Source organism: Pseudalkalibacillus sp. R45 (assembly GCF_052246725.1).
Taxonomy (GTDB): domain Bacteria; phylum Bacillota; class Bacilli; order Bacillales; family Fictibacillaceae; genus Pseudalkalibacillus.
In genome coordinates this window covers 1-57083 of record NZ_JBQQCL010000008.1, presented here as the reverse complement: position 1 = coordinate 57083, position 57083 = coordinate 1, and the positions used below count along the sequence as shown (strand labels likewise).

The 57083-nt window shown below is 42.6% G+C and carries 61 protein-coding genes and 2 pseudogenes (1 of these 63 running past the window's edge); 47 read left to right on the top strand and 16 right to left on the bottom strand.

What is annotated here, in order from left to right:
• The 6 genes from ACTWQL_RS14670 to ACTWQL_RS14645 form a co-directional block, all read left to right on the top strand.
• Positions 1 to 700, top strand: partial view of a MurR/RpiR family transcriptional regulator gene (locus ACTWQL_RS14670; protein ID WP_443143180.1) — the 3' portion only. It extends 149 nt beyond the left edge of the window; the window shows 700 of its 849 coding nt (coding positions 150–849); its start codon lies beyond the left edge, outside the window; it ends in the stop codon at positions 698 to 700.
• A 291-nt stretch (positions 701 to 991) separates the two neighbouring features.
• Positions 992 to 3766: a phosphoenolpyruvate carboxylase gene (gene ppc, locus ACTWQL_RS14665; RefSeq protein WP_443143179.1), complete on the top strand. Its 2775-nt coding sequence runs from the start codon at positions 992 to 994 to the stop codon at positions 3764 to 3766.
• Between the two features lie 338 nt (positions 3767 to 4104).
• Positions 4105 to 5391, top strand: coding sequence for a murein hydrolase activator EnvC family protein (locus ACTWQL_RS14660; protein WP_443143178.1), 1287 nt, complete (start codon positions 4105 to 4107; stop codon positions 5389 to 5391).
• Positions 5392 to 6078: 687 nt separating this feature from the next.
• Positions 6079 to 6876, top strand: a complete 798-nt coding sequence (locus ACTWQL_RS14655; RefSeq protein WP_443143177.1) for a DUF2785 domain-containing protein — start codon at positions 6079 to 6081, stop codon at positions 6874 to 6876.
• A gap of 812 nt (positions 6877 to 7688) precedes the next feature.
• Entirely contained in the window at positions 7689 to 8594 is a 906-nt protein-coding gene (locus tag ACTWQL_RS14650) for a macrolide 2'-phosphotransferase (RefSeq protein ID WP_443143176.1), read from the top strand.
• 65 nt (positions 8595 to 8659) lie between these two features.
• Positions 8660 to 8857, top strand: coding sequence for a DUF2188 domain-containing protein (locus ACTWQL_RS14645; protein WP_221567909.1), 198 nt, complete (start codon positions 8660 to 8662; stop codon positions 8855 to 8857).
• Positions 8858 to 9012: 155 nt separating this feature from the next.
• Here the strand turns inward: ACTWQL_RS14645 and ACTWQL_RS14640 are convergent, their stop codons facing one another.
• Together ACTWQL_RS14640 and ACTWQL_RS14635 are read right to left on the bottom strand one after the other, a co-directional pair.
• Positions 9013 to 10236, bottom strand: coding sequence for a winged helix-turn-helix domain-containing protein (locus ACTWQL_RS14640; RefSeq protein WP_443143175.1), 1224 nt, complete (start codon positions 10234 to 10236; stop codon positions 9013 to 9015).
• A gap of 11 nt (positions 10237 to 10247) precedes the next feature.
• A complete protein-coding gene (locus tag ACTWQL_RS14635) occupies positions 10248 to 11009 on the bottom strand; it encodes a DUF4931 domain-containing protein (RefSeq protein ID WP_443143174.1) in 762 nt (253 codons plus the stop codon).
• Positions 11010 to 11209: 200 nt separating this feature from the next.
• Between ACTWQL_RS14635 and thiM the strand changes: the two genes are divergently transcribed.
• The 3 genes from thiM to ACTWQL_RS14620 all read left to right on the top strand — a co-directional run bounded on the left by thiM (position 11210) and on the right by ACTWQL_RS14620 (position 14520).
• On the top strand, positions 11210 to 12031 hold the full coding sequence (gene thiM / locus ACTWQL_RS14630; RefSeq protein WP_443143173.1) for a hydroxyethylthiazole kinase: 822 nt from the start codon (positions 11210 to 11212) through the stop codon (positions 12029 to 12031).
• A gap of 28 nt (positions 12032 to 12059) precedes the next feature.
• Entirely contained in the window at positions 12060 to 12455 is a 396-nt protein-coding gene (locus ACTWQL_RS14625) for a hypothetical protein (RefSeq protein ID WP_443143172.1), read from the top strand.
• Positions 12456 to 12765: 310 nt separating this feature from the next.
• The gene (locus ACTWQL_RS14620; RefSeq protein ID WP_443143171.1) at positions 12766 to 14520 is read left to right on the top strand and encodes an alkaline phosphatase D family protein; all 1755 of its coding nucleotides are present in this window, start codon (positions 12766 to 12768) and stop codon (positions 14518 to 14520) included.
• Positions 14521 to 14926: 406 nt separating this feature from the next.
• Here ACTWQL_RS14620 and ACTWQL_RS14615 read toward each other — a convergent pair whose 3' ends face one another.
• Positions 14927 to 15835, bottom strand: coding sequence for an arginase family protein (locus tag ACTWQL_RS14615; protein WP_443143170.1), 909 nt, complete (start codon positions 15833 to 15835; stop codon positions 14927 to 14929).
• A 91-nt stretch (positions 15836 to 15926) separates the two neighbouring features.
• Between ACTWQL_RS14615 and ACTWQL_RS14610 the strand changes: the two genes are divergently transcribed.
• From ACTWQL_RS14610 to ACTWQL_RS14590, 5 genes are all read left to right on the top strand, one after another.
• Entirely contained in the window at positions 15927 to 16469 is a 543-nt protein-coding gene (locus tag ACTWQL_RS14610; RefSeq protein ID WP_443143169.1) for a CGNR zinc finger domain-containing protein, read from the top strand.
• 161 nt (positions 16470 to 16630) lie between these two features.
• Positions 16631 to 17680: an SDR family oxidoreductase gene (locus tag ACTWQL_RS14605; protein ID WP_443143168.1), complete on the top strand. Its 1050-nt coding sequence runs from the start codon at positions 16631 to 16633 to the stop codon at positions 17678 to 17680.
• Between the two features lie 189 nt (positions 17681 to 17869).
• Entirely contained in the window at positions 17870 to 18331 is a 462-nt protein-coding gene (locus ACTWQL_RS14600; RefSeq protein WP_443143309.1) for a GNAT family N-acetyltransferase, read from the top strand.
• A 645-nt stretch (positions 18332 to 18976) separates the two neighbouring features.
• Complete coding sequence (locus ACTWQL_RS14595; RefSeq protein ID WP_443143167.1) at positions 18977 to 19909, top strand: S66 peptidase family protein; 933 nt, start codon at positions 18977 to 18979, stop codon at positions 19907 to 19909.
• A gap of 66 nt (positions 19910 to 19975) precedes the next feature.
• Positions 19976 to 20158: a hypothetical protein gene (locus ACTWQL_RS14590; RefSeq protein ID WP_443143166.1), complete on the top strand. Its 183-nt coding sequence runs from the start codon at positions 19976 to 19978 to the stop codon at positions 20156 to 20158.
• 77 nt (positions 20159 to 20235) lie between these two features.
• Here the strand turns inward: ACTWQL_RS14590 and ACTWQL_RS14585 are convergent, their stop codons facing one another.
• Both ACTWQL_RS14585 and ACTWQL_RS14580 read right to left on the bottom strand, forming a co-directional pair.
• On the bottom strand, positions 20236 to 20364 hold the full coding sequence (locus ACTWQL_RS14585; protein ID WP_221567902.1) for an FbpB family small basic protein: 129 nt from the start codon (positions 20362 to 20364) through the stop codon (positions 20236 to 20238).
• A gap of 87 nt (positions 20365 to 20451) precedes the next feature.
• A complete protein-coding gene (locus ACTWQL_RS14580; protein ID WP_443143165.1) occupies positions 20452 to 21384 on the bottom strand; it encodes a DMT family transporter in 933 nt (310 codons plus the stop codon).
• Between the two features lie 328 nt (positions 21385 to 21712).
• Between ACTWQL_RS14580 and ACTWQL_RS14575 the strand changes: the two genes are divergently transcribed.
• Positions 21713 to 22888, top strand: a complete 1176-nt coding sequence (locus ACTWQL_RS14575) for a S8 family peptidase (protein ID WP_443143164.1) — start codon at positions 21713 to 21715, stop codon at positions 22886 to 22888.
• Positions 22889 to 23057: 169 nt separating this feature from the next.
• On the opposite strand, the gene ACTWQL_RS14570 is transcribed toward ACTWQL_RS14575, so the two are convergent.
• A complete protein-coding gene (locus ACTWQL_RS14570; protein WP_443143163.1) occupies positions 23058 to 23615 on the bottom strand; it encodes a biotin transporter BioY in 558 nt (185 codons plus the stop codon).
• A gap of 350 nt (positions 23616 to 23965) precedes the next feature.
• Here ACTWQL_RS14570 and ACTWQL_RS14565 point away from each other — a divergent pair, with 350 nt between their 5' ends.
• From ACTWQL_RS14565 to ACTWQL_RS14540, 6 genes are all read left to right on the top strand, one after another.
• Positions 23966 to 24244, top strand: coding sequence for a heterocycloanthracin/sonorensin family bacteriocin (locus ACTWQL_RS14565; RefSeq protein ID WP_443143162.1), 279 nt, complete (start codon positions 23966 to 23968; stop codon positions 24242 to 24244).
• A 537-nt stretch (positions 24245 to 24781) separates the two neighbouring features.
• The gene (locus ACTWQL_RS14560; protein WP_443143161.1) at positions 24782 to 25276 is read left to right on the top strand and encodes a hypothetical protein; all 495 of its coding nucleotides are present in this window, start codon (positions 24782 to 24784) and stop codon (positions 25274 to 25276) included.
• Between the two features lie 175 nt (positions 25277 to 25451).
• Positions 25452 to 27344: a putative thiazole-containing bacteriocin maturation protein gene (locus ACTWQL_RS14555; RefSeq protein WP_443143160.1), complete on the top strand. Its 1893-nt coding sequence runs from the start codon at positions 25452 to 25454 to the stop codon at positions 27342 to 27344.
• Positions 27341 to 29287: a TOMM precursor leader peptide-binding protein gene (locus ACTWQL_RS14550; RefSeq protein WP_443143159.1), complete on the top strand. Its 1947-nt coding sequence runs from the start codon at positions 27341 to 27343 to the stop codon at positions 29285 to 29287. The genes ACTWQL_RS14555 and ACTWQL_RS14550 overlap by 4 nt, the downstream gene beginning before the upstream one ends.
• A gap of 18 nt (positions 29288 to 29305) precedes the next feature.
• The gene (locus tag ACTWQL_RS14545) at positions 29306 to 30787 is read left to right on the top strand and encodes a SagB family peptide dehydrogenase (RefSeq protein WP_443143158.1); all 1482 of its coding nucleotides are present in this window, start codon (positions 29306 to 29308) and stop codon (positions 30785 to 30787) included.
• A gap of 67 nt (positions 30788 to 30854) precedes the next feature.
• A complete protein-coding gene (locus tag ACTWQL_RS14540) occupies positions 30855 to 31658 on the top strand; it encodes an alpha/beta fold hydrolase (RefSeq protein ID WP_443143157.1) in 804 nt (267 codons plus the stop codon).
• Positions 31659 to 32032: 374 nt separating this feature from the next.
• On the opposite strand, the gene uvsE is transcribed toward ACTWQL_RS14540, so the two are convergent.
• Positions 32033 to 32986, bottom strand: coding sequence for a UV DNA damage repair endonuclease UvsE (uvsE, locus tag ACTWQL_RS14535; protein WP_443143156.1), 954 nt, complete (start codon positions 32984 to 32986; stop codon positions 32033 to 32035).
• A gap of 282 nt (positions 32987 to 33268) precedes the next feature.
• On the opposite strand from uvsE, the gene ACTWQL_RS14530 reads away from it, so the two are divergent.
• The 4 genes from ACTWQL_RS14530 to ACTWQL_RS14515 are packed head-to-tail and all read left to right on the top strand — an operon-like array spanning position 33269 to position 34624.
• Positions 33269 to 33592 (top strand): hypothetical protein, encoded by a 324-nt coding sequence (locus ACTWQL_RS14530; protein ID WP_443143155.1) that lies wholly within the window; start codon positions 33269 to 33271, stop codon positions 33590 to 33592.
• Positions 33593 to 33620: 28 nt separating this feature from the next.
• Positions 33621 to 33890, top strand: a complete 270-nt coding sequence (locus ACTWQL_RS14525; protein ID WP_443143154.1) for a hypothetical protein — start codon at positions 33621 to 33623, stop codon at positions 33888 to 33890.
• Between the two features lie 24 nt (positions 33891 to 33914).
• A complete protein-coding gene (locus ACTWQL_RS14520) occupies positions 33915 to 34121 on the top strand; it encodes a hypothetical protein (RefSeq protein WP_443143153.1) in 207 nt (68 codons plus the stop codon).
• 17 nt (positions 34122 to 34138) lie between these two features.
• Positions 34139 to 34624 carry a DUF4367 domain-containing protein gene (locus ACTWQL_RS14515; protein WP_443143152.1) on the top strand — a complete coding sequence of 162 codons (486 nt, stop codon included), beginning with the start codon at positions 34139 to 34141 and terminating at the stop codon, positions 34622 to 34624.
• A 144-nt stretch (positions 34625 to 34768) separates the two neighbouring features.
• Here the strand turns inward: ACTWQL_RS14515 and ACTWQL_RS14510 are convergent, their stop codons facing one another.
• Both ACTWQL_RS14510 and ACTWQL_RS14505 read right to left on the bottom strand, forming a co-directional pair.
• On the bottom strand, positions 34769 to 35293 hold the full coding sequence (locus ACTWQL_RS14510; protein WP_443143151.1) for an SRPBCC domain-containing protein: 525 nt from the start codon (positions 35291 to 35293) through the stop codon (positions 34769 to 34771).
• Between the two features lie 87 nt (positions 35294 to 35380).
• Positions 35381 to 35704, bottom strand: a complete 324-nt coding sequence (locus ACTWQL_RS14505) for an ArsR/SmtB family transcription factor (RefSeq protein ID WP_443143150.1) — start codon at positions 35702 to 35704, stop codon at positions 35381 to 35383.
• A 106-nt stretch (positions 35705 to 35810) separates the two neighbouring features.
• Between ACTWQL_RS14505 and ACTWQL_RS14500 the strand changes: the two genes are divergently transcribed.
• The 3 genes from ACTWQL_RS14500 to ACTWQL_RS14490 all read left to right on the top strand — a co-directional run bounded on the left by ACTWQL_RS14500 (position 35811) and on the right by ACTWQL_RS14490 (position 37257).
• Positions 35811 to 36152, top strand: coding sequence for an ArsR/SmtB family transcription factor (locus ACTWQL_RS14500; RefSeq protein ID WP_443143149.1), 342 nt, complete (start codon positions 35811 to 35813; stop codon positions 36150 to 36152).
• A gap of 21 nt (positions 36153 to 36173) precedes the next feature.
• Positions 36174 to 36671 (top strand): SRPBCC family protein, encoded by a 498-nt coding sequence (locus ACTWQL_RS14495; RefSeq protein WP_443143148.1) that lies wholly within the window; start codon positions 36174 to 36176, stop codon positions 36669 to 36671.
• Positions 36672 to 36885: 214 nt separating this feature from the next.
• Entirely contained in the window at positions 36886 to 37257 is a 372-nt protein-coding gene (locus tag ACTWQL_RS14490) for a VOC family protein (RefSeq protein ID WP_443143147.1), read from the top strand.
• 67 nt (positions 37258 to 37324) lie between these two features.
• Here the strand turns inward: ACTWQL_RS14490 and ACTWQL_RS14485 are convergent, their stop codons facing one another.
• Complete coding sequence (locus ACTWQL_RS14485; protein ID WP_443143146.1) at positions 37325 to 39067, bottom strand: ABC transporter ATP-binding protein; 1743 nt, start codon at positions 39065 to 39067, stop codon at positions 37325 to 37327.
• Positions 39068 to 39154: 87 nt separating this feature from the next.
• Between ACTWQL_RS14485 and ACTWQL_RS14480 the strand changes: the two genes are divergently transcribed.
• Entirely contained in the window at positions 39155 to 39856 is a 702-nt protein-coding gene (locus ACTWQL_RS14480) for a GNAT family N-acetyltransferase (protein WP_443143145.1), read from the top strand.
• Between the two features lie 46 nt (positions 39857 to 39902).
• Here ACTWQL_RS14480 and ACTWQL_RS14475 read toward each other — a convergent pair whose 3' ends face one another.
• Positions 39903 to 40274, bottom strand: coding sequence for a YybH family protein (locus ACTWQL_RS14475; RefSeq protein ID WP_443143144.1), 372 nt, complete (start codon positions 40272 to 40274; stop codon positions 39903 to 39905).
• A gap of 258 nt (positions 40275 to 40532) precedes the next feature.
• Between ACTWQL_RS14475 and ACTWQL_RS14470 the strand changes: the two genes are divergently transcribed.
• Together ACTWQL_RS14470 and ACTWQL_RS14465 are read left to right on the top strand one after the other, a co-directional pair.
• The gene (locus ACTWQL_RS14470) at positions 40533 to 41045 is read left to right on the top strand and encodes a MerR family transcriptional regulator (protein ID WP_443143143.1); all 513 of its coding nucleotides are present in this window, start codon (positions 40533 to 40535) and stop codon (positions 41043 to 41045) included.
• Complete coding sequence (locus ACTWQL_RS14465; RefSeq protein WP_443143142.1) at positions 41038 to 41922, top strand: SRPBCC family protein; 885 nt, start codon at positions 41038 to 41040, stop codon at positions 41920 to 41922. The genes ACTWQL_RS14470 and ACTWQL_RS14465 overlap by 8 nt, the downstream gene beginning before the upstream one ends.
• A gap of 28 nt (positions 41923 to 41950) precedes the next feature.
• Here ACTWQL_RS14465 and ACTWQL_RS14460 read toward each other — a convergent pair.
• Positions 41951 to 42724: pseudogene (locus tag ACTWQL_RS14460) on the bottom strand (arylamine N-acetyltransferase family protein).
• Positions 42725 to 43001: 277 nt separating this feature from the next.
• On the opposite strand from ACTWQL_RS14460, the gene ACTWQL_RS14455 reads away from it, so the two are divergent.
• Positions 43002 to 43652 carry a FusB/FusC family EF-G-binding protein gene (locus ACTWQL_RS14455; RefSeq protein WP_443143141.1) on the top strand — a complete coding sequence of 217 codons (651 nt, stop codon included), beginning with the start codon at positions 43002 to 43004 and terminating at the stop codon, positions 43650 to 43652.
• A 333-nt stretch (positions 43653 to 43985) separates the two neighbouring features.
• Here ACTWQL_RS14455 and ACTWQL_RS14450 read toward each other — a convergent pair whose 3' ends face one another.
• Positions 43986 to 44891: a nuclease-related domain-containing protein gene (locus ACTWQL_RS14450; protein ID WP_443143140.1), complete on the bottom strand. Its 906-nt coding sequence runs from the start codon at positions 44889 to 44891 to the stop codon at positions 43986 to 43988.
• 78 nt (positions 44892 to 44969) lie between these two features.
• Here ACTWQL_RS14450 and ACTWQL_RS14445 point away from each other — a divergent pair.
• The 4 genes and pseudogenes from ACTWQL_RS14445 to ACTWQL_RS14430 all read left to right on the top strand — a co-directional run.
• Positions 44970 to 45113: pseudogene (locus ACTWQL_RS14445) on the top strand (NAD(P)-binding protein); the annotation flags it as partial.
• Positions 45114 to 45121: 8 nt separating this feature from the next.
• Complete coding sequence (locus ACTWQL_RS14440) at positions 45122 to 45283, top strand: hypothetical protein (protein WP_443143139.1); 162 nt, start codon at positions 45122 to 45124, stop codon at positions 45281 to 45283.
• Entirely contained in the window at positions 45280 to 46164 is an 885-nt protein-coding gene (locus ACTWQL_RS14435; RefSeq protein ID WP_443143138.1) for an RNA polymerase sigma-70 factor, read from the top strand. The genes ACTWQL_RS14440 and ACTWQL_RS14435 overlap by 4 nt, the downstream gene beginning before the upstream one ends.
• A 131-nt stretch (positions 46165 to 46295) precedes the next feature.
• Positions 46296 to 47636: an FAD-binding oxidoreductase gene (locus tag ACTWQL_RS14430; protein WP_443143137.1), complete on the top strand. Its 1341-nt coding sequence runs from the start codon at positions 46296 to 46298 to the stop codon at positions 47634 to 47636.
• Between the two features lie 81 nt (positions 47637 to 47717).
• On the opposite strand, the gene ACTWQL_RS14425 is transcribed toward ACTWQL_RS14430, so the two are convergent.
• The gene (locus ACTWQL_RS14425) at positions 47718 to 47861 is read right to left on the bottom strand and encodes a hypothetical protein (RefSeq protein ID WP_443143136.1); all 144 of its coding nucleotides are present in this window, start codon (positions 47859 to 47861) and stop codon (positions 47718 to 47720) included.
• Positions 47862 to 48220: 359 nt separating this feature from the next.
• Between ACTWQL_RS14425 and ACTWQL_RS14420 the strand changes: the two genes are divergently transcribed.
• From ACTWQL_RS14420 to ACTWQL_RS14385, 8 genes are all read left to right on the top strand, one after another.
• Positions 48221 to 49096 (top strand): phosphotransferase, encoded by an 876-nt coding sequence (locus tag ACTWQL_RS14420; protein WP_443143135.1) that lies wholly within the window; start codon positions 48221 to 48223, stop codon positions 49094 to 49096.
• On the top strand, positions 49086 to 49607 hold the full coding sequence (locus tag ACTWQL_RS14415) for a DinB family protein (RefSeq protein WP_443143134.1): 522 nt from the start codon (positions 49086 to 49088) through the stop codon (positions 49605 to 49607). The genes ACTWQL_RS14420 and ACTWQL_RS14415 overlap by 11 nt, the downstream gene beginning before the upstream one ends.
• 158 nt (positions 49608 to 49765) lie before the next feature.
• Entirely contained in the window at positions 49766 to 50317 is a 552-nt protein-coding gene (locus ACTWQL_RS14410; RefSeq protein WP_443143133.1) for a PadR family transcriptional regulator, read from the top strand.
• 2 nt (positions 50318 to 50319) lie between these two features.
• Positions 50320 to 50814 (top strand): DUF4188 domain-containing protein, encoded by a 495-nt coding sequence (locus ACTWQL_RS14405; protein ID WP_443143132.1) that lies wholly within the window; start codon positions 50320 to 50322, stop codon positions 50812 to 50814.
• A gap of 16 nt (positions 50815 to 50830) precedes the next feature.
• Complete coding sequence (locus ACTWQL_RS14400; RefSeq protein ID WP_443143131.1) at positions 50831 to 51379, top strand: histidine phosphatase family protein; 549 nt, start codon at positions 50831 to 50833, stop codon at positions 51377 to 51379.
• Between the two features lie 247 nt (positions 51380 to 51626).
• On the top strand, positions 51627 to 52040 hold the full coding sequence (locus ACTWQL_RS14395) for a DoxX family protein (RefSeq protein WP_443143130.1): 414 nt from the start codon (positions 51627 to 51629) through the stop codon (positions 52038 to 52040).
• Positions 52041 to 52154: 114 nt separating this feature from the next.
• A complete protein-coding gene (locus ACTWQL_RS14390) occupies positions 52155 to 52553 on the top strand; it encodes a nuclear transport factor 2 family protein (RefSeq protein ID WP_443143129.1) in 399 nt (132 codons plus the stop codon).
• 65 nt (positions 52554 to 52618) lie between these two features.
• Positions 52619 to 53053 carry an SRPBCC domain-containing protein gene (locus ACTWQL_RS14385; RefSeq protein WP_443143128.1) on the top strand — a complete coding sequence of 145 codons (435 nt, stop codon included), beginning with the start codon at positions 52619 to 52621 and terminating at the stop codon, positions 53051 to 53053.
• Between the two features lie 139 nt (positions 53054 to 53192).
• Here ACTWQL_RS14385 and ACTWQL_RS14380 read toward each other — a convergent pair whose 3' ends face one another.
• Positions 53193 to 53882, bottom strand: a complete 690-nt coding sequence (locus tag ACTWQL_RS14380; protein ID WP_443143127.1) for an ArsR/SmtB family transcription factor — start codon at positions 53880 to 53882, stop codon at positions 53193 to 53195.
• An 85-nt stretch (positions 53883 to 53967) separates the two neighbouring features.
• Here ACTWQL_RS14380 and ACTWQL_RS14375 point away from each other — a divergent pair, with 85 nt between their 5' ends.
• From ACTWQL_RS14375 to ACTWQL_RS14365, 3 genes are all read left to right on the top strand, one after another.
• Positions 53968 to 54795: an isocitrate lyase/PEP mutase family protein gene (locus tag ACTWQL_RS14375; RefSeq protein ID WP_443143126.1), complete on the top strand. Its 828-nt coding sequence runs from the start codon at positions 53968 to 53970 to the stop codon at positions 54793 to 54795.
• Between the two features lie 76 nt (positions 54796 to 54871).
• The gene (locus tag ACTWQL_RS14370) at positions 54872 to 55324 is read left to right on the top strand and encodes a hypothetical protein (RefSeq protein ID WP_443143125.1); all 453 of its coding nucleotides are present in this window, start codon (positions 54872 to 54874) and stop codon (positions 55322 to 55324) included.
• A gap of 249 nt (positions 55325 to 55573) precedes the next feature.
• The gene (locus tag ACTWQL_RS14365; RefSeq protein ID WP_443143124.1) at positions 55574 to 56830 is read left to right on the top strand and encodes a glycoside hydrolase family 18 protein; all 1257 of its coding nucleotides are present in this window, start codon (positions 55574 to 55576) and stop codon (positions 56828 to 56830) included.
• 116 nt (positions 56831 to 56946) lie between these two features.
• Here the strand turns inward: ACTWQL_RS14365 and ACTWQL_RS14360 are convergent.
• Positions 56947 to 57083: IS3 family transposase (locus ACTWQL_RS14360; RefSeq protein WP_443142669.1), on the bottom strand; the 137-nt coding region annotated here is incomplete at its 5' end.

Here is a 57083-nt window from a genome sequence, read left to right as displayed (position 1 = left end):
TGCTACAGTGGTACGCTTTGCGACATTTCTAGGTTTCTCAGGGTATCCTGAATTCCAACAGCATATCCAATCCTCTGTTCAGCAGCAATTGACGACGACAGAACGCTTGAAAATGTCCCAGAAGGTTTATGGAGAGAAGGACGAAGAAATCACAGACATTCTTAAGGGTGACTTGAATAACATCGAAATGACGATGAGAAATTTGAATATAAAAAGCTTCCGACAAGCTGTCGAGTACATGTTGAGAGCACGGAAAGTTTATATCGTGGCGAACCGAAGTGCGGCAGCCTTAGGGACATTCATGCATTATTATTTGAACATGATCCTCGATAACGTAGAGATACTGGATTCGATTGAAAAGGATTCAGACCGGTTATACGAATTGGATGAGGACGATCTGGTCATAGGGATCAGCTATTCGAGATATACGAAAAGCACGGTAGAGATCTTTTCCTACGCTAAACAAAAAGGCGCAATGACCGTCGCCTTGACGGACAATCTGCTATCACCGCTTATCCCACAAGCGGATGTATCGTTAACCGCCGCGAGCCAAATGCCTTCGTTCATTGATTCGTTCGTCGCACCTATGAGTGTGATCAACGCCCTGATCATCTATACAGCCAAAGCGAAACAGGAAGGGTTTGAAAATCGATTCGATGCATTAGAAAAAGTATGGGAAAGATTCGATGTCTTTTATTGATCTGATACAGGAAATGCCTCAAAGGATTTTACGTCCTTTGGGGCATTGTCTTCTATATTCTCCATCATTCGGGCAAAAAAGTTTTAAACAGCAAATTTAACTCCGGATAAAGCTTATCACTTCAATAAAAGGACCGATTCTGGGTTGTGGAAAACTCTCTGAAAGCAAGCGCTTACAAGCCTTATGAACGATCCAAACAATTTGACTATCTGAAAAATTCTGATAACATGATTAAAAAATGAACGAGGTTATCATTATTGTTCGAAATAGAAAATACAGGAAGGTGAAAGTGTGACTACCCAAGAACTCAAACATGAATCCAAAAATGACCCTACAACACCTTTACGACGTGATGTGAACCTACTCGGTAATATGCTCGGTGAAATTCTGGTCCATCACGGTGGGGAAGAACTATTGAACAAGGTTGAAACCATCAGGAACCTGACGAAAGAACTTAGAAACAATCGTGAAAATGCGACGTATGAAAAGTTGAAGACCGAAATAAAATCTCTGCAACCCCCGATGCGTGCGCAAGTGATCCGCGCATTCTCCATTTATTTTCACCTCGTAAACATTGCAGAACAAAATCATCGTATTCGCCGTCGCCGCGAATATCAACTATTCGAAGATCAAGGTGTACAGCCTTATTCGATCGAGAGTGCAGTTTTGTCGTTGAAAGATCATAACATCGAAGAGAAAGTCATTCAGGACGTGCTTGATGAATTGTCACTGGAATTGATCATCACCGCACACCCTACTGAAGCGACGAAACGTACAGTACTCGAAATCCAAAAACGGATTGCTACGATCTTAAAGCAACTCGATCATCCTCAACTGACAGCGAACGAACGTGAACGAATCTTGGAGAGCCTGTTCAATGAGGTTACTGTTCTATGGCAAACCGATGAACTGAGACATCGCAAGCCGACCGTCATGGATGAAGTACGTAATGGACTCTACTATTTTGATCAGACTCTATTCGATGTACTTCCTGATATCCACCAGGAGTTGGAGGATCGTCTGGAGGAAAGCTATCCTGAAGCAAAATGGAATGTGCCTAACTTCCTTCGATTCGGGTCATGGATCGGGGGAGACCGTGACGGCAATCCGAACGTGACACCAGAAATCACGTGGGAAACGTTGAACAGACAGAGGAATCTCGTATTGAAAAAGTATGAGGAAGTCCTTGTCGAATTGATGAAACGATTCAGTCATTCAATGAACCGGGTAAAAGTGAGTGAGGAACTCAAAGCAGCTGTGGAAAGTAAGGAAACCCTCGTTCCAAATGAGAAGAGATGGCCGGTGGAAGAAGAATTGTATCGCCGGAAATTCGCAGTCATTTTGGAACGTCTGCGCCATGTAGGTAAATCTGAAACGGGTTATCAGTCTGCGGATGAATTACTTGCTGACCTTCAGTTGATTCAAAACAGTGCGAAAAACCATCAACCATCAAAACGGGAACTGAAAATGCTGCGTAAATTGGTACGCCAAGTGAAACTATTCGGCTTCCACCTGGCAACCTTGGATATCCGGAACCACAGCGGTGAGCATGAAGCAGCGATAACCGAACTGGTCCAAAAAGTAGGACTCCACAGCGATTATAGTACTCTCTCAGAATCTGAAAAGGTTCAACTTTTGGAAGAGGTGTTGAAAGACCCGCGTCCGATCACGCTGTTGAATGAGGACTATAGTGAAGAAACACAGAAAATGCTGAAAGTCTTTCAATTGATTCGTGATGCACATAAGGAATTTGGAAAAAACTCGATCGAAGTGTATCTCGTCAGCATGACAGAATCTGCAAGCGATCTGTTGGAAGTTTTGGTACTGGCAAAAGAAGCGGGAATATATCGTCTGCATGCTGATGGAACAGTAGAAAGCAACCTGAATGTGGCCCCGTTGCTTGAGACGGTTGATGATCTGATAGCTGGCCCAGAAATCTTGAAAACATTGTTTGAAATGGACGTCTACAAGAAACACCTCGACAATCGTAAAAACAATCAAGAAATCATGTTGGGCTATTCCGATGGAAGTAAGGACGGTGGAACGCTGACAGCGAACTGGAAGCTTTATAAAGCACAGCAGGAAATCCACGAAATGGCTAAAGCATACAACGTCCGCTTGAAATTTTTCCATGGACGTGGAGGTTCTCTTGGCCGCGGTGGCGGACCGTTGAATCGAAGCATTTTATCACAGCCTGCTGAAACATTAGGTGATGGTGTGAAGATTACAGAGCAAGGCGAAGTCTTATCTTCTCGCTATCTATTAAGTGATATCGCGTACAGAAGCCTTGAACAAGGCGTTTCCACATTAGTCGAAGGAGCTGCCCACGTGTCGAAAGAAATAGAACAGGTGGACAACCGCGACGGTGAACAGTGGGATCAAGCAATGGAAGAAATCGCGAATGTCTCTCTTGAAAAATATCAATCTCTCGTCTTTGCCGATAAAGACTTCCTGACGTATTTTAATGAAGCGACTCCACTTCAAGAGCTCGGTGAATTGAACATCGGTTCCCGTCCGATGAAGCGGAAAGACAGCACGAAGTTCGAAAACTTACGAGCGATTCCGTGGGTGTTCGCCTGGACGCAAAATCGTCAGTTGATTCCAGCGTGGTATGCCTCTGGTACAGGTTTGACAGGCTATGCTTCGAGAAGTGAGGACCACTTGAAGCAATTGCAGCAAATGTATGAGAACTGGCCATTCTTCAAGTCCACGATCGATAATTTACAGATGGCATTGACGAAAGCGGATGTGCACACGGCCAAAGAGTACACAGCCCTTGTCGGCAATCAAGTACTGGGTGAACGGATTTTTACAGACATCGTTGAGGAATATGAGAAAACGAAACAGGTGTTGTTACAAATCACGGGTGATCGTGAACTCTTGGACCAACAGCCGACGATCCAAGAATCAGTCAAGCTGCGTAACCCATACGTAGACCCGTTGAATTTCCTGCAAGTCGAACTTATCAAGGAACTGCGAGAAAAAGATACAGAAAACGAAGAAACGCTGACAGAGGTACTGCTCACCATCAGTGGAATAGCAGCAGGACTGCGTAACACAGGTTGATTTATACAATAGAAAAATAGCAGATGATTTCCGAGGCGGAATCATTCTGCTATTTTTAATGCATTAATTTGTCAGAAAAGAGAGATAATTAGTAATTTGTGTTAAAATAAGTTATATTTATTAATAGCAATTACGAATTCTATTTTATCAGTACTTACAGTTTGATTTATAGTGAAAATAGATTACGGTATTTACTATTCTTCGGACTATTAGACTATGTTTTTGCAAATTAATTTCTAGTATAGTTAAATGGTGCATAAATTCTCAATATATGTCGAAAAATCTAGTTTTTACTTTACATAGAAGAGTTGGTCAATCTACATACGGGGGTAAAAAAATTGAAAAGAAAAATGATAGCAGTTTTAGCATCTGCTAGTTTGTTATTTGCAGGAGTCAATCATTTAGAGGTAGACGTTGTACACGCAGAGTCATTGAAAGATAAGATTAATAACGTGAAAGAGAAGCGCGAAGAAAATAAATCGACCCAGGATAAAGTGAAAGAAGAAATTGAAAAGATAAAGCACAATCAAGACCTTCTTGATGCTGAAATAAAAAAGTTGGATCAACAAATGGCGGATACTCAGGAGAAAATTGAATCCAAGGAGAAAGAAATTTCCAAGACTAAAGAAGAAATTGAAAAGCTTAAAGAAGAAATCAAAGTATTGGAAAAAAGAATTGCAGAGCGCGATAAAATGCTCAAGGATCGTGTAACCGCGATGTATGAAAATGGTGGCTCTGTGCAGTACATAGAAGTATTGTTAGGCTCAAAAAGTTTTGGGGACTTTCTTGACCGTGTTTTCGCATTGAATGAAATTGCGGAACAAGACAAAGAAATCCTTGAAGCACATAAGGCTGATAAAAAGTTACTTGAAGAAACAAAGCAGGAAGTTGAACAAAAGCTTGAATCTTTGAAAAAGCAGATGAAAGAACTCGAAAGCTTGAAGGCAAGCTTAAAACAAAAAGTAGATCGCAAGAATGCGCTATTAAGTGAATTGGAAAAAGAAGAAGAGCATATGCACGAAGAACTCGGTAATTTGGAAGATGAAGCCGACCTGCTTCAAAAGCAGCAATCAGCGTTCGAAGCTGAAAAACGTCGTCAGGAAGAGGCAGCACGGTTAGCAGCAAAGCGTGCGGCTGAAGAGGCTGCAAAACGCGCAGCAGCAAAAAAAGATAAGAAATCTTCCAGCCAATCTAGTAATAGCAGCTCAACAGCACCAACGCCATCAGTTAGCGGGGGGATGTTCATCAAGCCATCAGCAGGATATTTTACTTCTGGTTACGGACAAAGATGGGGAAGAATGCATCCTGGCGTTGACATTGCTCGTGGAGGAACAGTTCCTATCGTAGCATCAGCATCCGGAACAGTTATCAAGTCTTATTATTCAAGCAGTTACGGAAATGTAATCTTTATTGCCCACTATCTCAACGGACAAACCTATACAACTGTTTATGCTCATATGAGGGAGCGTTACGTTGGAAATGGTGCATCTGTTCAAAAAGGACAGCGGATTGGAATTATGGGGAATACAGGTCGTTCGACTGGCCAGCATTTACACTTTGAGATTCACAAAGGACAATGGAATTCAAGCAAATCAAATGCCATTAATCCAAGGCGATTCTTTTAGGCTGACCAGGTCTAATCTTTAAAATAATGACATTCAAGTAATAGAGCTTATCCGCAATAGGGTAAGCTCTATTTTTGTTTTTTGATTACGTTTAGAGAAAGTAGGGAAGCTAGAGGTGGAATGCTCAAGATGTCCCCAGAATTGCTTAAGATGTCCTTTGAAATGTTCATCTAACACAAAAATTGACGCCTACACATTCAAATATGGAAAGAATTGCGAGCAATTCTTCCTTTTACAACACTAAAAGCCTACTTACAAAGGCTGTTAGTAAGTAAGTGGGCCTATTTTACTAAATTGCTCAAGATGGTCTCGAAATTGCTCAAGTTAGTGGTTAAATAGTTAAGCTGTGCTCAAATTTGCTCAAGTTAGCAATAATTTCAATCTGCAGAATTCACTTCCTTAAAGAAATGCGACTCGAACACAACATTTATGTTGAAACTACCATTTTTTCTCAAAAAGTTGTTAAGTTTGAAGAGGCTCAGGTTTGATGAAAAAAGCAAAATACTGTCCCGAAACAAGGTGTTACGGGAAAGGAGCCAAAGGAAATAGCCCATCGCTGTCCCGTAATACTTGATCAACCGTTAACTAAGATCCCTTGTTGTTAGTACCTATAATTAGAAATAATTGGTATAATGGATTGGATTACGAAATCTAGGTGCAAATGTCTTTGAAGGTAAGGGGATACGAATGAGTATATTGGCAGATAAAAACATAATGAATGAAAGTGAACTGAAAAAAATACTGAAGGAAATCAAGCCTGGAGAAACAAGTTGGGATGAAGAGAAGAAAAGATTGATAGTAAAATCTATGATCAACCATATTGGGTCAACAGATGCTGAACTCAGAGACCAGTTGATTTACACAACTTTTTACCAGTTAATCCTTGAGAAGAATCTACTAGGAATCGGTGAAAAAGGGACAGACACGGTATTTACCCGATCTTTCTCGACACTTCTAATAGCATTGATATTACATAAAGATAATGCCGAGAATTTTTTATCCGTAGACACGCTCATTTACATAAAAGAAAAGCTGATTCAATATATAACTCTTGAAAAAGATGTGAGAGGTTACGTATCTGATAGAGGTTGGGCTCATAGTATTGCTCATGTTGCTGATACTTTTGATGAATTAATTAGAAGCCCTAAAATAAGTGAATACGTCTACCCGGAAATTCTACCCCCATTATTAAATAAGGTTTTCGTCTCTGAAAGCGTTTATGTTCACAATGAGGATGAGAGGATCCTAACACCTATCCTTGAAATGTTGGATAACGGATTAGACGTAAAGAAAATTGAGGAATGGTTACAAGAATTACAGATAAATTTAGAAGACCAAAAAAGGAAACTCGCTTGTGACAAGTATTGGTTCTTAGTCTTCAACATCAAGACATTCTTAAAAACTTTTTACATTAAGATCAACAGTGATAATCAGTATGAATCGATACAAAATAGCATTAAACATTGTCTCACAAAGATAAGGTAATCTTGGAGGGGAATCCAGTTGAACAAGTTATCATGGTTCGGAAAAGTGAACGTATTGGCAGGGGTCATATTTTTTATACTAGGGGTTTATCTGCTCGTAGTTGAATTAAAGAACAACACTTTTATCTTCACGAATTCACTTGCGTTCGCTTTTATTTCGCTAGGAATTTGTATGACTTTAATTTCAACTTTTTTAACTAGGAAAGTTTAGAGAGATTAATAACGCAACTCTGTTTCGGAGGTTGGCTTTTGAAAGGATTCATTGAAAAAATACTTAATTTGATTTGTTCATTTTTTATATTCATTGCACTTTGGAAAGGCGTAGGATGGATCTGGAATAGATATGTTCCTTTTAATTACAAAACGGATCTACTCGATTCATCATTTTCCCTTTAATGATTGGAGCTTCAATTCTTCTTTCCAGTCTTGTATTTAAACGAATAAGGGAAACGAAAGAAAGTTAAAAAGTTCCATTTTATTTATTGATAATTTTGAAAATCATGCTATACTCGATTTAACTTATAAAGAACGGAGGGTTTCTCGTGGCATTTTGCAGACTAAGATTCCAGGGTATGAACCACTAATTGAATAGTGTTCATCAGCTCTGCCTGTGTGCAGGGTAACGGGATTGGTCTGCCTTTTTACAGAAACCTTAAAATAGCTATGTAATGCTGAAAAAGAGTGGCAAATCTGCCTCTTTTTTGCATTTCAAAAAAACTAAAGGCCAGTTTTCTTTACTTTCGTCAAATTGATTTCTCCCGTTCCCAGTACGCACAGGCTGGGCTGCAACTAAAACAGAACGGGGGATTTTTAATGACACTGAAAAACGAACATGAAATCTTGACTCTTGCGGATAATCATGGACTCCAATTAAGACCGGAGACACTGAAAATCAATGAATCTGGTATGGATTTTCAAGTAGGGTTTGCGAAAGATGAAAATGGACAGTCGTGGGTGCTAAGAAAACCGAGACGTCCGGATGTTTTGAAGCGAGCGAAATACGAGGGGAGAGCGCTTGAATTTTTGAAAAAGGAACTTCGAGTGGCTGTGCCTGATCGGCAGGTGAATTCGAAAGATCTGATCGCCTACCCAAGAGTGGTGGGAACGCCTTTAGCAGTGATCGACCTCGAAATCATGAATTATGCGTGGCATGTGGAGCCAGAATCCATCAAGGATGTTTATGTACGTTCGTTAGCTAAAGTGGTCGCAGATCTTCATGGAGTTGATAAAATACGAGCTGCTGATGCTGGAATCGAAGTGCTCGAACCGAGTGAAGCACGGAACTCGATGATGGAAAAGATGGAGCAGACGAAACGGGAAATCGGAGTTTCCGAGGAGTTGTGGGTTCGTTGGCAAAAGTGGATCGATGAGGATTCTTATTGGCCCGAGCATTCTGCCTTGATCCATGGCGATCTTCATCCAGCCCACATCCTGATTGATGAAGAGCAGCAAGTGACTGGGCTGTTGGATTGGACCGAAGTGAAGGTGACGGATCCAGCAACGGACTTCATAGTGCATTACATGATTTTCGGAAAAAGCGGCACTGAAACGCTTTTGAAGCATTATGAAAACGCGGGTGGTCGTATGTGGCCGAGGATGCTTGAGCATATTGTAGAACATCAGGCTGCCTATCCGGTTTCCGTTGCGATGTTTGCCTTACAGACTGGGGAGGATGGTCATATGGAGATGGCGCGGAACGCACTCGGATTGAACAAATAATCAGTTTTAAGAACGGGATCTGCGGGAACGGATGAGTAAACCCAAAATATCAGGAGGGAGCTGGAATGAAACAATATAGTGTAGTACCAGACCGTGATGTGAACGGCTGGTTTGTGAAAATCGAGGATACTGCACCTGCAGATCATTATGAAATGAAATCAGCAGCGATTGAATACGCCGAAAAAATCGCAAAGGAAAACAAACCAAGTAAACTGTCCATTCTCGATAAAAACCTGGAGGTGGAAGAAGAACGGACATATTAATAGCAAAAATCAAAGGGCGGACCAGAACATCGTTGGAATTGGATGTACGGCCGCCCTTTATTACTGTGTAATCCCTTTGAATGTGCTTTTTGATTATTTTCTGGCTGATTATCTCTACAACTTTACGTAAAAACGCTGCAAATTCGAAATTAATTCTACAACTTCATTTTCACGTCCGAATTCTCGATGCGGATTTTGGTTGCCCTGTTGAACAGAGCGAATTTTTCTAGCGCTTCTTGCAACGAACTCCGTAGTTCACTTGTTTTCTCCACCCACGGTTCGAGCTGAAGCAAGCGAACGATCAGCACACTATTTTTACGGTCGATTTGCGGATCCATCCTTCCGATCAATCGGTCACCCCATAAAATCGGCATCGCATACGGTCCATATTTACGTTTCACTCGCGGTGTGTAGATTTCCCACTTATAATCGAAGTCGAATAAATCCTTAATACGATCGCGGCTCCATAACAAATTATCCAGCGGCGGTAAAAAGGTAATGGCACAACCTATGTCCTCCGTGTCTTCGTAACGGTCACCCTGCTTGAATGTTTCCACCTCATCCAAGTCTTCAGTCAACATATAATACTGCCGTTTCACTCCATCGATTTCAAGTGGAGTGACCAAACCAGAAGCAACGCGTTTTTCAACTTCTTCCCGTCGTTCTGCAGCAAACAGTTTTTGCCATCCGAATCGTGCGTCACGCGGATCGAACACACGATAGGCGCGTAAGTATTTTTCAATCAACAATGCACGAGCAGTCGGTTCATCCATTTCTTTCGTCTTTTTCAATAAATCGGCACCGACTGTCCGTTCTGTTATGTCGAAGTAGCGTTCTGTGCGGTCGCGTCTAACCACCCGGATCACACCGGAATCCAGCAACAGATTCAAAGCGAGAGAAGTTTCTTTCGTCTTGGCAACCTTGTTATCCCAATAACCGTGCACACGTTTTTCAGACTGGAAAGCACGGGAAGGAAGAGGACCCTCGGATTTCAATTGTTCGATTACCGCATCGACCACTAGCCCTAATTTTTCTAATGATTCAGCGACCTTGCTTTGAATCCGTTCTCGTGTCGGCTCGAACATCGGGAAATCCTCGATCGGGATGACGCACGCGGCATTCGCAAAATACTCGAAGACCTTTCCTTCAGTCAAAAGGTCGTCCAGCTGCTTCGGATCATACCCAGGAATCCGCGCGGCCAATACCAGGTGCTGGTTCCGCTCAACGACGGAAACGGGATCTAACTGGACACACTCGAGTTTTTTTATCATATGTAGCGGGTCTGGAACAGGAGACTGCGCCATCCCCAGGAGTGCTTGCTTGGATAAAAGGAATCTGCGGAGGGCAATCTTGTCCACAGAAAAATTCGGATTCGTCATAACCTTCCCCCTTAAAAATACCGGTTTTGAACATCTTCAATCAGTTGATGCGGGTTGCTGAAAACCTGGCGAAATCCATAGCCGACATATAACGGTGTTGTCGCATAACGAGGAACGATCTTCGTAAAAATCTTACCGCTCCAATGATAGAAAAAGAGATTATAGCTCGAGCAGCCGCGGCCATTGAAATGGTTCACGACATAATGAACCGTTTTTTGAATATAGTCAGCCGCCTGATCGATCTTTTCCAAATCATCCAATGCAATATTGAATTCTGTAAAACCGATTCGCGGATGCGTCGACAGATTCAAATGGACACCATTGGATGAGTGGATCTCATGCCCATCAAAAGAATCATCGCTCAGATTATCCCGGTAATCGACGTTGTCAAAGCCGATGATCTGCATGTGGGGATGGCGGACAGATCCACCAGACAATGGACCGTGGTTTTTAAAGAACGCAACGGATTGGTATCTGCCTTGTTCCTCAATCTCTAGCCATTTCTCGACTCCGAATCGGATCAACTTATAAAGATGTGGCTTGGAATACTCGGATAGTTCAGATTCGCAATCATCCGTTTCGATCAACACGGTTTGGAAGGCATCCTCGATCACTGGATATTTGTTCTTCACAAGAATGATCGAGTCACGGGTCTCCAATATATCTGAAAGACCTTCTGTCACACAGAACGGGCAAGGCTTCTTCTGGTGGACATTGTTTGGTTTTTTACGTGCAATTGAACTGTTGAATTTAAGAATTGTATCTTTTTCCATAGGATCACCATCGTTCTAATCAGTCTTTGTTGGTTGAAAGCCATGTAGATTGTGCTGTAGTAAACATTAAAATGATATTCTCTTTTTCCTAATTATACGACTTATCAATCATGTTCGTCTATGTTAGCGCCATTAAGAAGGCAGTTCATTGATTTTGTTATACTTGAACTAAAATTATGGATAGAAGGAGTTGAATGAGGATGGAGAAGAATACCATTGCTTATACATTGGACAAGGTTAGAAAAGAAAAGCCGTTGGTGCACAATATCACAAATGTGGTTGTTACGAATTTTACAGCAAATGGCCTTTTAGCGTTGGGGGCGTCACCAATCATGGCCTATGCGGAAGAGGAAGTGGCAGACATGGCCAGTGCGGCAGGGGCGCTTGTTCTCAATATCGGGACGCTGGATGAAACAGTTGTTGAATCGATGATCATTGCTGGAAAGGCAGCTAACGAACAGGCCGTCCCTGTCATCCTTGACCCGGTTGGAGCTGGTGCAACTCTATATCGTACCAATACAGCCCGGAAACTTTTAAAAGAGATACGGGTCTCAGTCTTAAGAGGAAATGCTGCAGAAGTCGCTAACGTAATCGGTGAGAAGTGGGAGATAAAAGGCGTGGATGCTGGAGAGAAAAACCGTGACTCTATTGAACTGGCACAATCAGCCGCACAACAGCTCGGGCTGGTTACTGTTGTTACAGGAGTTGATGATGTCGTCTCTGATGGGGAGGAGACCTATGTGGTTCGGAACGGGCACGCGTTACTGACAAGTGTGACGGGGACGGGGTGTCTATTAAGCTCTGTCATTGGAGCCTTTTCTGCAGTGGAAAAAGAGCTGGTCATGGCTTCGGTTGCTGCTGTCGCAAGCTATGGTGTCGCTGCAGAAATGGCAGCGGAACGAGTCGGGAAAGAAGGACCAGGGAGTTTCCAGGTAGAATTCTTAAATACCTTGTCCCAAGTTTCTGCTGAGGAGATCGATGAGCTTGTGGTGGTTAAGGAAGTACCATCAGCGGGAGAATAAGAGCATACTATTTTGAGAGGTTATTAGGTTGAAAATGAAGAGACATCAATTTTATTTCAACCCGATTTTATTCTATTCTGTTTTTATATTGAGCACAACAGCTACAATCGTGATCGTTTATAAGGATATTGAACATTCCTTAGCCGTCAAATTCATAGTAGGCTATGTGATTTTTCTACTTGTTTCTCTTTACTATTTTATCATTGCAGCCACAAGCAACATTAGGAAATTGAAAAGGATACAAATAAGAAAACGAGTGTACACATTCATCATTTCTTTTACCTTGTTAAGCAGCTCAAGTTTTGCTCTAAATAATTTTTTAAATCCAGGGGTCATGGATTATTATAAAATCTTTTCTATCGCCTTAGGTATTTCTCTAGGGATCGCCTTCTTTGATTTAACCTTTCGAAAGGAAAGCCATTAATTCCTGTAAAAGAGCACTTCTGTTAAGGAAAAATGAAGGTTTTGTAATTGGAATATCGAACAGTAGAATCAGGTGTTTAGTACGAGTGTGTGCAGGAACCAATGCCTAATTCGACACCAAAAACAGGCCAATGAAATCTAGTTTACTAGATGATGGTTCCTTTCGACTGCATCAAATGTAGTGGTTTCTATGAAGTTTTCTCCGCACTTTTTTAATAAGAAGTTTATCAGGATTTCATACGGAATTTACCAAGCATGCTTATAATCGCAATTGTACTTACGATTAACATGAGCTGAAGGGAGATTTTCTGATGAACAGAAATGAGAAGCACAGCCATTTGCCCCATGATCCTGAAACGTTATTACACCGCTCGATGAACCGTAAAGATTTTTTGAACAAGGTGAGTAAAATTGCTGTTGTCGGTCTGGGGATGACGCTGACACAACCGTTGAACAATCTCAGAGTTGAAGCAGCTCCGCAGTTTACGAGCTATCCTTTTACACTCGGCGTCGCTTCGGGTGACCCGCTAGCCGACAGTGTCGTTTTATGGACAAGGCTTGCTCCTGAACCATTGAATGGCGGTGGTATGCCGAATTACAATGTGCCAGTACAATGGGAGCTGGCTGAAGACGGAGATTTCCGAAAAATCGTCCAGCAGGGAACTGAGCTCGCAACTCCTGAACTAGGGCACTCGGTGCATGTTGAAGTGGGTGATATGGAACCGAACAAACCTTACTTTTATCGTTTCAAAGCAGGGAACGAAATCAGTCCAGTCGGAAAGACGAAAACCCTGCCAGCTCCAGGCCAACAGTTATCAAAGCTGACGTTCGCCTTTGCCTCCTGTCAACAATTCGAGCACGGCTATTACACGGCATTCCGACATATGTCAGAAGAGAAGCTCGATCTTATCTTCCATCTCGGTGATTATATTTATGAGTACGGCCCAAACGAATATATATCGAAGACTGGCAATGTACGGACCCATCATGGACCGGAAATCATTACCCTTGACGATTACCGTAACAGACTCGCTCAATATAAAAGCGACAAAGACCTGAGAGCTGCACATGCAGCCTGCCCTTGGATTGTAACGTGGGACGACCATGAAGTCGAAAACAACTATGCAGATGAGATTCCTGAGAAAGGTCAATCTGTCGAAGAGTTCATCCAGCGCCGTGCGAATGCTTATCAAGCGTATTACGAGCATATGCCGTTGCGGAAATCATCCATCCCTCAGGGTCCTGATATGAATCTGTATCGTCGCTTTACATACGGTGATCTCGTGGAATTCAATGTCCTCGATACCCGTCAATATCGCGATGATCAAGCGAATGATGATGGCATCAAACCGCCGAATGAAGCATCCACGGATCCGAACCGGACGTTGATCGGTGAGGACCAGGAACGTTGGCTTCTGGAAGGGCTAGGTCGCTCGCAAGCTCGATGGAATGTGCTCGCCCAGCAGATTTTCTTCAACCAATTGAACTTCAATACGAAAGATGCTCCGAAACACAATATGGACGCCTGGGATGGATATGCCGCCAACCGTGATCGCATCCTTGATTTTATCAGTGAAAATAAAATCGGAAACTTCGTTGTTTTGACAGGGGATGTCCATGCGAATTGGGCTGGTGACATCAAGAAGGATTATCATGATCCGAGTTCAGAAACACTCGGCTCTGAGTTTGTCGGAACATCGATCACCTCTGGAGGAGACGGTGCAGAGAAGCGGAAGGATACAGCTCAGTTTTTAGCTGAAAATCCACACATCAAATTTTTCAATGATTATCGGGGGTATGTACGATGCACGATCACCCCGGAAAAGTGGACGGCTGATTACCGTGTGGTCCCTTATGTTAGCCAACCTGGTGCCCCGATCACTACCAGGGCGACATTCGAAATCAAGCATGATGAACCTGGTCTGAAGCTGAAAGTTGATAAGCCATTATCCAATACAAAAATCCTATCCACTGAAGTTGAAGATGACCGAATCAATGCACAAGAAAAAGCACATGAAAAACAAATGGAGAAGCTTGGACGGATGAAAATCGGAAGCTCTAAGTAAAAAAAATGATAGAGGGAACTACCTTTGTTGAAGAAAGTCAACAAGTTTCTTAAAAGGTACAAACAAGTAAATATCAAAGCAGAACGCACTGGATTCATCACTTCAAGACGAATTCCAAGTGCGTTTTTAGTTGTTTTATCAACACTAACCTGAATTATTATTACTAAACCCGAATCCACATACGATTTCACAAGAATAGCGGTGTTATTTGTGTTGCGGTTTTGTATGAAAATAACGAAGGAGGATAGAAAAATATGTAATATACAGATGAATCATGGATGATCGGTATTTAACAAAAGGCCGTTATCTGGAGAAAGAGGTTCCTAAAATTAATTCATAATAGGGCCATATTCTTGAATAAAGGTATATTATGAAATTTTTTCCGGCGCAAAATTACCCCCAATTACTAAACGTTTAACTCTCGTAATACTTCAATTAGCATTTTGTTGAATGATCTTGTTACTTCACCAGAGGAATCCAATAAGGGATCCAGTATAGTCACATTCATCCCCGTTATTTTATTTGTTGCTAGGAGTGACTTTAGAATATAAGTAAGGTCTTTCCATTGCAAACCATTTGGTTCAGGACAGTCTACACATGGCATAATACTAGCATCTAGGACATCGGCATCTAAATGTAGCCAATAGCCATCAATATCAGCCCGGTTTATAAAAGCTGTTAACGCATTAGCTGTCTTTTCTATTCCTTCTCTAATTGATCGTTCTGCACTCCAACAGGTAATCCCATCCTTTACTACTTCTTCAATGATTTCTTTTTCTGGATCAGATTCCCGATAGCCAAAAGTAAAAGCAAGTTCACTAGATATATAGGGTTTTCGGTTTTCCAGGTTTGCAAGAATATCGGTCCCTTTTCCTGTTACAATGGCCAAATCCATACCAGCTGTCGCGGTGCGTTCTTTGTTGTATTTATTATAATAATCTGGGTGTGCATCTATATGGATCAATCCATATTTTCCTCTGCGTGCTATAGCTAATGTACTCCCAACCAATACGCTGCAATCGCCACCTATTACTAAAGGAAAATCTGAAGCGTTTAAAACGTCTTCTACAACATTTGCTAAGTCCACTGAAAATGAAGCTATTTGTGAGCTATTCAAAGCACCATCAACAAAAATTTCTTCCTTAGGATAACACGGTTTAGTCATTCTTCTAATATCTCTTGCGCAAATTGAAGAATGGAAATCGAGGGATTCAAGGGCATTAGGAAGCTTATCGCATCCACGTTCTCTACCATACTGATCCCTTCTGAGACCTAGGTTAATAGGGGCATGGATAATTTGTATATTCTTTTGCATTTGTCACACTCCTTACTTGTATATTGACCATTTGTAATATTTAAATTACAATTAAGATATTACAATATATCATGTAAGGAGTCAATGGTAAATGGAGTATTACAACGAAACATGGTTAGATTTGACGTTAGATATTATAAACACGTACGACCCATACTATAAGGTATCTGAAAGGTTGAATACGGTAGACCAATTACAAGAACTGATTCAAAAACATGGGATGTTCTTGGATATCCCCCCCACACTTGAGGATGTTTCAGCTATCCGGAATTTTAGAGATAAAATTCGGAAACAGATTAATGAAGCAAGTGATGAAAGGTTGACTGAGTCCTTGGTGGAATTTGAAGCAAAATCTTCTTTCCAGAGAACATTATATCCAATGGGAAAAGGGAAATTTAAGTTTGTTTATCACCAATTAATTGGGAATAATGATTCGATTGCCGACCGGATCATTGCTATTTGTGCATTTACATTGGGGGAGCAATTGGTAAATAAGGGAAGGTTGCGTCTTAAACAGTGTGCTTCAGTACCTTGTGAAGAAATATTTGTGGATCATTCAAAAAACGGTCAACAACGGTTTTGTAGTAAACGTTGTTCTACACGTTTCCATGTAAAAAAACATCGAGGGTCGTGAGTTGATATTCAATTAAAGGGCGCTATTGTGAAGTAACGAAAGCAGAATTTCCTCTGTGTTTCAGCTGGATTTTCATACTCTCCGTAACTTTTTACAAAGGAAAATCGTTATTTTTAACGAAAGGTATTTTTATAGACTATTAAAGTGAATAGAGGAAAAATATGAAGGTTCTTATATTGGGAGGCACTCGTTTTCTGGGAAAAGCTTTGGTAGAAGAAGCATTGAAAAGAGGCCATGAAATCACCTTATTTAATCGTGGTACTAATAAAGAAGCGTTTCCTGAAGTGGAGCAGCTTATCGGTAATAGAGACAGTGATGTATCTATTCTAAAAAATCGAAAATGGGATGTTGTAATCGATACATGCGGATTTTCCCCTCATCAAATCAAAAAAATTGGAGCTGTACTCGGGGATAACATCGAACATTATACATACATCTCAAGTATCTCTGCTTATAAAGATTGGATACCGCCCCATATTACCGAAGACTATCTTTTACAACCCATGCCACCAGCTGATAAATTGAAAGCTGTTGAGGAGGGGAAAATATCTCCCTATGAGTTTTACGGAGAGTTGAAAGTACTGTGTGAAAAAGAAGCTGAGAAGCGTTGGCCAGGGCGTGTTTTGCATATAAGAGCAGGGCTGCTTGTCGGCCCGTTTGATTATACAAATCGGCTCCCGTATTGGGTTCAGCGTGTAGCACAAGGCGGAAAAGTATTGGTGCCGGGACGCCCAGATCGGCCCGTTCAATTGATTGACATAAAAGATATAGCAACGTGGGTTTTCAATATGGCGGAAAACAGAAAAGCAGGGACGTTCAATGTAACTGGGCCGGATTACGAATTGACTATAGAAGAGCTATTGAACAACTGTAAAGCTGTTACAAACAGTGATGCCGAATTTGTGTGGGCAGAAGAACAATTTATACTTAAGCATAAAGTACAACCATGGACGGAGATGCCTTTATGGATTCCTGAACACTTCCCGTTAGAAGGAGAATCAGAACCATGTAGAGGCTCTTTTTTTCTCATTAGTATAGAAAAAGCGGTTAACGCCGGTCTTTCCCTCCGACCACTTGAAGATACTATTTTTGATGTGGATCAATGGGAAAGGACGAGAAAGGATACAGAACGAAAAGCGGGGCTATCACGAGAAAGAGAGCAGGAGCTACTAGAGACTTGGTTCCTAAATGAGAAAAAGGAGACATTGTGATGAGGTTATTAGCCCATGCCCATCAAGTTAAGGGAAAATTATTTCCTAATTATATGATCTGCAACAATCGGGGGGATTATCTAGAACATCTGTAGAGCCTATTTCTTAATTAACGATCTTCCGAAAACGGGCGCAATACGTTTACTAAAACTAGTAAACTACAAAGGGGAAATTTTGGTGAGCAATATAATGCTTCGAAACGTAATTGAAGATGATCTTCCGGTTTTCTTCAAACACCAGCAGGATCGGGATGCAAATCATATGGCGGCATTTACAAGTAAGGACGCGGGGGATTGGAACAGCTTCTTAACCCACTGGAATAAAATTCGGGCGGATAAAGACATCATCAAGCAAACGATCACTGTTCAAAATAATGTTGCTGGAAATGTTCTATGTTTCGAGCAGCTCGGCGTACCAGGGGTTAGCTACTGGATAGGAAAAGAATATTGGGGCAAAGGAATCGCTACCAATGCTTTAAGGGAATTTTTAAAACACGTTACAATTCGTCCACTTTATGCTCGTGCTTCTAAGGACAACATTAGGTCACTCAAGGTACTGGAGAAATGTGGTTTTACGATCTCTGGTGAAGACAGTGGATTTTCTAACGCACGTGGTGAAGATGTAGAAGAATTTGTTCTAATACTTTACTAAAGATTATTTGCATTACAGAATGTCTGTTAACTACGTGAGTCTTGGTTATAAAAAATACTTGTTAAAAATTAAATTTTTCTGTTAGAGGGCGTAATCCTAGGCTTTTTAATTGTGGCTGCATTATTTTTTTACAGTACAAAAAAGAAATAAAAATCTCATACTGGACTACATCAATATCGTGTATTTTTGTGGAATAATCAGCCGCTTTCTGTTCTTATAAATTTCCCCATGATAAATGTAATCAAAAACCAAATACAACCCCCTCCAAGAAAATATAAACCTATTATTAGATTTCCTATTCCTTCAAATCCTGGTGTAAAACCACTGTACCCAATAATTATAAATTATAAAACCAATAATAAAAAAAATAATCCCACAGATAACACTTATCTACCCATATTTTAACAGATAAGTAAAAGATAAAGTTCATTTTATACAAAACAGTATTCAAGTAAACGGAGAATTGGAAATTGGTCTAAAAAATCAGGTTTATTCAAAAGTCTAAAAAGGTTATAAATGTGGGCTGATGACTGTCAGTCCTTTCTATTTTACTTTATAACCGCACTGAAACGATTAAAACGCATGTATCGGCGCACCCGCCATAAACTGATAAAAGGTAGCACGAATCAGTTGGGAGGTGAACGTATGGTGATGAAACCGCCGATGCTGCGGAAGGGGGACACGATCGGAGTAGTTACATTGGGAAGCCCGTTAGAGAAAGAGGTGATCGACACCCATATCAATACGCTTAAAGGTATGGGGTTCAACGTGATCGTCGGAGAACATGTTTATGCTTATGATGGTTTTCTTGCGGGATCTCCAAAGGATCGCGCCGCCGATTTGATGAGCATGTTCCGGAATCCGCAGGTCAAATTGATTTTACCCACGCGAGGAGGAGTTGGGGTAGCAGGGATTCTCCCATACCTTGACTACAATGTCATCAAACAAAACCCTAAAATTTTAACCGGGTATAGCGACATTACGATCTTATTGAATGTCCTTTATCAAGTCAGCGATTTGCTCACATTCCATAGCCTTATGCTAGAAGATTTTGCTCCGGATACACCACCTTACAACATCAATCAATTTTACGAAATGACATCGACTTTTGCGCCAGTACGGCAAATCAAGAACCCTCCTGAAATGCCATTGACCATGAAAGTGCCGGGCATCGTTTCTGGGCGGATTGTTGGAGGGAATCTGACTTCATTCGTCGGCTCACTGGGAACGCCGGTTGAGATCGACACAAAAGGGAAAATCCTGTTCCTTGAAGACACCCATGAACCGATCAATACGATGTACCGGTACCTTGAACATTTGATGATTGCAGGAAAATTCAATGATTGTGCCGGTATCATCATGGGTGAATGCACCGAATGTCCAGAAGCCTACGGCAAGACGTATGAAGATCTGATCAATGATTTTCTGGTCCCGCTTGGGAAACCGCTCATGACGAATTTAGCCACCGGTCACGGCACGTATAAAGCTGCCATACCAATCGGAGCAATGGCGCTAATGGATACAATCAACCGGACATTGACCGTGACAGAACCGACCGTGTCCCCGAGAATCACTTGAAAAAAGCAAGTATTTTTGAGTAAGAATAGGGTAGAATGGGAGGTAACAAAATAAGGGAGGAATAAAATGGAAGTAAGTATGAGCGTTGATGAAGTTGTCCAGCAAATTTCTGATTTAGCAAAAAAGGAAGGAGAACCGCTTCGTAAGAAACAGGTCAAGAAATCCAACCCAGAGCTAATGAAAAACGCATTGTATTACTTTCCGAATTGGGATGCTGCTCTCGAACAGTGTAAAGCGAACCAAGCCTGAACGTCCCTTTTGACACGAAGAAAAAAGGAGCTGATCCATTATGGATCAGCTCCTTAGCTTTGCCGAGTTTTCTTTAATTAGGATGATTTATTCAATTGCTTCTTCTCCAGCTTTTTCTCGATCTTTTCCATCTCTTGTGGATTATTGATCAAGTTGTTTCTATTTTCTATGACTAATTGTTTAAATGATGTTTTACGTTTACGCATTGTTATCAACTCCTTCAATGCTAGTGTACCACTTATTCCTATTTAATAATCATAATAATTTTTAAAATTATGTGACAATTCCGTCATTCATGAAAAATCACTCTCTTTTTTCTGGATCCGCTGCACTTTATAATGCCTTCTGTTTTCCAATGCTCCTGTTCCCAAAATAACGCCGGATACGATAAAAATGAATCCGAACAACTGGGCAGCGACAATCGTTTCATTCAAAAATAGATAAGACCCGGTCAACGAGAAGAACGGTGTCAGATTGATGAAAATCGCTGTTTCTCCTGCCCCAAGATCGTGGATCGCCCGGTTGTAGAACATATGACCAAGTCCTGTTGCAAGGATGGCAGAAGCAGCAAACACTGTCCATATCCATGGTTTTCCGGTCGTAAGGCTTTCCAGTCCTTGTGGTTCCATCTTCAGGCTGATAAGGAACAAGAAGGCTGATCCGATGATTTGCATCCAGAATGTGATCAGTCTCGCATTCATTGTTTCCGTGGCTTTTTTGATAGAAATGAAGCTGACAGCCTGGGCAATGACACAAAGGAAGATATAGAAGTCTCCGCGGGATATGCTCGAAAGCTCTCCCGAACCATTCAATACGATAAAAGAAACCCCGATGAGTCCGAGGAATATGCCGATCAATCGTAAAGGTGTCAACCGATCTCCGAGGAACACGATCGCCAGGAGAGAGGTCATCAACGGGACCAGGGCGATGATCAGCCCAGTATTTGAGGCTGTCGTCATCGTCAATCCCATCGAGAGGAAGTAGTGATGACCTGTGATCCCAGTCAATGCACCGATTGTGACATAGACAAGCTGCTGCCTTGTCATTTTGCGGAATTCATTTTTGGCTGTCAAAACGATCAGGACGACAATTCCGGCGGTCAAAATGCGGAAAGCGGTGATCGTGATCGGATCGAAGTAATCTACGACTAACTTAATGGCTATGACGTTGAATCCCCAGACCATCATCAACAAGAGTAATAGAATATACGTTACCGGTTTGGACAAAGCCCTCATCTCTTTCCTGTCTGTAAAATGATAAGTGTATCTTACTCCTATCAAATAATAGAGTCAAAAGAAATGTTTCGGATTCCGAACAAAGCTGATTCTCCTTTTTCATTCAGAAAAAGCAATTCCTGTCTATTATGTGGGACGATGATTGGGGATTGCCAGAAAGCTAAATTAGGTGTTCATGACCACGTATTAGCGCGTTTCTCTTTTAATATAGTAAAATGTCATTATTTCAAGATAGCATTAAAGGGAATTGTAGAATCTTGTAGAATCCTCTCCTAACACCTAGAAACTTTTTAGGTCAATACATATGGGGAGTGATTCTATGTTAAAACGTGTTGGGACATTCGTTGCATCCCTATCTCTGGTCATTGGGATGGCAGCACCAGCATCAGCATCAGATTCAAGTGAAAAGGAACCGACCTTCAAACCGATTACGGAGCAGTCGGCACCACAGGAAGTAATCGTCCATTTTGAAGAGTCGATCACATCATCCATTACAGACGAAGTTTTAGCCAAGGTAAATGGAGAAATTACTGAAAAGACCGACGAATTCTTAGTCGTAGAAGTGGAGGGGAATGTGTCAGAAGCGATCGAATCATTCGAGGCTGTTGATGCGGTTTCGTATGCTGAACCGAACGTGACGCTCCACGCAAATTACATGCCGAATGATCCTGCCTATCATTCGTTACAGTATGCACCACAAAAAATTGGAGCAGAGGCAGCATGGGATGTCACGCTGAGTGATCCATCCGTTAAAATCGCCGTCGTTGATACTGGCGTCGATTATAATCACCCGGATCTGGACGGGAAAGTCTTGGAAGGATATGATTTCGTTGATGATGATAATGACGCGATCGATGAAAATGAACATGGCACACACGTTGCTGGAATTGCGGCTGCCAATACTGATAACGGCGAAGGAATTGCAGGTTTGGCACCTGAAGCTTCCATCCTTCCTGTCCGTGTCCTAGATGCAGATGGGAGCGGTTCACTTGATGATGTCGCTCAAGGAATCCGTTATGCAGCAGATCAAGGTGCTCAAGTCATCAACTTGAGTCTTGGTGGAGCAGTAGGCACTCAAACGTTAGAAGATGCAGTTAACTACGCATGGGAGCAAGGATCTGTTGTCATAGCAGCTGCAGGGAACTCAAGCTCACCATTGCCAAGCTATCCGGCTTTTTATGAAAATGCCATCGCAGTAGCAGCAACGGACCAGAATGATACAATTGCATACTTCTCCAACTACGGAACCTGGGTAGATATCGCAGCACCTGGCGTTGACATCTACTCGACGATTCCGAATGGCGGATATGCAAGTTACTCAGGAACATCGATGGCATCACCAGTTGTGGCAGGTGTCGCTGGATTGCTTGCCGCTCAAGGTAAAAATGCTGAGCAAATCCGTACAGCCCTGGAAGAAACAGCAGATGACGTAAGAGGCACAGGAACCCTCTTCCAAAACGGACGCGTGAACGCAGCAAACGCAGTACAACACTAAAATACATGTAAGCTAAACCTCCGGGATACCGAAGCCCGGGGGTTTTTTACTGTGAGTGTGGGAAGTGAACTGATTAATCAAAAAAGTGAACAGATGATCCTGAAAAATGAACAGATTTCGTAAAGAAATCATGAAGCGATTTTTCGAGAAAATCGCCTCCACTTTGATTTTATACTGCAGCCTGTTTTCTTAACAAATTCGCTTGAATCAACCGTTTTCTCACGGTGATTCCGATCCAGCTTGCAAGGAATGCTTTGATGAGACCGACCACGATGAACGGATAAACACCGACTGCAAGAGCTTGCGACCATGACATATCCAGGACGAACTTGAGCTGGACCGTTCCCATCACAAGGGTAACGACCATTCCAATTGTATTGGCAATCATCGCCTTCGGAATCGTGAATTTCGTACGTTCCAAAAAGAATCCAGTAATGTAAGCCGCAGCAATAAATCCGAAAATATATCCACCAGTCGGACCTACTAGGACTTGAGCCCCTCCTTTGGCTTCAGCAAAGACCGGCAAGCCGATCGCTCCCATTGCCGCGTAACAGACCATTGCAATCGCACCATATCTGCTTCCTAAAATTGTAGCCGTCAACCCGACTGCCAAGGTCTGTCCGCTGATTGGTACAATTGGTAATGGAATCTCAATCTGCGCAAGGATAGCAGTGATCGCTGCAAACATTCCACACAATATGATCATCCTGATTTTATCATCTCTCATTAAACATTCCCCCTAAATATGTAAACATTATACTTTAATAAGTTAACATATATTCGAAAGGTGGATAAGTTATTTTTTTGCATTTAAAGAAAGTATAAAATACTTTCTTCAATATAAGCGCAACTAAACCTCAGCTTACGCCAGAGGCTTGACTTTGCCAAGTTTTCTTTAACGGACATCGATGCATTCTCAATTGTCCTTATACCAAGGTCGGCGTTCTCGCAAATTGAGACAAGGTGGATTGTAACAACAACCAGGCCTTCTTCATACTGTGTTGAAGAGAGTTTTAGATTTCAATCATGTAATCATTTTAAAGTCAAATGGATTACTGAAGGATAGGGGGAAATGCAGTGAAGGAATTTCGACAAGATCTCCAGGGGCTTGATATTGGAGATTTCGATGTAAATGAGTTTGTACCTAGTGAACAACATATGGATCATGAAGAAGAATCTCGATTATGCGTGTTCATAGGGCCTTGTGGTGCATGTTTTGGTCCATGTGGTGGATGCTTCGGTCCATGCGGTCGATGTTTCGGCCCATGTGGACGGTGCTTCGGTCCATGCGGTGGCCGATGTGGTGGTCCATGCGGTGGCCGATGTGGCGGTCCATGCGGCGGACGGTGCAGATAAACGTAGATTCATAGGAGATAGAAGCTGAGCCATTAGTACTGCAAATAAGGGGAAAAATGTTAAGACTCCTATTGGAACAGTTTTGGAAAGAGTGCTAACGGACACAGGAGACCTTATTTTCCAATAAATCGTTCATTTGTAAAAATAACGGACACCAGATCTCTTATTTCGTTAAAATCGTAGTTAATCATCGCTTTTGTTCACATATAACGGCTCTGGTGTCCGCTAAAATTATGAAACAGCCTATTTTGTCATAAATAACGTCCCTGATGTCCGTTAAGATTTTAGGATAATCCATGTAAACTATAATGGCTGACCCAAACATTGGTGAAATTGATGTTTTGGGTCATTTCCTTTTTCATATCATCCATAAAGGAACCCCTGTTGGCATTATCCTATTCTACGTCTGGCAGACAAGTATAGACAGGCATAACCGGGTTGGTTCGCTGATAACTTTCTTATTTTCATAAGAAAGTTAACTGTCCACCTCGCGTAGTCATATTATAGAAGTCGAAAATGGATCGAGGGGGAAAGCCGGTGAATGGGTTTCGTCAAGGTATCCAGGGTCTTGATATTGGTGATTATTATACAAATCACTTCGTACCGAGCGAACAGCATATGGAATACGAAGCACAATCCCGCCTTTGTGTGATCGTAGGTCAATGTGGCGGTCAACAATGCGGAGGTCAATGCGGAGGACCACGATGCGGAGGTCAATGTGGCGGTCAACAATGTGGCGGTCAATGCGGAGGCCCACAATGCGGAGGACAATGTGGCGGTCCACGATGCGGAGGTCAATGCGGAGGCCCACAATGTGGAGGACAATGTGGAGGTCCACGATGCGGAGGCCCACAATGTGGGATCCCGCTATGCATAGGCCCACTATGTGGTGGTCAATGTGGAGGCCCACGGTGCGGAGGCCAATGTGGCGGTCCACCATGCGGCCCATGTGGTCCGCAAAGATGTGCACCTCCGTCACCACGGTGTGGTCTTTGTTCTCCAGGTGGTTTAGGAGCAGAACAAGACGATTAAAAGTGAATACCCGAATTTTTTTATTGAAGAAAATCGTTCCCGAAGGACCCCAGTCACGATCAGGGGTTCTTTTTTTAAAATGTCTGCATTGAAAAAAGCGGACGACGTGCATAAAAGACAAAATGACTTACATACAATCAAAGGAAGAAAAAAGCTCTCGGTTAAGGAGGAGCACATGATGATATTGAGCCCTTCCATGCGGTTGAAAGTGAACAGGGATACGTTCTTTCTGCCCGATGGAAAAGATAGTGTTTACTTCCGAAACAATGCAGGTTCTTTCCGGATGGGCGGTAAGGCGATCCAACAATGGGTGGAAAAACTAATCCCGATGTACAGCGGAGAATTCACTTTGAAAGATTTGACTGAAGGTCTACCTGGTCCATATCGGGACAGGGTTTATGAAATTTCCGAAACCTTGTACAAGAATGGATTTTTACGGGATCTTAGTGAAGAAAATCCCCATGATCTTCCGGAGAACATTTGTAAAAAGTATGCCTCACAGATCGAGTTCCTCAACAGCTTTGGGAATTCGGGTGCCTATCGTTTTCAGGAATTTCGGAAGTCAAAGGTGTTGTTGGTCGGTGCTGGCAGTATTTTTCTTTCAGCGGTTAATGCGCTGCTTGAATCGGGACTTCCTAAATTCCACGCCTTGATCACCGATTCAATGCCGACGAATCGCATGCGGTTATCCGAACTTGTCGTCCAAGCGCGGAAATCGGATCCGGATGTCGCCATCAGTATGATCACTACAGCAGAGCGTAATCACTCATGGCGTGAAATCGTCAACTCGTTTGATTGTGTCGTATACGTTTCCCAACAGGGGGAATTGGAAGAATTACAGACGATCGAGTCAGCTTGTAGAAAGGAAGACACGATGTTCATGCCCGCGGTGTGTGTAGAGGGCTTTGGCATGGCAGGGCCTCTCATGCAACCAGGGTCAGCCGGGAATTGGACAGCTGCCTGGAACAGCTTGCATACATCCGTCTTTGAAGATGAAAAACCAAATCAACCCTATTCCTCCACTTCTGGTGCAATGCTCGCAAATATTTGTGCGTTCGAATTGTTCAAGAAAATGACAGAGGCAACAACATCTACAGTCCAACAAAAGTTTTACCTTTTAAATCTATTTACGATGGAAGGGAAGTGGCATTCCTTTCAGCCGAAACCGGATGTTCCTCAATCCTTCAAGCAACTTGATGTCCGTGAACTTTCTGAAGCAAAAAGTGGTTCAACAGAACTGCTGGTAGCATTCAGCCACCTAACTTCTGAGGTTTCAGGGGTTTTTCATAAGTGGGAGGAAGGGGATCTTTGCCAAATCCCTCTTTCACAATGCTGGATTCAAACCGTCGACCCACTTTCAGAAGGCCCTGCAGAACTTTTACCAGCTGAGGTTTGCAGTGGTCTCACCCACCATGACGTACGGCGAGAGGCTGGTCTGGTAGGGTTGGAGCGATATAGTGAAAAACTGATCAGGAATCTGGATGTTCAGGATGTAGTCTGCAGCGGAGCCGGTGAATCCAGCACTGAAGCAGTGAGCCGTGGACTGCAAAAATGTCTGCTTGACGAACTGCAGAAACAAACAGAAAACCGGAAAATAACAGCAACCATGGTGATGGTGAAGGAGATCCAAGACAAACATTGCCAATTCTACCTGCAAGCACTGAGAACAATGGGGAAAGAACCTCTGATCGGTCTTGGAAAAGAATTCAACGGACTACCGGTCATATGGGTAAAATACAAGGATCGAGCATATGGGAGCACGGGGCTTACGATCACGGACGCCCTCCGTAACGCCCTCCATCATGCCGTCACGAAACATCAGAATAAATCCGGTAAGCGATCAACAAGGGCGATCGAAGTTCAGAATGTACGATTACAAGAGAAGGAGCCGGTGGGAATCGACATCCAGACCACCGATACAGCAAAAAGTCTCCAGGCTGCCTTGCAGATCCTAGAAAACAACCGCCGATATGTCGAGGTGTTCGACTTGGCGATGGAACCTTTATTGAAAAAAGAACAAGCGGTTGTCGTCGGTGTCGTTTTGAGGAAGGAGGAGCCATTACTGTGAGTGCTTCGATACTCATTGTCGGATTTGGAAGACTTGCTGACAAAGTCTATGAAAAGCTGGCTGGCAGCTATAAAATCAACCGCCGTCATATGGTTGATGAAAACCTTCCAGAAATGACCGAATTGGTACTTGTTTTGCATGATGCGTGGGTGCCGGCTGATCATCTGCAAGCAGAAGAGGTATATAGACGGCTCCGTGTCCCCTGGCTGAGAGGTTTTTTTACATTCGGTGAGGGGATGATCGGACCATTCATCCATCCTGATCAAAATGGTTGTTCTTACTGTGCTGATACTCGTCTTTTGATGGCTGGACGGGATAAAAAAGAGATGTGGGGGTTGAAGGAACAGCGGATCGCTCAACAAGAAGAACGCCAACCGGATGCCTGGTTGTCTGATACCGCCATTTTGCAAATGGTCCAACTGATCGATTCCGAAGTGAGAAGGTTTTTCGAAGGAATGTCACCACAATCAGCAGACCACCTGTATCTCTTGAATCTCAAATCAATGGATGGCGCATGGCGGTTCATTTTACCTGAGTCCGCCTGTCCGGTATGTAGCAGACTGCTGGATGATACGGAATCTGATGCGCTGATCACACTCCAATCCAGCCCCAAAGTTTCATCAGACAGTTACCGGTGCCGTCCAATGGATGAATTGAAGGCAGTTTTGGAGAAAGATTATTTTTCGAGCAGGTCTGGTATGATGAACGGAAAGATGTATGACACGGTGACCCCATTTGCCGATGTTATCGTTACACTTCCTCTCTTCAGCGGAAATGAAGGGACCGCAGGACGGACGCATTCTTATGAGCTTAGTGAACAGACCGCTATGTTAGAGGCGTTAGAGCGATCCTGTGGAACCGGTCCACGGGCGAAAAGGACCGTCGTCAGAGATACGTATGAGAATCTTGCTGACAAGGCGATTCATCCACTTCGATTCGGTGTCCATGAGGATGAACACTATGCTGAGCACGGTTTTCCATATAAGAAATTCGACCCTGCACGTGAATTGAACTGGGTTTGGGGCCATTCATTCTTACAAGAGCGGCCAGTCCTTGTCCCCGAACTTCTTGCCTACTACAGTGTCGGATGTGGTGAGGGGCTCGTATATGAAACATCGAATGGGTGTGCACTAGGCGGTAGTTTGGAAGAGGCGATTTTCTACGGGATCATGGAGGTCATCGAGCGCGATGCTTTCCTTATGACCTGGTATGGTCGGTTAAGGCTGCCGCGGATCGATCCTTTTTCTGCTGGGGATAAGGAACTCATCCATATGATTGAACGCATGCGCGATATCAGTGGCTATGACTTTCATCTTTATAACGCGACGATGGAGCATGGGGTTCCTGCTGTGTGGGCCTTTGTCAAAAACAGTAAGGATAAAGGCATGAACCTCCTTTGCGCGGCTGGAGCCCATCTGGATCCGGTAAAAGCAACGAAAAGCGCGATCTACGAACTGGCTGGGATGGTCGTTTCCTTGGAAACAAGCTTCGAAGCAGGTAAAAGCGAATACAAAAAACTGCTCGAAGATCCCTCCGAGGTTAGGATCATGGATGACCATGGCAGGTTGTATGGCTTGAAGGAAGCGGAAGAGCGGCTTGGGTTTTTAATGGATGAGGACCGTCCTACACAGACCTTTTCAGAAGCTTTTCCACCGCCATCTCGAAACCTTGATTTGACGGAGGATCTGAAGGGAATCCTGGACACGTTCAAAAGGTTGGATATGGAGGTCATTGTTGTGGATCAGACGAGTTCCGAAATCAGGAGGAACGGTCTGCACTGCGTAAAAGTGCTGATCCCTGGAATGCTGCCGATGACGTTCGGTCATAACTTGATTCGGATCAATGGGCTGGATCGGGTGTTGAACATACCAATGGAGCTCGGTTATCGAGAACGCCCCTTGACGCGTGAAGAACTCAATCCATACCCGCACCCATTCCCATAGGTGAAAGGAGGAAACAGGGTGGACCTGGATGAATTTCTTTACAATCTCCACTACGACATCGATCGGATTAAACCGCCGGATTTGGAAATCGACTGGGATGATGCCCCCCTTCCCTATAAATTGTATCAAGATCAGCCAGTCATACCACTCTCATCGGACATCCCGCACTCGTTTGAGGAGCTGGATTCGGCGCTGACATTGGAAAACATGAGCGCTTTTCTCTGGTACGTCTACGGTCTGGTTCAATTTTCGGAAGATACGATGAATCTTGCACGCTCGCGCAGGTTTGTACCTTCAGGCGGTGGGCTGTACCCGAATGAACTGTACCTCTATCTGAAAATTGAAGACCTGGCAGAGGGCATCTACCATTACGACGTTGCCCATCACCGCCTCGTCTTATTGCGGGAAGGGAATTTCGATGAGTATTTCAACCACGCGCTTGGCGGGCGCTGTGATTTGTCCGATTTCTTCGGAGTGGCGTTCATCTCGACGATGTTCTGGAAGAACTTTTTCAAATACAACAATTTCGCTTACCGATTACAGGGACTTGACGCTGGTGCATTGATCGGCCAGTTGTGCGAGGTGAGCAAACGATTCGGGTATTCACACCATGTCTGTTTCCAGTTCCTCGACCGTGTTGTCAATCATTTGCTAGGGTTGGATGAACAGGAAGAGAGTGTGTATGCCATCGTTCCGTTAGCTGAATCGGAAGGGGTATGGTCGAACGAGGGGAATGGCAGTAAGCAGGACGAATCGCTTCCCGCTCTTCCGAAACTAGACATCAAACATTATGTCCGATCGGAAAAAGTGCTGGATTATACGATGCTTGTCAAAATGAATGAAGCCTCGATGATGGAATCTACGGAAACATCCAATTGGGTTCGAGGAGAAGAAAATGGGGAAGAGGAGGGACTGGTGATCTGGCTGCCGACTCCGGAACTGCCGGATGTTGATTTTTCAAAAGCTTGCCTGAACCGATACTCTCCAGAAATGGATTTCACTTTAGAAAAGATAACACAGCAGCAGTTAGCCGTTTTACTCAAGGAAGCGACAAAGACTTCCGAAGGCGGGATTGAGATTTATGGGTGTTTTTACAATGTGGAGGGTGTACCGTATGGTGCCTATCGATACGACCCTTCTTCACATACCTTGAGGCTCATCCGACCAGGAGATATGCGTGTCCAGCTACAGTCGGCAATGACCATGCATAATGTGAACCTCTATCAGGTCCCGCTTTGTTTTCATCTGGTCGGAGTTTCTGATCCTCATAAAAAAGGCCTCGGTTATCGGGGTTACCGAATCCAACAGATGGAAGCAGGCATGATGATGCAGCGTTTGCTGTTGGCTTCTTCAGCACTCGGTTTAGGCGGTCATCCATTACTTGGGTTCGATGTCGCAAGTGCAGATGACATTTACAGGTTTGAGAACGAATCGAGCCTCATCCAAATACCGATCGGACCTTACCAACCTCGCCCCTGGCTGAAAGGAATGCTGATTTGAGAGCATATTTGTCGGACATCAAATAATAGAATGGAATGATTGAAGTTAAAATGGGGGAGGTCAAAGGATGCCGTATTTAGAGGTTGAAGATCACGTGGAATTGTACTATGAGGATGTGGGTGAAGGAGCCCCGGTCATCTTCATTCATGGGGTTTGGATGAGCAGCCGCTTTTTCAAAAAACAAACAGAACATTTTAGGAAAAATCATCGTGTTATATTACTGGATTTACGGGGACATGGGCAGTCAGAGAAGGTTCACCACGGGCACACCGTGGCGAATTATGCTCGTGATCTGCACACTTTTATCGAAAAAATGGGACTTAAAGATGTAGTCCTGGTCGGCTGGTCGATGGGGGCGTTCGTGGTTTGGGACTATTTGCATCAATTCGGGGAAGACAATGTGAAGGGCACGGTCATTGTGGATGAATTGGCTTCTGACTTCAAATGGGATGACTTCCCGAGCGGTGCCTTCGATTTCCCGACGCTCATCCATCTAATGCGGGAAGTTCAGAATAATCGCGTTGGTTTTCTAACCGAGTTCATTCCGCTTATGTTCAAGGAGGAGCTTCCACAGAAGGAATATGATTGGATGCTGGAGGAAACGACGAAGCTTCCGGAATCTGTCGCAAGCGCAATCTTATTTGATCAGACTGTCGTTGACTACCGGAATCAGTTCGAAAACATAAAAGTACCGACACTGCTCTGTTTCGGAAGAGCGGAAAAACTTATTCCGGTCGAAGCAGGCGAGTATTTGAATAAACACATCGTGAATTCACAGCTGATCGTATTCGAAGATAGCTGCCATTGTCCTTTCCTTGAGGAACCTGAAAATTTCAACGAAGTCGTCTCGGAGTTCGTGCAATCACTATAATCGGTTTTGCCCTGAAGAGCCCTTCAGGGTATTTCAATTATTAGTGTTCTGAGTGCGTGATGAAGCTGAAAATGGGTTGAACACGCCCTCAGATTAGCGCTCCGAGTGCGTGATGAAGCTGAAAATGGGTTGAACACGCCCTCAGATTAGCGCTCTGAGTGCGTGATGGAGCTGAAAATGGGTTGAACACGCCCTCAGATTAGCGCTCTGAGTGCGTGATGAAGGTGAAAATGGGCTGAACACGCCCTCAGATTAGTGTTCTGAGGGCGTGATGAAGATAAAATTTAGGGAAACGAGCCTTCATATGTACTTTCTAGGTCCTCAGCCTACGCTAGGGCTTGGCTTGTCAATTTTTCTTTATGAAACAGAAACAGCTACACTTGAATTACAGCACCGTCAATTCGTTTGAACCCACGTAATGCTGTTAACTCTTCGACTAGACGTAAGGCTGCTTTATCCTTTGATTTGGCTTCAATCATGATATCGGCATCCTCACCGAAAGCGATGAGATCTTTGATGAACGGTACGGCAAATTGCAGATCAACATAATCCGCATGGGAGCGGTATTCCTTTTCTGATTTTGGAGAGGAAAGGTGAAATTTCGGCTGTTGCTCTGTGTTTTTCCAGGTCGTGTAGATTTCAGTAAGCAATTGCTCCACTGATTCATTTCCGGGGTTTGCCCAGTGATGGTGGTAATCGAAGACCATCGGCAGTGCGTGTTCCTTACAAACCGCCAGCGTTTCTTGTGCTGTATAGGTTTTATCATCGTTTTCAAGTGTGACCTGCTTTTTTATCTGCCTGTCCAATTTTTCGATATTATCATGAAAGCGGCTGATGGCTTTTTCCTTGTTTCCATAAGCACCGCCGACATGGATGTTCATCGTTGCCTGGTCATGTAATCCCATCAGTTCAAGCATTTTATAATGATACTCCATATCCGTAATTGCGTTTTGGGTCACATGCACTTTATCGCTCGTGAACAGGGTGAACTGATTCGGGTGGAAGCTCACGCGCAATGCGTGTTTTTTGACAATCTCACCGATCTCCTGGAACTGCTCCCGAAACGGTGTTATATAATCCCAGTTCACATCAGGATGGGTCGCAAGCGGCACGAGGGAAGAAGACATCCGGTAAAGATGGATGCCCTGAGCAATGTTATAGAATAATGCCCGTTTCGTATTGTTCAGATTCTGAGCCGTCGCATGAAAAAGTTTTTCCTTGCGCTGGTTCGTATCAAGCTTCTTCCAATTCGTAAAAGTCAATGTCCTTGAAGGGGACGATTCCCACAAATGAAGTGCGGTCGAAACATACCCGAATCGAAGTATCATATACAAAATCTCCTTGTAAAACAATCTGTCCCTAATTTTACACTGTAAGAAAGTATATATACTTTCTTCAGTATAAGTGCAGCTATGGCTCAGTTTTCTTTCTTTATCTTAACCAAAGTTGATTAGTAAAATATGTTAGTTGTGGATTCATTGATTTATTTGCAGAAGAACCTGAAAAGTTCAGATAGCTGAAGGTTTTTAGTGTAACTGGAAATTCCATGGAACTTTTCACCGCCCTTTCCCGTATAAACTGTATCAAGTATTTTAGGAAAGGGTGGTTTGATGAAGTTTCTTTTGGTCATTGCAACAATCATGTTCAATACGGGATTATCCTGGTTGTTTGCTAGATTAGTAGGATGGAGTTTTATGGAGTCGATGTTTTTATGCGGCTTGCTTCTTTTCATAGTTGTGTGGATGGGGATGCTCAATGGAAAAATGTCCAACAACCAGGTGAATGCAACCATTAAAGGTACCACAGGTGTGAATGCAGGGGAAATCAAACCATTCAGTCTCAGCTTCAACCCCTTCATTATCGGAACACTCATTTATCTTGGATCAAGTGGGATCATTACGGTGATCTATTATTTACCCTATTTTACGACATAAAGTAAACAACTGAGAATTAGGTGATCACATGAAAAAAAGATTGAATATCGTTTTTACCATTATTTATGTACCGTTAATTATCGGAGCCATTCAAATGAATTTTGATGAAGATCCATTCAATGATCATATTGGGAGCTTGTTTTTAATCGCCTTAATGGTGTTTCAAGGTATACATATGTTGATTAATGATTTACTGGATGGTAAAAGGAAAACTGCTCTCTTCTTCAATGTGCTGTTTATTGCAGTAGCAAGCGGACTTCTTGTGTGGACCGTATACAAGAGCCTTTCTTTTATATAAAACAGCATAAGGAATGGGATAAACATGGAAAAAAGTACAGAAAAACAAATACTCGAGGAATTGAAAAGCATCAATCAGTCGTTACAAAGTTTAAAAGCAGAAGCAACCGAGGTGAAACAACCGCCGCTGATAGTAGATATCTTGAAGTCTTTGTTCATCGGAGTTTGTGTGGTTGCTCCAGCCCTTGCGATCCTTTATGGAATTATGCTGATATTGGGGAGTTGGATTTAATAAAGGAGGGGACAAATTTGAAAAAATGGTTGTCTATGGTTTCCATGCTTGTATTGATTCTGGCAGGCTGCAACAGCAGCGGAAGTTTATATGATTATGATAATACGAAGTTAAAAGAAGAGCTTGAAGAGAGGGATTTCCAACCCAGGGTCCCTACGAAACTTCCATTTGATGAAGGTCAGGCAGACTTGAATCCTTCTATCGAACTCGGTGAGGGGCAAGATGATACTGTCATCATGATCGACTTTACGAGTTCAGGAGAAGCGGATCGAAACCTCTTGGGACTTGAGATTGTAAAAGATGTAGAAGTTGATTCGGATATGGAGTACGAAACGGTTGATATAGGTGAACTCAAAGGACAATTTGCCGACAACGAGGCAGGAAATATGGTCCTGAATTGGAAAGAAGGCAATATAAACTATACGTTATCTTATTACAAAGAACAGTCAGATACAGAGATCACAAAGGAACACCTGATCGAAACTGCTAAATCTTTTGAGTGATCAAGTAAACAACGGGGGCTCTCCTAAGGAAAGTGTCAGACACCTCCAACACAACATTTTTTATCAAAACCACGATTTTTCTCAAAATGTTATTAAGTTCGGAGAGACTCAGACACTTGGGACAGCCCCGTTGTTTTTACATACCTATTGAAGTTGTTGAAGGTACTCGTCGAATCGTTCGTATTGGGATGTGACCCCTTCCACAACGCCCATATCTTTGACTTGCTTGAGGGCTTCTTCCGTAGCGAATTCAGATTTGGAAATCACTTTCGTCCTTCCCTCATGGTCGAGGAAAGTCATCGTAATGAGGGTCTCGGGCATTCCATCTGCTTTATTGCCCTCTGCATCCGAGAACGCATCGGTGTAGACGATTTTTTCAGGCTCGACGATTTCTTTATAGACCGATAATCCCCAGGATTCCATGCCGTAAAAGTCTCCCTGGTTTTTGTCTTCACAACGCATGCAATAGTGCCATACACCGCCAGGCTTGAATTCAAACTGATGAACCGTAGTGTTCCAACCTTTAGGTCCCCACCAATTTTCCAAATGCTCTTTTTGTGAAAAAGCCTTGAAAACGAGGTCCCTTGGTGCATCGAATACTCTTTCAATGATCAGATTTCGTCCTTCTACACTTGTGGTGATGCTGTTACTAACTTTGTTTTCAGACATTTCAACGCCTCCTAATTAAAATATCATTGCAAGTCAAAAACCTACGATCCTCCTCTCATAAACATTGCCGTGTCAAAGCAATGCTCCTTATTCGTCCTGTTCCTTTTCCTTCAGTTCTTGCAAATACTCATCCAATTGGTCGAATCGTTCATTCCACACGTTTCGGAAAGAATCCAGCCAATCGTCAAGATCCACGAACGGTTCTTGCCGAAGCTTGTAAATTCTACGGTTGGCGATCGGATTCACCTCAACGAGTCCTGCATCACTGAGCACACGTAGGTGTTTGGAAACTTGAGGCTGACGAATCCCAAGTTGATCGGCGATTTCCCCAACAGTATGAGGTTCATCACGCAAGAGTTCGATGATTTTCAAGCGGTTAGATTCTGCAAGTGCACTCAATATTTTTTCCATGCATTAAATATACTCTAAATGGAATATTCATGTCAAGGAATATATAAATGAATTTTATTAAACTAAATAGTTGAATATTAGACTTCATTCGTTTATATTTAACTATATGGTTAATCAAAGTAAAAATCTTTTAGATGAAATATTTCATGCCCTGGCTGATTCAACAAGAAGAGAAATGCTTCACATGATGTCAGAGAAAGAAAGGACAGTTTCGGAGTTGGCACAGCCTTTTGATATGTCTTTAGCTGGGATCTCCAAGCACATCAAGGTTCTGGAGCGGGCAAATCTAGTCGACAGGAGTGTGAAGGGACGGACACACACATGCCGCTTGAACACTGAGTCCCTGTCTCAAGCAATGGAATGGCTCCGTTTTTATGAAAAGTATTGGAACAATCGCTTTGACATGTTGGAGAATGAGTTGTTGAAAGCCAAAAAGAAAGAACACTAGATTACCTAAAGGAGAGTGTTTATGAATAACGTTTCAACCACCACTTTGAAAATGACTCGGCATTTCGAGGTAGCACCTGAAAGGGTTTTTGACGCATGGCTGACCCCTGAGATGATGCGTAAATGGCTTTTTACTTTGGAAGGAACGAATAAGGTAGCACGAAATGAACCTCAAGTAGGCGGTACTTGGGAAATTGTTGATCATCGGGAAGGAAAAGATTATCGTGCGATTGGTGAGTACCTTGAAATCGACCACCCGAAGAAACTCGTGTTCACTTTTAAGATGCCTCAATTCAGCGAATTAGAAGATACGATTACAGTTGAGTTCAACGAAACCCCAAAAGGATGTGAGATGACGTTCACTCAAGTCATCAACGTTCCTCATGAAGAGGATTGGACAGAAGCAGATATCGAAAAGGCTCTTGGCGAATACCACGCTGGGACAGAGCACGGCTGGAACTTGATGTTCATGGGACTTAAGGAATTGGTTGAAACCGGCGAAGTCAGCTATAAAGGATAATATCGAAACAAAGGGGACTGTCCAAAAGAAAAGTGTCAGACACCTCCAACACAACATTTTGTGTCAAAACCACGATTTTTCTAAAAATGTTGTTAAAATCGGAGAGACTCAGAGACTTTTTTAACAGCCCCTTTTTGTAGAACGATTATGTACACTTCCTGTCAAAGGTGTATACTTGATTCATGTTAAATCTTTCTAATTATGAGGAGGAACTATGAAACTAGGTGCATTCTCTGTGAGTTTAAGTGTAAAGGACATCCACAAATCAAAAGCATTTTACGAGAATCTGGGATTTGAAGATTTAGGGGGAGACATCGACCAGAACTGGCTTATCATGAAGAACGAAAGCTGCGTGATCGGGCTTTTCCAGGGAATGTTTGAAAAGAACATTCTGACCTTTAATCCTGGATGGAATCAAAATGCTGAAAACCTCGATTCATTCACGGACGTACGGGACCTTCAAAAACATCTAAAAGAAAAAGGGGTAAAACTACTGACTGAAGCTGATGAAACAAGTGAAGGGCCAGCAAGTTTAACAATTGAAGATCCTGATGGAAATCCTATTCTAATAGATCAACATAGATAGATAGAGGATGGAAAGGGATCATTCAAAAGGCTCAGCATACCCGAGAAGGGAGCTGAGCCTTATTTCTTTATACCTGAAATTCAAATTGCTTGGAATAAAGTTGTGCATAGGTACCGCCACGAGCGATCAAGTCGTCATGAGTTCCCTGTTCTGCGACACCATCCTTGGTCAACACGACAATACGTTGTGCATTGCGGATCGTGGAAAGTCGATGGGCAATGACGATCGTCGTACGCCCTCTCGCCAGCAGTTCCAGCGAATCTTTTACGATACTTTCGCTCTCATTATCCAGAGCACTCGTCGCTTCATCGAGTATCAGTACCGGTGGATTCTTTAAAAAGACACGAGCGATGCTGAGTCGTTGCTTTTGACCGCCGGACAGGCGGACGCCTCTTTGCCCGATTTCGGAATGGTAGCCGTTCGGCAGGCTCATGATAAACTCATGGGCATTGGCATGTTTTGCAGCCATGATGATGTCTTCGTCTGCGGCATCAGGTTTTCCGTAACGGATGTTTTCCATCACCGTGCCGGCGAAAAGATAGACATCCTGTTGAACAATCCCAATGTTTTTCCTCAGAGAAGACAAGTCGATATTTCGAACGTTTTCCCCGTCAATCAAGATTTCCCCATCCATCACATCATAAAATCTAGGGATTAACGAGCATAGGGTCGTTTTCCCAACACCAGACGGACCGACTAAGGCAACGTACTCGCCGGGTTGAACGTGTAGGGTCAGATTTTCAAAGACATTGTCTAGATCAGCATCATAGCGGTATGTGACCTGTTTGAACTCAATTTCGCCGCTCACGTTATCAAGACTGATCGGATTTTTGTTATTCTCAATTGCCGGCTTCAGATTCATGATTTCCATAAAGCGCTGGAAACCGGTAATTCCTTCTTGAAATTGTGTGCTCATAAAGGTCAGTCGTTGAATCGGCTCAACCATGAACCCGATATAGAGTAGAAATGTAATCAGATCCGCTAAATCGAGTGTTTGATGGATGATTCTAGTACTGCCGATGATCACGACGGTGACGGTGATCAATTGGATGAGTGTCTCTGAAATATTGTAGAAAACGGCTTCGGTCCAATAGGTTTTTTTACGACTTTCAAGGAAACGGTTATTTTCCCGATTGAACTTGCCGATCTCGATTTCCTCATTGGCGAACGATTTTACAACACGGATCCCGCCAAGACTATCCTCAACCTGTGCATTCACATCCGCAATCCGTTCTTTGTTCCTTTTTAAAGCTGTGTTCAGAAGTTTATTGTAGTACACAGACAATATAACAAGGACGAATAAGATACAAAAGACGGCGATCGTCAAGGGCGCGTTGATGAAAAATAGGATGACGAAGCCACCTATGAAGCGAACCAGGTACTTGGTATAGTCTTCTGGACCGTGATGATAGAGTTCGGAAAGGAGCAGCAAGTCATTGGTGATCCTGGACATCAGCTGACCTGTATTTTCCTTGTCATAAAAGCTGAAGGAGAGTTTTTGCATGTGCATAAACAGTTCACTCCTCAAGTCCCTTTCCATCCGCGCTCCGATTTCGTGCCCTTTGTAATCGACAATGTAGTTTCCGATATTTTGGACAGCTGCCAGGACAAGCATGAGTGCGCCGATCCAGTACACATCATTCAGTGCAGTGGAGAGGTCGCCTTCCAGCACATCCTTCGTCACGTATCGCACGAGTAAAGGAAACACGAGGATCAGAGTGGATGTAAAGAACGCACAGCCTAATACGGTTAAGAACATTTTTAAATACGGTCTATAATAAGACAAAAACTTTTTAATTGGAAATTGCATGTAATACCCCTTTTAGTGTTCATTCGCAAAACACATATAAGGGGGTACACCGCTTACAACTTACGTGAGTGTTCCTCCCTTATATAAATGGACTTTTCGACTTTTCATGTTTCTCATGTAAAAGACCTCCTTGTTATTAGTACTCCCATTGTAAACTATTTTCTGGAAAAAGGAACAGGTCATTTAGACGCAAAAAAAGGGTTCGTTGAGGCGTGTGGAGAATTTGGTATTGCAATCAACATGAATGATGAGGTGGAACCATTGACTGTGAAAAAGAATGAGAAGGCTGTGCTGCGGACTGTCCATTTGGATGATGCTGAAGAAATTTTAGATATACAACGGGAAGTAATTGAAGAAAGCGTATATTTCATCAGGGTTCCCGAGGAGTTTGATAAGACGATTGAACAGGAGCAGGAATGGATTGAAAAGATATTGGGGAACGAGAGGGATAACATGTTCGTAGCTGAAATCGGTGGGACTGTTGTCGGATGGATCGTCTTCCGATCACAGGAAAGAAGAAGGATGTCTCATACTGGTTCGATTGCTTTACAGATCAAGAAAAATTACAGAGGTTCAGGGCTCGGAAAGCAGTTGCTGCAAGAGATGTTAGCCTGGGCAGAGCAAAATCCTTTAATTGAAAAAGTTTGTTTAGGCACATTCTCGACCAACCATCGGGCGATCGCTTTATATGAAAGCATGGGGTTTGTAGAGGAAGGACGGAAAGTCAAAGAATTCAAGTTCAGCGATAATGAATACGTGGATGATGTTCTGATGTATAAATTGGTTTAGCTTCTAGAGATGACAAGGGGCCGAAACGATCGTCCGGCCCGCATTTCTAGTTCAAAAATGTATTTTGATCATGTACCAAACACCAAGAGTCAGCCATTTTACGGAATACCAATGTCAGATAATACTCCTTGTTGTAGGGTTCGCCGTTTTGGTCCAGATCATCATAATTGACTTTTACCACTGTATAGCCCATATCACTGAAGACTTCTTCTTTCACCAGGGTATATTGGAAGGTCCAGTCAGGATCTTGAAACCAATCTTTATGGAAATCGATCACGTTTTGATATCCTTCAACAAAATGTCCATTTGGCATGACAACGCTGACATCTGCATTTTTGGATAATGTCCCTGAATAGGACGCTAAATCCTTCTTTTGGATGGCTTGTAAATGTTTTTTAACAACTGCTTGATAATTCATTTTCATCCTCCTGATATTGTGAGGATCAATGACACGCTAGGGTAGAATGAACCTCACTCGTTATTTTATTTTCAGACTTGGCAAAGGTTTTGTAGAACATCAGCCATCACTCCTTCAATCGTTTTTGGGTCATTTAAGTTTATTCTCCAACACAGACACGATCCCTTTTTAAAAAAAATAAATAATATGCCTTGAGCCTTACGTGACGTAATGGTTTATAGTTGAATCACCGGTAAATCCAGCGCGCGAAATGAGGGGATGATCATTGAAGATAACGTCGTATGGAAAGTAGGGGAGCTGGCAGAATTGACAGGGATAACGGTCAGGACGCTGCGATATTACGATCAGATCGGTTTGCTTTCGCCTTCCTATTATTCAGATTCAGGATATAGATTGTATGACGATAGAGATTTGTCTCGTCTCCAGCAGATTCTTTCATTGAAGGATGTCGGCTTGTCGCTTGAGGAGATTAAAGGCATTCTATCCGATACGAACTATGACCCAGCCGAAGTCGTCTCCCTTCAAATCGACCGGCTCAAAGAAAATATCAGAATTCAACAGAAGTTATTGAAGGAATTACAAAATGTTTCAGGCCTCATGCAAACGAAAGAACCATTGACTGTCGGAAATTTTACGGAACTGTTCGGTATGATGAAAAAGAGCCATGAAAAATTTTTTTCTGGGCGAAAAAATAACATGGAAAACCACTTGGATCGTCTTGATGATTTCCTTATAAAAAATCAAAGTCAAGGGAGGAAAAATCATGATTGAACGTTATGCTACACATGATACCTTTGTTATTGAGAAGAATTATGATGCCTCACCTGCGCAAGTTTTCGCAGCGTGGGCAGATCCTGCTTTCAAAGCAAAATGGTTTGCGGGAGCGGATGAGTTCGATTTTAGAGTTGGAGGAGTGGAGAGCAACCTGGGCGGTCCTCCTGGCGGACCTGTTTACACTTTTAAGGCGCAATATCAGGAAATTGTTCCAGATGAACGGATTGTCTACTCCTACACAATGGATCAAGAAGAGACGAGGATTTCTGTATCAGTGTCCACGGTCGAGTTCAAGCCTGCAGGAACCGGTACCCAACTGACCTACACCGAACAGGGGGCATTCCTGGATGGGCACGATTCTGCAGCGACTCGTGAACACGGAACAACGATCATGCTTGATAATCTGGGTAAGGAGCTTCAGAAATTGGATGAGGTAGACCGGGAAATCGTAAATGAAAGGATTTTCGATATGCCGCGTGAAAAGTTGTTCCGAGCGTTCACCAACTCCGATCATTTGGCAAAGTGGTGGGGGCCAAAAGGTTTTACGAATACGTTCCATGAGTTTGATCAGCGCACTGATGGGGTTTGGCGTTATACCATGCACGGTCCTAATGGCGTTGACTATGAAAATAAGAGTGTTTTCGTCGAGGTTGTGGAACCTGAACGAATCGTCCTCCGGCATCTGGAGCCGAATCACGAGTTTTTACTGAGTGTGACCTTAGAGGAATTGGACGGAAAGACGCAGCTGAACTGGCGTATGCTGTTCGATTCTGCTGAAGAATGTGAAAAAATCAGAGAGTTCTGCTATAAGGCAAATGATGAAAACCTCGATCGTCTTGAAGCCCAGCTTGAACGAATGGTCGGACAAACTTAAGTTAGGAGGACTGACAATCGTCAGTCCTTCAGCTTTTAATGTGAAATTCTTTTTTTAGGAGATCTTTGAATTCGGTTTCTGAGATTTGTTCTTTTTGTGACGTTCCGTTGATCCAGCGGGTCATTGTTTTATCTGTCAATGAAACGGTTCCGTTCTCAGTGAATTTTGTAAGGATCGGTCCTTTGTTGAATGGGGACTCTTAATCTTCAATGAGTATTTTTTGGATATCATTAAATTCTCGGAGATCCGCTACTGGATTTTTGGAATCGATCAAGTATCCCGTTCGCCAGGATTGATCTTTGTTTGTGAGTTTCAAGCCGAGGAGATAATCGCCGTGTTTGTGTTTTGTGGCTTCCACTTTGAATTGTCCGTTAGGTGAGTGAATGATCTCACCATTCATCGGAATCGGCTTTAATGGGAGATTTCCACCAAAACCGGTGTCGACCAGGTAGTCTTCATCTTCATGTCGGAGGATGATCGCTACATGGGTTCGTCCAAGTTTCGTCCATTCTCCGGTTTTGCTGTTGAATACATCACCGCGCACCAGCTTGGCATCGAATCCATTTTCGAGCAGAAAAAGGTAGAGAAGACCATTCAACTCGTAACACAGCCCACCCTCTTTTTTAACTAGCATTTTATCAATCAAAGCTTCCTCCGTAATTTCAACGGTTCGTTGATTCATGATTCGCAGATTTTCAAAGGGGATGGCTCGTGCTGTTTTTACAAGGACCTCCTCCAGTTTCTCGAATGTGATCGGTTCCTCTTCATTCAGCCCGATTCTTTTCCTGAACAACACATCCATTATCGATTCCTCCCATCTAATTCAACTCTACAAAATAACTATTCATAAGAAAAGAAATTGAGCTTTACATAGGGTATAATGATTCTAACAGAGGAGGTGGTAAATAATGGCGAACAGCAGCATTCATTTGCCAGAATTTGCAGCGTCTCATGCAAAGCCTGTTATGGGAAAGGCGATACTTTGTATGGGATGGAACATGAACTAATCGCCTGAGTTCTGTAACATGGTTTTGCACCTTATTTTATAAACGGATTGAAAAATAAGGAGCTGAACTAAAATGAACAAAACAAATATAGAACCATTCATGAGACCTGATCAATTCAACTTTATAAGGACACAAGTACGGTACTTGGCAGAGGCGCATGCTTCGGTTAAAGACCAGGATGTCCTGAAGGCTTTGAAATATGGCTCATTAGAAAAGTCACTGAACCTTTTTTCTTCGATTGATAAAAAAGTGGAGCCACTCCTCAACCGAATGCTGGAAATCGAAAAAGCAACGGAAGCAGAGAAGTTTCTAGACGAACTGAGTGCGTACGTCATTCCATTTCGTAATATATCGGAAAAAACGGTGCAGAACTTGTTCCCGAAGGCAAAAAAACTGAAGATGCCATTGCTTGAGGAAATTGATTTTAAGGAGATATCCTATATAGGCTGGTATGATATTCGTTCCAGCAGAAAGTATCTTGTTGTTGAAATCGACGGGAAACTGAAAGGGCTGTCTGGAACATTCCAGGAAAGCCATCGAAAAAGCATATGCACATTATGTGGTGAGTATGAAGAAGTCGGCCTGTTCATGTGTAGAGTGAGAAGCGGGAAAGAAACCTATCTGAGCAGAGGCAACTACATCTGTCAGGATAGCAACACCTGCAACCACAACCTCACGAACAGAAGAAGACTAGATGACTTTGTGGAACTGCTGAAAAACTGAGGGGAGAATTCCTCTCGGTTTTTTTGATGAGTGAAATAGGTAGCTAAGGTGAAGACCAGGTGGATCTGAGGGTGTGATGGCTCCTCAAAAACAAAGATCAAGCACTCAGAAGAGGTCTCTGAGGGTGTGATGGCTCCCCAAAAACAAAGATCAAGCACTCAGAAGAGGTCTCTGAGGGTGTGATGGCTCCCCAAAAGCAAAGATCAAGCACTCAGAAGAGGTCTCTAAGAGTGTGATGGCTCCCCAAAAGCAAAGATCAAGCACTCAGAAGAGGTCTCTAAGAGTGTGATGGCTCCTCAAAACAATGATCAGACACTCATAAACTAAAACTGGCTAAATATAATAAGATGAATTTCCGTGTCCAATCCTCTTATAGTTTTTCGAAATGATAATTCTAATTGTTTTTTTAGTTTTGACGATTTTACACCACTCATATATGTGGTTGGTCGTAACTTTTCTGTCAGGAAAAAGAAGTTTGAACTCATCTATGGTACGAAGCATGCCAGAATGTAAGGGCTCTTTACCGCCACAGTGATTACAAAGTAAAGATTTATTTGTACAACATTCATAAAAACCATAACACCTCGGACAATAAATTCCTTTTTTCAAGTCATCATATTGGTAATCGGGTAATCGGAAACTCGGGGGATCGGTTATATGAAGAGAAATAAGTTGTTGAGCCAATGTGGAGTGGGCTTTCTTCACTTTAGAGGGTTGTTTCTTGATCTTGTCCAAAAAACGATTAAGTTGAGCAGGAAAAATGATATGTGAATCAAGGGGTGCTTGGTACAGGTGGAATTCGGGGTTAATGAATACAAGATAAGCTTCAAAGGGCATATTACATTCCAGTGTACTTAAAACCTGCCGTAACAACGATTCATTCCGCTTCAATTGAAGCAGTGGATTCTTTATTTCAGTTCCGCCTATAGAACACCATCTGTCTCCATCCACATAAAAGTCACCTTCGAAGTTTTTCACTTCAAAAAGATAATTCTTGCCTGAAGAGAGCAATAATGAATCGTTTTGAAAAAGCGTGTTACGGTGCTCTAATAATAAATCATTCAGAGCCAGCCGTCCTGGCAAAAGTTCCTCGAGTCGTTCATCAAACTTCAGCTCTCCTTCATAGCCCTTTTCAAGATTGTAACAATATAGTTTATCTTCGGATGATAGATTCATTCGGATCCGAAGACATCTCATAATCTTCAATTCCAGAGATTCTTCGCGTTGCTTTAAGATCAATACACATCTCCCCTTTCTTCTTTTAAATAATAGTATCATAATGTCACAAATCAAACCCTTTTTCCGTCATGTTAATGAATAGGTTTGACGGCAGCCAATGGAGGCCAGAAGGTGATTGCGTTCGAAAAATCCACTGAATTTGGAGGACGATCCCAGACCGTCAACCAAAATGGTGTGTACATGAATCTCGGTGCCCATGCCCTGTATAAAGGGGGGGATGCAGATTTCCAATGAACTGGGCATCACTACCAGTCCCTGACGTTCCGGAAATTAAAGGCCTGTATGTGGCAGGAGATTGGGTGGAGGATGAGGAATTATTGGTTGATGTATCTCTAGCAAGTGCGGAACGTGCAGCTTCACATATTTTAAAAAGAAACCAGGTGTTGGTATGAACGAGATTGAACAGCTTTATCAAGATTATAAACCATTGCTCTTTTCACTCGCCTACAGGATGTTGGGCAGTGTGATGGATGCAGAAGACATCGTCCAAGATACGTTCATTAAATTTGAAAAACTACCGAATCGCGGGTCCATCACCAACGTGAAATCCTACCTCTGTAAAATGACGACCAACCGATGTATCGATCAATTGCGATCATCCGTCCATCAGAAAGAAACGTATGTTGGTCCATGGCTGCCAGAACCGATTGTGGAAGACTATGTAGCGGATCCGGCAGGTTCGTACTTTATGAAAGAGTCGATATCGACTGCATATATGTTGCTTTTGGAACAACTATCAGAGGTGGAGCGTGCCGTCTTTCTCCTTAGAGAAGTTTTCCAGTATGAGTATGACGAAATCGCCGATATTGTAGATAAAAGCAGTACCAATTGCAGGCAGATTTTCCACAGGGCGAAAAAAAGTCTCGGGCATGAACCGGAATCATTCCAGAAAGACTCGAAACAACTGGGGAATATCGTTGAAACCTTCTTATCGGCATTGAATACAGGCAATATCTCCGAGATGCTGCAAGTGCTGGCAAAGGATGCGACCTTCTATTCTGATGGCGGTGGCAAAGTGAAGGCGGCTGTAAAGCCAATCTACACTGCCGAGCGGATCACTCAGTTTTTCTTCGGTATTATGCAGAAGTTTCCTGCGGATTATGTTTTTCATCGTAAATTGATCAACGGGGTCCCTGGGGTTGTCGTAACGCTTGAAGGTCAAGTGCTTAATGTCGTTTCTTTTACATTTGAGGAAGAGAAGATCAATGATATCTACCTGGTGGCAAATCCAGATAAACTCAGGTCTTTAAACGAGCATATCCAATTGAAATAACGTATACCAGGCCACTGCCAAAATAAATGCAGTGTCTTTTTTTGCCCATTTTCACTCTCCATCATTTCCGCCGTTTCATCATATGAACCTGTCTCATATACTGCTGTAAGACAAGTTAAAGGAGAGAGAGGATGGCGACTGAATTGACGGGGCGGGTTGTGGTACCGGGGGATCCGGGTTATACAGAAGCCCGCACAAATCTTAATCTATTTCGATCCAAGTTTCCCGGAGCAATCATTTTTTGCCATGAAGAAAAAGATGTCCTGAATGCGCTGAAATTTGCTAGGGAAAAAGAAATCCCTTTCCGTGTAAGGAGCGGAAGACATAGTTATCAAAATTTTTCGATCCTGAATAAAGGGATCGTCATCGATTTAAGTGAAATGAACAAAATCTCGGTCAACGCCTTAAGAAAAACTGCGGTCATTGCAGGAGGCGCTGATCTAGGCCATGTATACAACACACTATGGGAGCACGGCCTGGCAATCCCTGCTGGCACAGAATACAGTGTCGGTGCTGCAGGATTGACCTTGGGCGGAGGAATCGGTTATTTGTCACGGATTTTCGGGTTAACCTGCGATAACCTGCTTGGCGTCAGAATCGTCGTTCCAAAAGGAGACCGCAGTGCACAAATTATAGAAGCGACCAGATGGAAAAACAGAGAACTGTTTTGGGCTTGTTGCGGAGGTGGTGGCGGGAACTTCGGGATCGTCACTCAATTCAAGTTCCGTGCCCATCCAATTGGCGACGTCTCGATTTTCCGGATCGAATGGGACTTTGAACAATTGGAAAAAGCGTATGACAAATGGCAGCACTGGGCTCCATTTACCGATGAAAAATTAACGTCGTCGATCGAGCTGCATGCGAAAGAGCAAAATATGATCCTGGCTGAGGGACAATATTTGGGTACAAAAGACGAACTCAAAAAGCTGATCAAACCGTTGGTCAAAAGCACAAACCCAAGGAAGGTGCAAATCGCAACCGTCCCATTCAATAAAGCATTCGACTATTTCAATTATCCGGCAGGCAACATACCATCTTATTTCAAACGCTCCGGGTCTTTTGCCTATCACCCGATTCCTGAAAAAGGCATCAAAATCATGAAGCATTTTCTCGAACATGCACCGAATGAAGATGCAGCGATATGGCAACAGGCACTGACCGGTGCGGTGCAAAAAGTGCGTCCAACTGAAACGGCTTTTTATCACAGGAAAGCGCTTATCGCACAGGAATATAAAGCAACTTGGGAAAAAGAAGGCGAAGCAACTAAGAATGTGCAGTGGGTCAAGGCATTACGCAAAAGCCTTGCTCCATATACGGACGGTGATTACGTGAATTGGCCGGATCTATCAATTGACGATTGGCCGACCGCTTATTATGGAGAAAACTTCGAGCGCTTAAGAAAAGTGAAAACGAAGGTTGATCCAACGAATGTCTTTCGTTTCCAGCAAAGTATCCCGCCGTTCAAAAGATAAACCGGAAGTCCACTCACATGAAAGAGTGGGCTTTTCCTATTTTACATGAAGGCTCTTTTCTAAAAGATTGTTGCTTTTGAGTCATTTATGAAACTCACCTTGTGCAAGTTGATTGGAGAGCAAGGTGCGAGACTCCTCGAAAATGAAAATCGCATTTTCTTCGTGCGATGTAACGCTGCCGAAGCTTTCCTTGTCCTGCGGGATCAGTGGGACAGGTGAGACCATTCAATGTCGCAAGGCGACGAGTGGGCTCACCGCACGCCCCGCGGAAAGCGAGCATCCTGGAGCGAAAATCAACGACTTTCAAGAGCAACAAAGTTTGCGAAAACAGCCTTTATGAAACAGTGATTGAGTAATCTGGTTGAATTTGAAATAATTGTTGAAGAAGGGCTTACAACTTTTAAAAAGGAGATGAAGGATGATGACAAAGGTTACACCGCTCATTATCCATCTTTGTTCGAAGCTCAGAAACGAGCCTCTTCATGCTGACTTGTTTGGAGTCCCGGTATTTTGAAGAGCTGATGACCTTACTAAAATCAAAAGATGAAAAGACGAGATCAAATGTCTGAGATTAGGAGAATCAAATGGATATACAAGACATCATAATAGATTTACGTAATAAAAAGATCGTATCAGTTTCACAGCAAGCTGAAAGATTAAGCGGAGGTACCACAAGCGAGGTTTACCTTCTGGATCAATACGTCGTTAAAATAAATAAGCCATCAGTATTAAAATCTGAGTCGTATTTCATGACCTTTTACAAAGATATAGAGCTCTTACCAGAGGTGATTTATGAGGATCCGTTACACTGCTACCTCGTAATTCCGTTTATCAAAGGTTCCATAAGTCATGGACGAATAAATAAACGGAATACACTTATAAAACTTGTAAACTCTCTTATCAATCATTATCAGGCTGATCCTGATAAACAAGGATGGGGCTGGGCAGACAAACCAGTGGATTCATGGAAAAATTTCTTAGTTGATAGGGCAGTAGAATCACATCAAATCTTGAGTTCGATTCTAACAGATGAGGATTTTGAATGGGTGATGGATCTAGTAAATCAAGCAGATAGGTATAATAGGATTGTAACGCCGTACCTTTTGCATGGAGACTGTGGTGTACATAATTTCATCTATAATGAAGTGGAGTTATGTGGAGTGATTGATCCTACTCCAGTGTTCGGAGAGCCTTTATACGATTTGATCTATGCCTTCTGCTCTTCCCCGGATGACTTGACTCAAGAAATGATAGAGTCAGCAGCCGATCATCTTGTTGATCGTAATTTTACAAGGAATGAATTGCATGAAGAAGTTGTCATAGGTCTATATTTACGAATCGCTACATGTGTCCTACATCATCCAAATGATTTAGATGAGTATTTACAGGCATGGGCTTATTGGAAAAGAACGTTGACCAAACATCATTTAAAAAAGGAGGGCAAGCCAGATGAATTTTAATTTGCAGGAAGCGATTGAGATATTGGAACGGACGCCTCAAACGTTGGAGCATTTTTTAACCGGATTATCTGATGGATGGCTGCAATGCAATGAAGGTGAAGGTACCTGGAATGCTTCACAGGTGGTCGACCACCTAATTGAAGGGGAGAAAAACAACTGGATTCCGAGGCTGGAATTCATTCTTCAGGAAGGCGAAGCACAACCATTTCCCGAATTTGACAGGTTTTCGCACCTTAGTTTAAACCCTGAAAGAACGCTTGAACAGAAGTTTGAAGAGTTCAAAACGATTCGAACCCGAAATATAACCAGGCTCAAAGAACTGCTCGACACTGAGTCGAAGCTGGAAGTCACAGGATCTCACCCGGCATTTGGTGTCGTGAAGGTAAGAGAATTGATTTCCACCTGGGTTGTCCATGACCTGACCCACATCTCCCAAATCGTACGCGTGATGGCCAAACGATATGGGGGAGACGTCGGACCCTGGGAAGAATACTTGGGGATCTTGAAATAATTAGAGGAAATGGAATCGTGAACTTACATATTACCGAGGGGACTGATGTTCATACATCAGCCTTTTTTTATATTCTCGGTTTACATAAGAGGATGAATATGGTAAATTATATGTATCAAAAAGATATATAGCAAATAGATATATATTGGAGGTGTACGATGGCTAAGGAAAATAACACGCAATATGCGATTCTCGGTTTACTGACGACGGGTTGCCACACCGGATATTCCATCAAGCAAATGATCGACGGGAGTTTGAATCATTTTTGGAAAATAAGCTATGGTCAAATTTATCCTGCTTTAAAAAAGTTAGTGGCAGAAGGATACGCATCGGTCCAAGTAGCTCCTCAAGAAGGTAAACCAGACAAAAAGGAATATCACATCACATCTGAAGGTGAAAAGACACTCAAGATCTGGCTTCAGAACCCCATCAAAGAACTTCCGGTTGAAAAAAACGAGCTCCTGCTCAAACTCTTTTTCAGCCGCCATCAAGAACTTAGCACTACTATCCATCAATTAGAAACCTACCAGGAAAAACTTCTCAATCGATACAACACCTATGAAGGAATCAAAGAAATGATTACCACCCGCCTGAATGATGAAGCGGATGCACCTTACTGGATCATCACGTTGGATTATGGACTGCGTACGACCCAAGCGCAAATCGACTGGTGTGAGGAAACGAAGGCAAAACTATTGAAGGAGGAATGAAAATGGGAAAAGAGGTCTTCCCAGGCCGGTATACGATCGGTCAACAGGACGATATCGTTGTATTCATCATCGGAATGCGCGTGAACAAATGGTGGGCAATCCACAAGTGGTTGCCGGTATTCATAGCCATGCCACCAATGATTAAAGAGCTTTATGTCAATAAAGATCTCGGCTGCTTATCGATTGAGAATTTCTTCAGCTTACGTACAACAATGATGATCCAATATTGGCGCTCCGAAAAAGATCTACTCGCTTATGCCAGAGGACAAAAGCATTTGAAAGCCTGGAATGACTTCAACAAAAAGGTCGGAAACAACGATGCGGTCGGAATTTATCATGAAACCTATACGGTTAAGAAGGGGCAATTCGAATCGATTTACGGAAACATGCCGAAATTTGGTTTATCAAAAGCGCTAGGGCATCAGCCGATTCGCACGTCTACCAATACAGCGAGCAAACGTCTTAGTGGCCAAAAATCAGAGCCATCCAATTTTTAAATAAGGAGCGGATATTATGATTTATGTGATCAGGCACGGAGAAACGGACTTGAACAAGGAAGAAAGAATACAAGGAAGATCAGGTCTTCCTCTAAACGAAAACGGGAGAAATCAAGCTGAAATTCTAAGAGATAAGCTCAAGCAATACAGGTTTGATCTTGTGTTTTCCTCCCCACAAGAAAGGGCGGTCGAGACGGCTGAAATCGCAACAGGTATTAAAGTGAATACGGATTCGAGGTTGGATGTCTTCGATTTAGGTGAAGCGGACCGAATGAAAAAGAACGAAGTCAAAATGGTTGGATCGATTCCTGATCCCAGTGTCTATGATGGGGTGGAAGAGATCCCTGGCTTTATAGGAAGGATTTTCGACTTCATGAAAGAGATTGAAAACAAATACGCCAACAAAGAGTTGAACATCTTAATCTCCGGCCATCGATGTACAACGGGGTGTATAGGAGCGTATTTTGAAGGGATACCTGAAGATCGGAACATTATCAGATTTTCCTCTGGAAACGGAAAATTCAAGGTATATGAATTCAATCAAAATAAAATTTTTAAGTCGTGATCATTCATCACGACTCTTTTTTTGGAGAGGGTTCGGGACTTTAAGCATATTAATCTGTAGCATGATAAACCTGATGGGATTGCACTTTTTCGCAAGCAACATCTTCCAAAAGTTGGATTTTAATAAAGGAGTATCAGTAAGAGGACCATTAATAATTAGGTAATATATACCTTTTCAGGAATATTCTATTTCAAGTATATTAATGTTTAATTCATGAAATAGAAAACTGAAGGAGGAAGGTTACTTAATGAAAAAAGTAGTGATTACCTACTGGGTTTTTACTAGTCTTTTGTCTGCATTAATGCTTTTTGGAGCTATTCCTGATATCATGTCTGATCCTGCAGCTGTCGCGGTGTTCGATCATTTAGGGTATCCAGCTTATATTTTGCCATTTATCGGTGTGGCTAAATTGTTAGGTGTTATAGCACTCCTTGTCCCTGGTTTTCCACGGGTCAAAGAATGGGCGTATGCAGGCTTTGTAATTGATTTGACTGGAGCCATGTATTCCCACATCGCAGTAGGTGATCCTTCTAGTGGGATGGTGGTTTTCCTTATTGGATATGTATTGATAGCAGGTTCTTATATATATCATCATAAGAAAAAAAGAATGGTTTCCTCCGCGGATATGACCAATCATGACAGCAGTAAAGCAATGGTTTAAAGTTAAATCTGGGGCGCTTTCGATAGAGCGTCCCTTTTGAATTGTAAAGAGGAGAATCCGACTAGTGAGAGAAGTACATATCATGTATTTCAAACATGAAGGGAGATTTGAACTTTGAAGACTTCAGGAGGACTTATTGTTCTATGCCCGGAGGATTGTGGAAACTCACCCAAAAAAGAGATGTTGAAGAAATTCAATATCGCTTTTGCCGAAAACGATAGAGCGTTCATTCTAGAGAATATTGCAGACGATTTTTGCTGGAGCAAAATCGGCGATCGCCAGTTCAAAGGGAAAGAGGCTGTTGAAAAAACACTGAGTCAAATGGCTGACGCAGACATCACAGAATTGCACATCCATAACATCATCACACATGGTCGTTCGGCTTCTATCAATGGTGAGCTTGTATTTGAAAATAAGAAAAGAATCGCATTTTGTGATGTGTGCACGTTCACCGGCGCAGGGAAAAATTCAAAAATGAAAGAAATGACCTCATACGTGATCGATTTGGACTGAGGTTTGGAGTTGCTCCGATTTTTTCTTGAAACGGTTGAAACGAATCTGAAGAAAGGGTGTTTATTGTGCATAATCAAACAAAAATGAAAATAGAAAAGCCTGCTTATGAAGTATTTGAAGCCTTTGTTGATCCCGATAAAATCGGAAATTTTTGGTTTTCATCCAGTTCTGCGAGATGGGAAACAGGGGAGACGATCACCCTGAAGTATGATCTTTTTAACGCTGAGGGTGAAATAGAAGTCATTGAAATCGAAGAAAACCAAAAAATCCAGTTCAACTGGGGACCAACTGAGGAGTTACACACCGTCACAATTATATTAGATGAAATAGATCACTCCACGACGATTGTAGAAGTCAGGGAAGAAGGCTTTAGAGATAATGACGGAGAGCTGTTTAATAAAATGCTGGATAATAAAGAGGGATGGGTCTTCATGCTGACTTGTCTCAAAGGTTATTTAGAATTTGGCGTCAATAAGTTGAGAGAGGGGCTAGTTAAATAACGGGTTTAAGAAGCTTATATCCGAGATGAATCTACCCCTGAGGAGGAGTGAAAGAATCATCACTCAGGGGGATGGATGGAGTCATTGCAGAGCTGAATGATAACGATGACCAGCCTCTTGGCCATAGTTGGCTTAATACTTAATCAAATTCTAGATTGAATAATTTTTTAAGCTCTCTTTTTCCTGTCGGGGTGACTTCCACTGCGCGTATGGTTGGGACACGTTTAACCCAATTACGTTCAAATAGCTGATCTGCGAACGCTTGGCCTAAAGCCCCTGCAAGATGGTGCTTTCGTTCGCTCCAATCCAGACATACACGGGAAAATGAACGGCGTTTCTTCCTCAATTCAGAAAGGTTGATGCCGAAATCTACGTAGAATTCTTCACCTTTTGGCGTTACCACAAATTCTTTTTCCTCTTTATCCAGATAGCCTGATTCATTCATGGATTCCGTCAATGATACGCCCAATTCTCCTGCTAAATGATCATAGCATGTCCGGGCTTTTCGAAGCATTTTCGTTTGAGAGGACTGTTTGAATGAACGTACCTCTTTAGGTTGGGAAATTGATAAAAAGGATTCCAGGATACGTGCAACTTCCTTGTTAGCAAGCTGGTAATAACGATGGCGTCCACTTTTTTCTCCGGTAACTAAACCAGCTTGAACCATCTTAGCAAGATGAAAGCTGGCAGTTTGCGGTTTTATCGCAGCGGCATAAGCTAGGTCACTGGCAGTATGATAGCGGCCATCCAACAACGTCATGAGGATCTCGGCTCTAGACGGGTCTGCCAGGAGTGCAGCAACCTCAGCGATATTTGGATTTGCACTCATTTTCAGCACCTCCATGTGTGTATTCAATACTTCGATGATAATCGAAGTGTTGAAGGATTACAATGGAAGAAAAGGAGGAGGAAGTATGAGCATGAATAAAGAAAAAAGCTTTCGATACTTACACAAAGGTCCTTCAACATTTGTCCTGCCTAATGCCTGGGATGTCATCAGTGCTAAAATGTTTGAGGAAGGCGGTTTTAAAGCAATTGGTACAACTAGCGCAGGGATCGCTGCCTCATTAGGGTATCCAGATGGACAACAGCTCCCAATCGATAAAATGATTGAAGTTGTGGAACGCATCGTTAATGCTGTGGATGTACCAATCAGTGCAGACATCGAAGCTGGTTACGGTAAAACGGCTGAAGAGGTTGTTCAGTCAGTACAAAAAATCCTTAATGCGGGTGCAGTTGGAATAAACATTGAAGATGGAACAGGAGATCTTCAGCATCCCATCAATGATCTCTCAACCCAAACGGAAATGATTTCCACTATCAAAGAATTTTGCAGGGAAAATGATGAGGCGTTGTTCATCAATGCGCGTACCGATCTTTATTGGCTGCAAATCGGTGATCCTTCAACACGTCTTCAAAGGACTCTGGATCGTGTGAAAGCTTACGAGGAGGCAGGAGCGGATTGTATTTTTGTACCGGGACTGCATGTTAAAGAAACGATTCAAAAACTAAGGGCTGAAGTTTCTTGTCCCATCAACCTGTTGGTTCATCCTAATTTGCCTTCGCTAAAAGAACTTTCAGAGATAGGGATTGAGAGGGTAAGTACCGGGTCCGCACCATTCCGAGCAGCCGTGACATTATTGAAAAAAATGGGTGAAGAGATCATCAATGACCGAACTTTCGATGAAATGACTGGGAGAGTCCTTACCTATAGCGAAATAGCATCGTTCGTTAATCGGTAAATCTATTAAACTAGCAGGTCATTCGTACAAACATTCCCTTTTGATAGAGCATAGTCTGTCACAAGGGAGTGATGTTTTGAAAAAGATTGTACAACAACAAGTCATACGAACGAGTCATTTTACTGACTCATCAAGGTGTCCTTGTGAAGTGATGTTGAAGATTCTAAATACCCCTGTTGAAATTCAGCAATCTGGAAGAAAAATAGGTTATGGCTTCCTGACTCTTACTGGGAAGTTGTGTCCGACATGTAAAAAAAGCGAGAGTTTTTTCAATGTCAGGGTTCATGGTGATCTTGGATACCGCTATAAAACAGAGAACCTCAAAGGTATCACATGTCAGTATAACTATGTTGAAGCATTTGGGGAAGGTCGAGTCGCTTCTAGGAATGCCCCTTATAATCTGTTATTGGTTGAAGATCAGAGAGGTGAAATAATGATTTCACTCACCATACGTGGAAAAACCTGCGACTTTAACTTCAGCGGAGTAACTCGAAAGCAAAATGTGATCAGAACTAATTGCACATCATAAAATAATTTTTTTGAAAATTCCATTGACAATAAGAACATTTGTTCGTATACTTAAATCAGGCGCTTAACCTCCGCCTAAATCTTGGAACTTTGTTCTATATCTTGGGCTACTCGCAGATTGATTGTTGCAGCGATCGAACAGCGGGTAGCCAACTTTTTTGTAAAGGGTGCTATAATTTACCACTACCTCTCCCATCACCCTCCCTTTAGAATAAAAGATAAGTAGTCTACCAGGGGAGGAGATACTGTTATGAAGCGGAAAACAAGAAATCGTGTAAATCATATACCATTTATCATTTCACTTGTTTTTCTAGTGTTCATAGGAACTTTTACGTTGACCGGGAATAGTTTGCAAGTTTCCGGTGCAGCTGACAAATCAAGTGAAGAACTGAGAGGCAAGAAAGCGGGATGGACAAAGAATAAAAAGAAGGTGTCGGCTGAAGCTGAAAATCAGTATAAGAGAGTCGGCTATTATGCGGGTTGGGCGGCGTATTCCGGTTTCCGGGTATCTGACATCGATGCCAGCAAGCTGACGCATATCAACTATGCTTTCGCAAATATCTCTAATGACGGAAAAATAGCAGTTGGCGATCCGGAGGTGGATGGCGAAAATTTCAATCAGTTAAAAGACCTGAAAGAACAGCATCCACATTTAAAAACATTGATTTCTGTAGGCGGGTGGACGTGGTCGGAGAATTTTTCTGATGTAGCACTGACGGAAGAGTCTCGGACCATATTCGCCGAAAGTGTTTTGGAACTTGTGCAAAAGCATGGTTTCGATGGGGTGGATCTGGATTGGGAATACCCTGTTGACGGGGGGCAGCCAGACAACATCAATCGTCCGGAAGACAAACAGAACTACACATTGCTATTGAAAAAAATCAGAGAGACGTTAGATACACAAAGTAAGAAGGACGGGAAAGAATATCTTTTGACAATCGCTGCTGGACCAAGCAAAAACCACGCTAATAATCTAGAGTTGGACAAGCTCCATCAATATGTCGATTATGTTCAATTGATGACCTACGATATCCATGGGGAGTGGGATGAACTTACTGGAATGAATGCACCATTAAAGCAAGATCCAGAGAGCGGCTATCATAATGATTTGAGCGTCGAGATCGCAGTTGAAACATTCATTAATAATGGAGTCCCAGCTGATAAGCTTGTAATGGGTCTGCCATTCTATGGTAGGATGTTCAAGCAAGTCAACAATGCAAATAATGGTCTGTACCAGCCGTTCACCGGGGGAGGCAATTCAATCAGTTATACTGCACTAGAGGCAGAATACATCAACAAAAATGGATTTACTCCTCATAGGGAAGAGGATTCGCAAGTACCCTGGCTTTTCAATGGTTCCACCTTCATAAGCTATGATGACGCCATATCCATAACCCATAAAACCGACTATCTCAAATCGAAGGGGCTGGGCGGTGCAATGATGTGGGAACTGAGCCACGATCCTGATGAAGTATTGTTAACAAAAGTTTATGAGGAATTGAAATAGAGCTGATCCAACTAGATATAACGGGGGTTATTTTAAAAACTCACAGTATGATTCACACATGAAACGCATGTGATTTCACACAAGAAGGTGGTTACCCCTAAAAGTTAGAGTTTTTATTATGCAGCGGATTGGATGGATTGAGTTCGGTATTCGACTGGACTCAGTCCATCCAATTTTTCTTTTGAACGTTCATGATTGTACCAGTGGATATATTCTTCAACTCGGCTTTCTAATTCCTCATAGCTTACTAAAG

Coding starts and splice junctions, on each gene's coding strand:
- ACTWQL_RS14605 (WP_443143168.1), top strand. CDS start 16,631: ATGAAGGTTCTTATATTGGGAGGCACTCGTTTTCTGGGAAAAGCTTTG.
- ACTWQL_RS14510 (WP_443143151.1), bottom strand. CDS start 35,293: ATGTCTGAAAACAAAGTTAGTAACAGCATCACCACAAGTGTAGAAGGA.
- ACTWQL_RS14470 (WP_443143143.1), top strand. CDS start 40,533: ATGATCATTGAAGATAACGTCGTATGGAAAGTAGGGGAGCTGGCAGAA.
- ACTWQL_RS14655 (WP_443143177.1), top strand. CDS start 6,079: ATGAGTATATTGGCAGATAAAAACATAATGAATGAAAGTGAACTGAAA.
- ACTWQL_RS14405 (WP_443143132.1), top strand. CDS start 50,320: ATGGGAAAAGAGGTCTTCCCAGGCCGGTATACGATCGGTCAACAGGAC.
- ACTWQL_RS14640 (WP_443143175.1), bottom strand. CDS start 10,236: ATGACGAATCCGAATTTTTCTGTGGACAAGATTGCCCTCCGCAGATTC.
- ACTWQL_RS14530 (WP_443143155.1), top strand. CDS start 33,269: ATGAAGTTTCTTTTGGTCATTGCAACAATCATGTTCAATACGGGATTA.
- ACTWQL_RS14410 (WP_443143133.1), top strand. CDS start 49,766: ATGGCTAAGGAAAATAACACGCAATATGCGATTCTCGGTTTACTGACG.
- ACTWQL_RS14415 (WP_443143134.1), top strand. CDS start 49,086: ATGAATTTTAATTTGCAGGAAGCGATTGAGATATTGGAACGGACGCCT.
- ACTWQL_RS14435 (WP_443143138.1), top strand. CDS start 45,280: ATGAACGAGATTGAACAGCTTTATCAAGATTATAAACCATTGCTCTTT.
- ACTWQL_RS14365 (WP_443143124.1), top strand. CDS start 55,574: ATGAAGCGGAAAACAAGAAATCGTGTAAATCATATACCATTTATCATT.
- ACTWQL_RS14615 (WP_443143170.1), bottom strand. CDS start 15,835: ATGCAAAAGAATATACAAATTATCCATGCCCCTATTAACCTAGGTCTC.
- ACTWQL_RS14465 (WP_443143142.1), top strand. CDS start 41,038: ATGATTGAACGTTATGCTACACATGATACCTTTGTTATTGAGAAGAAT.
- ACTWQL_RS14645 (WP_221567909.1), top strand. CDS start 8,660: ATGAAACAATATAGTGTAGTACCAGACCGTGATGTGAACGGCTGGTTT.
- ACTWQL_RS14475 (WP_443143144.1), bottom strand. CDS start 40,274: ATGAATTATCAAGCAGTTGTTAAAAAACATTTACAAGCCATCCAAAAG.
- ACTWQL_RS14495 (WP_443143148.1), top strand. CDS start 36,174: ATGAATAACGTTTCAACCACCACTTTGAAAATGACTCGGCATTTCGAG.
- ACTWQL_RS14575 (WP_443143164.1), top strand. CDS start 21,713: ATGTTAAAACGTGTTGGGACATTCGTTGCATCCCTATCTCTGGTCATT.
- ACTWQL_RS14375 (WP_443143126.1), top strand. CDS start 53,968: ATGAGCATGAATAAAGAAAAAAGCTTTCGATACTTACACAAAGGTCCT.
- thiM (WP_443143173.1), top strand. CDS start 11,210: ATGGAGAAGAATACCATTGCTTATACATTGGACAAGGTTAGAAAAGAA.
- uvsE (WP_443143156.1), bottom strand. CDS start 32,986: ATGATACTTCGATTCGGGTATGTTTCGACCGCACTTCATTTGTGGGAA.
- ACTWQL_RS14395 (WP_443143130.1), top strand. CDS start 51,627: ATGAAAAAAGTAGTGATTACCTACTGGGTTTTTACTAGTCTTTTGTCT.
- ACTWQL_RS14570 (WP_443143163.1), bottom strand. CDS start 23,615: ATGAGAGATGATAAAATCAGGATGATCATATTGTGTGGAATGTTTGCA.
- ACTWQL_RS14505 (WP_443143150.1), bottom strand. CDS start 35,704: ATGGAAAAAATATTGAGTGCACTTGCAGAATCTAACCGCTTGAAAATC.
- ACTWQL_RS14525 (WP_443143154.1), top strand. CDS start 33,621: ATGAAAAAAAGATTGAATATCGTTTTTACCATTATTTATGTACCGTTA.
- ACTWQL_RS14650 (WP_443143176.1), top strand. CDS start 7,689: ATGACACTGAAAAACGAACATGAAATCTTGACTCTTGCGGATAATCAT.
- ACTWQL_RS14480 (WP_443143145.1), top strand. CDS start 39,155: ATGGACTTTTCGACTTTTCATGTTTCTCATGTAAAAGACCTCCTTGTT.
- ACTWQL_RS14485 (WP_443143146.1), bottom strand. CDS start 39,067: ATGCAATTTCCAATTAAAAAGTTTTTGTCTTATTATAGACCGTATTTA.
- ACTWQL_RS14400 (WP_443143131.1), top strand. CDS start 50,831: ATGATTTATGTGATCAGGCACGGAGAAACGGACTTGAACAAGGAAGAA.
- ACTWQL_RS14440 (WP_443143139.1), top strand. CDS start 45,122: ATGAACTGGGCATCACTACCAGTCCCTGACGTTCCGGAAATTAAAGGC.
- ACTWQL_RS14555 (WP_443143160.1), top strand. CDS start 25,452: ATGATGATATTGAGCCCTTCCATGCGGTTGAAAGTGAACAGGGATACG.
- ACTWQL_RS14500 (WP_443143149.1), top strand. CDS start 35,811: ATGGTTAATCAAAGTAAAAATCTTTTAGATGAAATATTTCATGCCCTG.
- ACTWQL_RS14600 (WP_443143309.1), top strand. CDS start 17,870: ATGCTTCGAAACGTAATTGAAGATGATCTTCCGGTTTTCTTCAAACAC.
- ACTWQL_RS14430 (WP_443143137.1), top strand. CDS start 46,296: ATGGCGACTGAATTGACGGGGCGGGTTGTGGTACCGGGGGATCCGGGT.
- ACTWQL_RS14590 (WP_443143166.1), top strand. CDS start 19,976: ATGGAAGTAAGTATGAGCGTTGATGAAGTTGTCCAGCAAATTTCTGAT.
- ACTWQL_RS14595 (WP_443143167.1), top strand. CDS start 18,977: ATGGTGATGAAACCGCCGATGCTGCGGAAGGGGGACACGATCGGAGTA.
- ACTWQL_RS14585 (WP_221567902.1), bottom strand. CDS start 20,364: ATGCGTAAACGTAAAACATCATTTAAACAATTAGTCATAGAAAATAGA.
- ACTWQL_RS14420 (WP_443143135.1), top strand. CDS start 48,221: ATGGATATACAAGACATCATAATAGATTTACGTAATAAAAAGATCGTA.
- ACTWQL_RS14610 (WP_443143169.1), top strand. CDS start 15,927: ATGGAGTATTACAACGAAACATGGTTAGATTTGACGTTAGATATTATA.
- ACTWQL_RS14425 (WP_443143136.1), bottom strand. CDS start 47,861: ATGGTCTCACCTGTCCCACTGATCCCGCAGGACAAGGAAAGCTTCGGC.
- ACTWQL_RS14635 (WP_443143174.1), bottom strand. CDS start 11,009: ATGGAAAAAGATACAATTCTTAAATTCAACAGTTCAATTGCACGTAAA.
- ACTWQL_RS14380 (WP_443143127.1), bottom strand. CDS start 53,882: ATGAGTGCAAATCCAAATATCGCTGAGGTTGCTGCACTCCTGGCAGAC.
- ACTWQL_RS14540 (WP_443143157.1), top strand. CDS start 30,855: ATGCCGTATTTAGAGGTTGAAGATCACGTGGAATTGTACTATGAGGAT.
- ACTWQL_RS14620 (WP_443143171.1), top strand. CDS start 12,766: ATGAACAGAAATGAGAAGCACAGCCATTTGCCCCATGATCCTGAAACG.
- ACTWQL_RS14520 (WP_443143153.1), top strand. CDS start 33,915: ATGGAAAAAAGTACAGAAAAACAAATACTCGAGGAATTGAAAAGCATC.
- ACTWQL_RS14490 (WP_443143147.1), top strand. CDS start 36,886: ATGAAACTAGGTGCATTCTCTGTGAGTTTAAGTGTAAAGGACATCCAC.
- ACTWQL_RS14455 (WP_443143141.1), top strand. CDS start 43,002: ATGAACAAAACAAATATAGAACCATTCATGAGACCTGATCAATTCAAC.